Source organism: Klebsiella sp. D-Nf1 (genome assembly GCF_002810515.1).
Taxonomy (GTDB): Bacteria; Pseudomonadota; Gammaproteobacteria; order Enterobacterales; family Enterobacteriaceae; genus Klebsiella; species Klebsiella variicola.
This window is the reverse complement of sequence record NZ_PIOK01000014.1, coordinates 1-41,747: the sequence shown is the minus strand read 5'-3', so window position 1 is coordinate 41,747 and position 41,747 is coordinate 1. Positions and strand designations below refer to the sequence as shown.

Annotated in this window: 39 protein-coding genes, 1 tRNA gene and 3 rRNA genes; 26 read left to right on the top strand and 17 right to left on the bottom strand. The window is 54.9% G+C overall.

The window, feature by feature from the left end:
• The 4 genes from CWM54_RS27160 to rrf (CWM54_RS27145) form a co-directional block, all read left to right on the top strand.
• Nucleotides 1–235 (top strand): 23S ribosomal RNA (locus CWM54_RS27160); the annotation flags it as partial.
• A gap of 97 nt (nt 236–332) precedes the next feature.
• A 5S ribosomal RNA gene (gene rrf, locus CWM54_RS27155) occupies nt 333–448 on the top strand.
• 14 nt (nt 449–462) lie between these two features.
• A tRNA-Thr gene (locus CWM54_RS27150) sits at nt 463–538 on the top strand.
• A gap of 38 nt (nt 539–576) precedes the next feature.
• Nucleotides 577–692, top strand: a 5S ribosomal RNA gene (gene rrf, locus CWM54_RS27145).
• Between the two features lie 438 nt (nt 693–1,130).
• On the opposite strand, the gene CWM54_RS27140 is transcribed toward rrf (CWM54_RS27145), so the two are convergent.
• The 3 genes from CWM54_RS27140 to CWM54_RS27130 form a co-directional block, all read right to left on the bottom strand.
• Entirely contained in the window at nt 1,131–1,352 is a 222-nt protein-coding gene (locus tag CWM54_RS27140; protein WP_023298285.1) for a hypothetical protein, read from the bottom strand.
• Between the two features lie 277 nt (nt 1,353–1,629).
• Nucleotides 1,630–4,740 (bottom strand): efflux RND transporter permease subunit, encoded by a 3,111-nt coding sequence (locus CWM54_RS27135; protein WP_100682174.1) that lies wholly within the window; start codon nt 4,738–4,740, stop codon nt 1,630–1,632.
• Nucleotides 4,741–4,752: 12 nt separating this feature from the next.
• On the bottom strand, nt 4,753–5,892 hold the full coding sequence (locus CWM54_RS27130; protein ID WP_061153148.1) for an efflux RND transporter periplasmic adaptor subunit: 1,140 nt from the start codon (nt 5,890–5,892) through the stop codon (nt 4,753–4,755).
• Nucleotides 5,893–6,270: 378 nt separating this feature from the next.
• On the opposite strand from CWM54_RS27130, the gene envR reads away from it, so the two are divergent.
• Nucleotides 6,271–6,924 (top strand): acrEF/envCD operon transcriptional regulator, encoded by a 654-nt coding sequence (envR, locus tag CWM54_RS27125; protein ID WP_100699146.1) that lies wholly within the window; start codon nt 6,271–6,273, stop codon nt 6,922–6,924.
• Nucleotides 6,925–7,008: 84 nt separating this feature from the next.
• Here envR and fis read toward each other — a convergent pair whose 3' ends face one another.
• From fis to msrP, 10 genes are all read right to left on the bottom strand, one after another.
• The gene (gene fis, locus CWM54_RS27120; protein ID WP_000462905.1) at nt 7,009–7,305 is read right to left on the bottom strand and encodes a DNA-binding transcriptional regulator Fis; all 297 of its coding nucleotides are present in this window, start codon (nt 7,303–7,305) and stop codon (nt 7,009–7,011) included.
• A 24-nt stretch (nt 7,306–7,329) separates the two neighbouring features.
• Nucleotides 7,330–8,295, bottom strand: a complete 966-nt coding sequence (gene dusB, locus CWM54_RS27115; RefSeq protein ID WP_008806700.1) for a tRNA dihydrouridine synthase DusB — start codon at nt 8,293–8,295, stop codon at nt 7,330–7,332.
• A gap of 357 nt (nt 8,296–8,652) precedes the next feature.
• The gene (gene prmA / locus CWM54_RS27110) at nt 8,653–9,534 is read right to left on the bottom strand and encodes a 50S ribosomal protein L11 methyltransferase (RefSeq protein WP_061153150.1); all 882 of its coding nucleotides are present in this window, start codon (nt 9,532–9,534) and stop codon (nt 8,653–8,655) included.
• A gap of 11 nt (nt 9,535–9,545) precedes the next feature.
• The gene (gene panF / locus CWM54_RS27105) at nt 9,546–10,997 is read right to left on the bottom strand and encodes a sodium/pantothenate symporter (protein WP_061153151.1); all 1,452 of its coding nucleotides are present in this window, start codon (nt 10,995–10,997) and stop codon (nt 9,546–9,548) included.
• The gene (locus tag CWM54_RS27100) at nt 10,987–11,229 is read right to left on the bottom strand and encodes a YhdT family protein (protein WP_061153152.1); all 243 of its coding nucleotides are present in this window, start codon (nt 11,227–11,229) and stop codon (nt 10,987–10,989) included. The genes panF and CWM54_RS27100 overlap by 11 nt, the downstream gene beginning before the upstream one ends.
• 110 nt (nt 11,230–11,339) lie before the next feature.
• Nucleotides 11,340–12,689 carry an acetyl-CoA carboxylase biotin carboxylase subunit gene (gene accC, locus CWM54_RS27095; protein WP_100699144.1) on the bottom strand — a complete coding sequence of 450 codons (1,350 nt, stop codon included), beginning with the start codon at nt 12,687–12,689 and terminating at the stop codon, nt 11,340–11,342.
• A 10-nt stretch (nt 12,690–12,699) separates the two neighbouring features.
• Nucleotides 12,700–13,161 (bottom strand): acetyl-CoA carboxylase biotin carboxyl carrier protein, encoded by a 462-nt coding sequence (gene accB / locus CWM54_RS27090; protein ID WP_061153154.1) that lies wholly within the window; start codon nt 13,159–13,161, stop codon nt 12,700–12,702.
• Between the two features lie 22 nt (nt 13,162–13,183).
• Nucleotides 13,184–13,636, bottom strand: coding sequence for a type II 3-dehydroquinate dehydratase (aroQ, locus tag CWM54_RS27080; protein ID WP_061153155.1), 453 nt, complete (start codon nt 13,634–13,636; stop codon nt 13,184–13,186).
• A 232-nt stretch (nt 13,637–13,868) separates the two neighbouring features.
• A complete protein-coding gene (msrQ, locus tag CWM54_RS27075; protein WP_061153156.1) occupies nt 13,869–14,468 on the bottom strand; it encodes a protein-methionine-sulfoxide reductase heme-binding subunit MsrQ in 600 nt (199 codons plus the stop codon).
• The gene (gene msrP / locus CWM54_RS27070) at nt 14,468–15,469 is read right to left on the bottom strand and encodes a protein-methionine-sulfoxide reductase catalytic subunit MsrP (RefSeq protein WP_100682177.1); all 1,002 of its coding nucleotides are present in this window, start codon (nt 15,467–15,469) and stop codon (nt 14,468–14,470) included. The genes msrQ and msrP overlap by 1 nt, the downstream gene beginning before the upstream one ends.
• Nucleotides 15,470–15,698: 229 nt before the next feature.
• Between msrP and CWM54_RS27065 the strand changes: the two genes are divergently transcribed.
• From CWM54_RS27065 to tldD, 9 genes are all read left to right on the top strand, one after another.
• The gene (locus tag CWM54_RS27065) at nt 15,699–15,890 is read left to right on the top strand and encodes a hypothetical protein (RefSeq protein WP_074387437.1); all 192 of its coding nucleotides are present in this window, start codon (nt 15,699–15,701) and stop codon (nt 15,888–15,890) included.
• Between the two features lie 79 nt (nt 15,891–15,969).
• Nucleotides 15,970–17,910, top strand: a complete 1,941-nt coding sequence (gene csrD / locus CWM54_RS27060; protein WP_061153158.1) for an RNase E specificity factor CsrD — start codon at nt 15,970–15,972, stop codon at nt 17,908–17,910.
• 305 nt (nt 17,911–18,215) lie between these two features.
• The gene (mreB, locus tag CWM54_RS27050; protein ID WP_002918653.1) at nt 18,216–19,259 is read left to right on the top strand and encodes a rod shape-determining protein MreB; all 1,044 of its coding nucleotides are present in this window, start codon (nt 18,216–18,218) and stop codon (nt 19,257–19,259) included.
• Between the two features lie 70 nt (nt 19,260–19,329).
• Complete coding sequence (mreC, locus tag CWM54_RS27045; RefSeq protein ID WP_008806690.1) at nt 19,330–20,322, top strand: rod shape-determining protein MreC; 993 nt, start codon at nt 19,330–19,332, stop codon at nt 20,320–20,322.
• Nucleotides 20,322–20,810 (top strand): rod shape-determining protein MreD, encoded by a 489-nt coding sequence (gene mreD, locus CWM54_RS27040; protein WP_008806689.1) that lies wholly within the window; start codon nt 20,322–20,324, stop codon nt 20,808–20,810. Before mreC ends, mreD begins: the two co-directional genes overlap by 1 nt.
• Nucleotides 20,811–20,817: 7 nt before the next feature.
• Nucleotides 20,818–21,399 (top strand): Maf family protein, encoded by a 582-nt coding sequence (locus CWM54_RS27035; RefSeq protein ID WP_071839031.1) that lies wholly within the window; start codon nt 20,818–20,820, stop codon nt 21,397–21,399.
• A 2-nt stretch (nt 21,400–21,401) separates the two neighbouring features.
• Nucleotides 21,402–22,871, top strand: a complete 1,470-nt coding sequence (rng, locus tag CWM54_RS27030) for a ribonuclease G (protein WP_008806687.1) — start codon at nt 21,402–21,404, stop codon at nt 22,869–22,871.
• Between the two features lie 37 nt (nt 22,872–22,908).
• Complete coding sequence (gene yhdP / locus CWM54_RS27025) at nt 22,909–26,706, top strand: AsmA2 domain-containing protein YhdP (RefSeq protein ID WP_100699142.1); 3,798 nt, start codon at nt 22,909–22,911, stop codon at nt 26,704–26,706.
• A gap of 88 nt (nt 26,707–26,794) precedes the next feature.
• On the top strand, nt 26,795–28,240 hold the full coding sequence (gene tldD / locus CWM54_RS27020; protein WP_100699140.1) for a metalloprotease TldD: 1,446 nt from the start codon (nt 26,795–26,797) through the stop codon (nt 28,238–28,240).
• A 35-nt stretch (nt 28,241–28,275) separates the two neighbouring features.
• On the opposite strand, the gene aaeR is transcribed toward tldD, so the two are convergent.
• The gene (gene aaeR, locus CWM54_RS27015; RefSeq protein WP_061153161.1) at nt 28,276–29,205 is read right to left on the bottom strand and encodes an HTH-type transcriptional activator AaeR; all 930 of its coding nucleotides are present in this window, start codon (nt 29,203–29,205) and stop codon (nt 28,276–28,278) included.
• Nucleotides 29,206–29,336: 131 nt separating this feature from the next.
• Between aaeR and aaeX the strand changes: the two genes are divergently transcribed.
• The 5 genes from aaeX to CWM54_RS26990 all read left to right on the top strand — a co-directional run bounded on the left by aaeX (nt 29,337) and on the right by CWM54_RS26990 (nt 34,085).
• A complete protein-coding gene (aaeX, locus tag CWM54_RS27010) occupies nt 29,337–29,540 on the top strand; it encodes a p-hydroxybenzoic acid efflux pump operon protein AaeX (RefSeq protein WP_002918640.1) in 204 nt (67 codons plus the stop codon).
• Between the two features lie 7 nt (nt 29,541–29,547).
• On the top strand, nt 29,548–30,480 hold the full coding sequence (gene aaeA, locus CWM54_RS27005; protein WP_100682180.1) for a p-hydroxybenzoic acid efflux pump subunit AaeA: 933 nt from the start codon (nt 29,548–29,550) through the stop codon (nt 30,478–30,480).
• Nucleotides 30,481–30,485: 5 nt separating this feature from the next.
• Nucleotides 30,486–32,453, top strand: a complete 1,968-nt coding sequence (aaeB, locus tag CWM54_RS27000; RefSeq protein ID WP_061153163.1) for a p-hydroxybenzoic acid efflux pump subunit AaeB — start codon at nt 30,486–30,488, stop codon at nt 32,451–32,453.
• 79 nt (nt 32,454–32,532) lie between these two features.
• Nucleotides 32,533–32,808 carry a barstar family protein gene (locus CWM54_RS26995; RefSeq protein WP_061153164.1) on the top strand — a complete coding sequence of 92 codons (276 nt, stop codon included), beginning with the start codon at nt 32,533–32,535 and terminating at the stop codon, nt 32,806–32,808.
• Between the two features lie 254 nt (nt 32,809–33,062).
• Nucleotides 33,063–34,085 carry an alpha/beta hydrolase gene (locus tag CWM54_RS26990; RefSeq protein ID WP_100682181.1) on the top strand — a complete coding sequence of 341 codons (1,023 nt, stop codon included), beginning with the start codon at nt 33,063–33,065 and terminating at the stop codon, nt 34,083–34,085.
• Between the two features lie 111 nt (nt 34,086–34,196).
• On the opposite strand, the gene yhcN-B is transcribed toward CWM54_RS26990, so the two are convergent.
• The 3 genes from yhcN-B to argR all read right to left on the bottom strand — a co-directional run bounded on the left by yhcN-B (nt 34,197) and on the right by argR (nt 35,672).
• Nucleotides 34,197–34,463, bottom strand: a complete 267-nt coding sequence (yhcN-B, locus tag CWM54_RS26985; protein WP_061153165.1) for a DUF1471 family stress response protein YhcN-B — start codon at nt 34,461–34,463, stop codon at nt 34,197–34,199.
• A 98-nt stretch (nt 34,464–34,561) separates the two neighbouring features.
• Nucleotides 34,562–34,825 carry a peroxide/acid stress response protein YhcN gene (gene yhcN / locus CWM54_RS26980; RefSeq protein WP_061153166.1) on the bottom strand — a complete coding sequence of 88 codons (264 nt, stop codon included), beginning with the start codon at nt 34,823–34,825 and terminating at the stop codon, nt 34,562–34,564.
• A gap of 376 nt (nt 34,826–35,201) precedes the next feature.
• Nucleotides 35,202–35,672: a transcriptional regulator ArgR gene (gene argR / locus CWM54_RS26975; RefSeq protein WP_002918625.1), complete on the bottom strand. Its 471-nt coding sequence runs from the start codon at nt 35,670–35,672 to the stop codon at nt 35,202–35,204.
• A 414-nt stretch (nt 35,673–36,086) separates the two neighbouring features.
• Here argR and mdh point away from each other — a divergent pair, with 414 nt between their 5' ends.
• From mdh to CWM54_RS26940, 7 genes are all read left to right on the top strand, one after another.
• A complete protein-coding gene (gene mdh, locus CWM54_RS26970) occupies nt 36,087–37,025 on the top strand; it encodes a malate dehydrogenase (protein WP_100699138.1) in 939 nt (312 codons plus the stop codon).
• Nucleotides 37,026–37,156: 131 nt separating this feature from the next.
• Nucleotides 37,157–37,780: a GntR family transcriptional regulator gene (locus CWM54_RS26965; protein WP_100699136.1), complete on the top strand. Its 624-nt coding sequence runs from the start codon at nt 37,157–37,159 to the stop codon at nt 37,778–37,780.
• Nucleotides 37,767–38,432: a GntR family transcriptional regulator gene (locus CWM54_RS26960; RefSeq protein WP_061153169.1), complete on the top strand. Its 666-nt coding sequence runs from the start codon at nt 37,767–37,769 to the stop codon at nt 38,430–38,432. Before CWM54_RS26965 ends, CWM54_RS26960 begins: the two co-directional genes overlap by 14 nt.
• 211 nt (nt 38,433–38,643) lie before the next feature.
• A complete protein-coding gene (locus tag CWM54_RS26955) occupies nt 38,644–39,912 on the top strand; it encodes an SLC13 family permease (RefSeq protein ID WP_012967161.1) in 1,269 nt (422 codons plus the stop codon).
• Between the two features lie 32 nt (nt 39,913–39,944).
• Entirely contained in the window at nt 39,945–40,844 is a 900-nt protein-coding gene (gene ttdA, locus CWM54_RS26950) for a L(+)-tartrate dehydratase subunit alpha (protein WP_100699134.1), read from the top strand.
• Nucleotides 40,844–41,461, top strand: a complete 618-nt coding sequence (gene ttdB, locus CWM54_RS26945) for a L(+)-tartrate dehydratase subunit beta (RefSeq protein WP_061153172.1) — start codon at nt 40,844–40,846, stop codon at nt 41,459–41,461. Before ttdA ends, ttdB begins: the two co-directional genes overlap by 1 nt.
• 141 nt (nt 41,462–41,602) lie before the next feature.
• Nucleotides 41,603–41,747 (top strand): OadG family transporter subunit (locus CWM54_RS26940; protein WP_100698541.1); only part of this gene is annotated, 145 nt, incomplete at its 3' end.

The following is a 41,747-nucleotide window of genomic DNA, read 5'->3' as shown; positions in this document are numbered from 1 at the left end:
AGTGGACGCATCACTGGTGTTCGGGTTGTCATGCCAATGGCATTGCCCGGTAGCTAAATGCGGAAGAGATAAGTGCTGAAAGCATCTAAGCACGAAACTTGCCCCGAGATGAGTTCTCCCTGAGACTTTAAGTCTCCTGAAGGAACGTTAAAGACGATGACGTTGATAGGCCGGGTGTGTAAGCGCAGCGATGCGTTGAGCTAACCGGTACTAATGAACCGTGAGGCTTAACCTTACAACGCCGAAGGTGTTTTGGCGATTTGAGAGAAGATTTTCAGCGTGATACAGATTAATCGATGCGTCCGGGTGACGTGTTGATAAAACAGAATTTGCCTGGCGGCGATAGCGCGGTGGTCCCACCTGACCCCATGCCGAACTCAGAAGTGAAACGCCGTAGCGCCGATGGTAGTGTGGGGTCTCCCCATGTGAGAGTAGGGAACTGCCAGGCATCAAATTTAGCGTGCTGATATGGCTCAGTTGGTAGAGCGCACCCTTGGTAAGGGTGAGGTCCCCAGTTCGACTCTGGGTATCAGCACCACTTTTTAGGTTAAAGTTCGGCACGTTGTAAAGAATTTGCCTGGCGACAATAGCGCGGCGGTCCCACCTGACCCCATGCCGAACTCAGAAGTGAAACGTCGTAGCGCCGATGGTAGTGTGGGGTCTCCCCATGTGAGAGTAGGGAATCGCCAGGCATCAAATAAAGCAAAAGGCCCAGTCGAAAGACTGGGCCTTTTGCTTTTGTTATATCTGTTGTTTGCCGATGAGCGCTCTCCGGAGTAGGGACAAATCCGCCGGGAGCGGATTTGAACGTTGCGCAGCAACGGCCCGGAGGGTAGCGGGCAGGACGCCCGCCATCATTCCCAGGCATCAAATAAAACGAAAGGCTCAGTCGGAAGACCGGGCTTTTTTGTTTTTTGCGGCCAGACGCGCCGCCAGCTCCCCCGGTGGCGCTGCGCTTACCGGGGCTACAGACCCCGTAGCCCGGAAAAGGTGCGTAGCACCGCCTCCGGGGAAAGCAGCGGTCATATCAACGTAAATGAAAGGCCCAGTCACACGACTGGGCCTTTTGTCTTTCTGGCGACTGAGCCGAAGGGAACGCCTCCAGGCTGAACATTTGTGGAGCGGAGTTGCTAACGAGTCAGCGCCACGATACCTAACGTGAGACCGGCAACCGCTGCTGCCCCACCAGCGATCGCGCCAGCCGTTTCCCAGTTATCCTGTGTTGTGCCTTTTACACAGGTATTGGTATGCACCAGTCGGCCCTGCGAGTCATAGACAGGCACGCACGGGGAATCATGGGCACAGCCAGCAAGCAACGTTGCTAACAATGTCACTAATATTAATTTATTCATGGTATTACCTCTAAATAACCGTTTGCTGTCAACGTTGTTGACACATAACGGAATAGCTTATTTTACCACCGCAATGACACAGGCCTGGAAGGGGAAATAATCTCAAATTATGAGCAGTGTAAATATCGTGAAGAGAAATGAGAAATAATGAAGAGAATATGCAGGAAGGGATTTTCCAATGCGTTAGTCGGGGATAAAAAATTAATATTTCTACTAACTTGTTGTTCTGATAGATATAAAAAAAGGCGCCGCGTGGCGCCTTGATAATTATAGTCGATTATTCAGCGTGCCGGGTAAAGCGTCGCCTAACGACCACGAAGAACACCGGAACAAAGAAGATCGCCAGCAGTGTCGCGGTAAGCATCCCGCCCATCACGCCGGTGCCCACTGCATTCTGAGCCCCGCTACCGGCACCATGGCTAATCACCAGCGGCATGACCCCGAGAATAAAGGCTAGTGAAGTCATTAATATAGGGCGTAGACGCATACGAGATGCTTCCAGGGTCGCCTCAATAATGCCTTTCCCTTCTTTATCCATAAGATCTTTAGCGAACTCGACAATAAGAATAGCGTTCTTCGCAGATAAACCAATAGTCGTTAACAGGCCAACCTGGAAATAAACGTCATTATTCAACCCTCTAAGCGAAGCTGCTAATAATGCGCCGATAACCCCTAATGGCACAACCAGCATAACTGAGAACGGAATCGACCAGCTCTCATACAGCGCCGCCAGGCACAGGAAGACGACGATCAGTGAGATGGCATAGAGCGCAGGCGCCTGGTTGCCGGAGAGGCGTTCCTGGTAAGACATTCCAGTCCAGTCGTAACCGATGCCGCTCGGCAGTTTACTGGCCAGTTGTTCCATCAGCGCCATGGCTTCCCCGGTACTTTTGCCTGGCGAGGCTTCACCGAGGATCTCCATGGATGGCAAACCGTTGTAACGCTCCAGGCGTGGCGAGCCATATATCCAGCGTGAAGTGACAAAGGCGGAAAACGGAACCATTTCGCCGTTGGCGCTACGAACATACATGTTGTTAATGTCGCTCGGCAGCATACGGAAATGGGCATCAGCCTGGACGTACACTTTTTTCACGCGGCCGCGGTCGATAAAGTCATTGACGTAGTACCCCCCCAGCGCCGCGGATATCGTTTCATTGATATCGGAGAGGGATACGCCCAGCGCCTGCGCTTTTTCCTGATCGACATCCAGTTTGAACTGCGGCGTATCTTCCAGCCCATTGGGCCGTACCCGGACCAGCTGATCCGGATGCTGTTTCACCATGCCGAGCAGTTGGTTTCGCGCCTGGGTCAGGGCGGTATGGCCAAGCCCACCCTGGTCGATCAGTTCAAAGTCGAAGCCGGTGGCGGTACCCAGCTCAATAATGGCCGGCATGTTGAACGGGAAAACCATGGCGTCTTTTATCTGGCTGAAGGCCACGGTGGCTCGTTTAATAATCGACTCAACGTTGTTTTCATCACCGCTACGCGCTTCCCAGGGTTTCAGGCTGACAAACGCCATGCCGGAGTTTTGCCCCTGGCCGCTGAAGCTGAAGCCGTTAACGGTAAAGACGCTTTCAACATTGGCCTTCTCGTTATGCAGATAGTAGTCGGTTACGGTATCCAGCACCTTCTGCGTGCGCTCCTGGGTAGCGCCGGAAGGCAGCTGGATCATGGTCAGGAAGACACCCTGATCCTCGTCGGGCAGAAAGGACGTGGGCAAACGCATGAACAACACGGCCATCCCCACGACTATCACCAGGTAGATCACCAGATAACGGCCTGTTCCACGCAGAATACCGCTAACGCTGTTGGTATAGTGATTGACGCTCTGGTCGAAGCGGGCGTTAAACCAGCCGAAAAATCCTTTTTTCTCATGGTGTTCGGCTGAGGCTGGCTTCAACAACGTGGCGCAGAGCGCCGGCGTCAGCACCAGCGCAACCAGCACGGAGAGCGCCATGGCGGAGACAATGGTGATCGAAAATTGACGATAAATTGCGCCAGTCGAGCCGCCGAAGAAGGCCATCGGGACGAATACCGCAGAGAGCACCATGGCGATACCCACCAGCGCTCCCTGGATCTGCGACATCGACTTTTCTGTCGCTTCTTTTGGCGAGAGCTTCTCCTCAACCATCACACGTTCGACGTTTTCCACCACCACGATGGCGTCATCGACCAGCAGGCCTATCGCCAGCACCATGCCAAACATCGTCAGGGTGTTGATGGAGTAGCCAAACATCGACAGTACCGCAAAGGTACCCAACAGCACGACAGGAACGGCAATCGTCGGAATGAGCGTTGCGCGCATGTTCTGCAGGAACAGATACATGACAAGAAAGACGAGGATAATTGCCTCAAAAAGCGTTTTTACCACTTCATGGATGGAGATTTTGACGAAAGGGGTTGTATCGTATGGATAGACAACCTTCATCCCCTGAGGGAAGTAGGGCTGCAGCTCGGCCAGCTTCGCTTTAATCGCGGTGGCAGTATCCAGCGCGTTGGCGCCGGTCGCAAGCTTAATACCCAGACCAGAGGCGGGTTTACCGTTAATTCTCGCGACGACGTTGTAGTTTTCTCCCCCCAGCTCAATGCGGGCGACGTCTTTCAGATGGACCACTGAGCCATCGGCATTGACCCGCAGTGTGACCTTGCCAAACTCCTGCGGATCTTTAAGCCGGGTTTGGGCAATGATCGACGCGTTCAGCTGCTGGCCTTTCAGCGCCGGCGTACCGCCCAGCTGACCGGCGGCGATCTGATCGTTCTGAACCTTCAGCGCATTGATGACGTCGACCGGCGTGAGGTTGTATTTATTTAGCAGATTGCCATCCAGCCAGACGCGCATGGCGTACTGTGCGCCGAACAGCTGCACATCGCCCACACCATTGAGGCGGCTGATAGGGTCTTTTACGTTGGAGGCAACATAGTCAGAAATATCGTCCTGATTGGTCGCCGGGTTATCAGAGATAAAGCCGGCAACCAGCAGGAAGCTGCTGCTGGATTTTTCGACGCTAATCCCTTGCTGCTGTACTTCCTGAGGCAGCAGCGGCGTAGCCAGCTGCAGTTTGTTTTGCACCTGCACCTGGGCGATATCCGGATCGGTGCCGGACTTAAAGGTGAGCGTAATGGTTACCGAGCCAGCGGAGTCGCTGGTCGACGACATATACATCAGGTTGTCGATACCGTTCATATTCTGTTCGATAACCTGAGTGACCGTATCCTGTACGGTTTGCGCGTCTGCACCAGGGTAGGTGGCGGAGATCGCCACCGCAGGGGGCGCAATCGTTGGATACTGCGCTATCGGTAGCTGCAGGATGGCCAGGCCGCCGGCAATCATCATAATGATGGCCAGCACCCAGGCGAAGACCGGTCGATGGATAAAAAACTTAGGCATGGCTGGGTATCCTTATTGTGCGGCCGGTGCCGCACGCTCCGCTTCCGCTTTGACGGTGACGCCAGGACGGACTTTCTGTAAGCCGCTGACAATCACTTTATCGCCCGGCTTCAGCCCGTTGGTGATGAGCCATTTATCGCCAACGGCCTGAGTCGCGACCACTTCCCGGGTTTCAACCTGGTTTTTGTCATTCACCAGCATCACGGAGGCATCGCCCCGCGGCGTGCGGGTCACTCCTTGCTGCGGCACCAGGATGGCCTGCGGATCGACACCTTCGTCTATGCGAGCGCGGACGAACATCCCCGGCAGCAGGGCATGCTGCGGGTTAGGGAAGATAGCGCGTAGCGTGATAGAGCCCGTGCTTTCATCGACAGTGACGTCAGAGAACTGCAGCGACCCTTTAAGCGGATAGGCCTGACCGTTCTCCATCACCAGCTCAACGCTTTTTGTATCACCGCCGCGCTGCAGGCTTTCCTGCTTAAGGCGCATAAAGTCATTGCTGGACTCCGTCACGTCAACATAGATGGGATCGAGCTGCTGGACGGTGGCCAGGGCATCCGATTGACCGTTGGTGACCAGCGCGCCCTCGGTGACGCTCGATTTGCCGATGCGCCCGCTTATGGGGGAGGTCACTTTGGTGTAGGCCAGGTTGATACGGGCGGTGTCTACGGCGGCTTTGGTGGCGATGACGTCGGCATCGGCCTGGCGGGCGGTGGCCACCGCCTGATCGTATTCCTGCTGGCTGATATATTTGGTCCCCAGCAGCGGAACATAGCGTTTCACCGTCAAATGGGCGATGGCGGCTGCGGCTTCGGCCTTGGCCTCATCGCCTTTCGCACTGTTCCAGGCGGCCTGATAGGTTGCCGGATCGATCTGATAGAGCGACTGACCTGCTTCGACATCACTTCCTTCAACAAAGTTACGCTTCAGGATGATACCGCTCACCTGGGGGCGGACTTCCGCCACGCGAAAAGCAGAGGTACGGCCTGGCAGTTCGGTGGTGACCGACAACGGTGCACTGTTCACGATATGGACCGTCACCTGCGGCGCCTGTGCATGGGGTTGCGGGTTGCCTGAATTATCGCAGCCGGTAAGCAATAAGGCCGAGATAATTAAACCGGATAAAAGTGTCACTCTGGCGTGAGTTGTCATTGCGGTTCCTTATAGATTACGTACCAAATTCGGCGGCGAATCTGTGAAAGAAAGAGGGAGTCAAAAAGCAGTTTGCCATCCTACAAATAAACGTCGCTGGATGTAAGGGATACTTATTTTTAAACGATCAGCAAGGCACGCAAAAACAAAAAAATGGTCGATCTGTTTTTGCTATTTATCTCAATTGTAAAACATAATAAACAGACATTATTTTAATGAATGAGTTGGCTAATAATATTCATTAAGATGATTCGTTAGTTTTCTACATCAGAATTAACTTGTCTGCATTTTTGCTAAATAATATTGTGCACCAAATGTTAGATTAAGGGATCTTCAGAAAAATCTATATTGCCTGTTAATCGGGAACTGAGGCCTTATATGGCAAGAAAAACCAAAGAGGAGGCGCTGCGCACGCGGCAGCTCCTGATTGAATCCGCGATCCAGCAGTTCGCCCTGCGGGGGGTGGCCAACACGACCCTGACGGATATCGCTGATGCGGCAGGGGTGACTCGCGGCGCCGTGTACTGGCATTTTGCCAGTAAGACGGAGCTGTTTAATGAGATGTGGCAGCAACAGCCACCGCTCAGGGATTTGATTCAGCAAAGCCTGGCGACAATGAATGAGCAGGAGCCCTTAAATGATTTGCGGCAGCGGTTTATTGCCGGGCTACGCTATATTGCTGAGAATCCTCGCCAGCGTGCCCTGATGCAAATTCTTTATCAACGCTGTGAGTTTGCCAGCGATATGTTATCGGAAAGCGAAATTCGCCAACGTATTGGATTTAACTATTCCGTTATTGGTGGGGTTCTGCAGCACTGTGTACGTAACAATATATTGCCAGCCGAAACAAATATCGACGTGATATTAATTGTTTTACATAGCGCCTTTTCCGGCTTGATTAAAAACTGGCTGCTCGATCCGCAACGCTTCGATCTTTATCAGCAGGCACCTGCGCTGGTGGATAATATTATGGCGGTGGTCTGTGCTGCACGTTTATCGCAGGAGCCTGTACTGCGGGTGGTCAATCAGTAACGTGTCCTGCTGGCGCAGATAATAAAAAAGGCGCTTCCCCATGCCGAAGAGCGCCTTTTATATCAAGCAAGCAACTGACTAGTATCAGTTCATGCCGTATTTTTTCAGTTTTTTACGCAGTGTACCGCGGTTGATGCCCATCATCAGGGCTGCGCGGGTCTGGTTACCACGGGTGTATTGCATCACCATGTCCAACAGGGGCTGTTCAACTTCAGCCAGTACCAGCTCATACAGGTCATTCACATCCTGACCGTTCAGTTGAGCAAAATAGTTCTTCAGTGCCTGTTTAACCGAGTCACGCAGGGGTTTTTGAGTTACCTGATCCTGAGAGTTAACGGTAGAAACGGTCAGTACGTCAGAATTTACGCGTTGTTCGAACATAGTTCTGTCAGCTCTTTATTTCTATTACGCAAAATTTTCGAAGTATGCCTCCAACGCCTCCAGCTGTTCGCTGGCATCCTCAATGGCGTTGAATGTGCGCCGAAACTGGTCATCTGGAGCATGTTCCTGAAGATACCAGGAGACGTGTTTACGCGCGATTCGGTACCCTTTTGCCTGACCGTAAAAGTCATGCAATTCCCGAACGTGCGCACAAAGCAAGCGCTTAACCTCTGCCAGTGGCAGCGGGGGCAGCAGCTCTCCAGTGTCCAGATAATGCTGGATTTCCCGAAAGATCCAGGGTCTTCCCTGAGCTGCACGGCCTATCATCAGGGCATCAGCCCCTGTATAGTCGAGCACAGCTCTGGCTTTAAGCGGGTCAGTAATGTCACCATTCGCGATAATCGGAATGGAAACTTTCTGCTTAACTGCCCGAATACTGTCGTACTCAGCGTCTCCGTTAAACAAGCAGGCGCGGGTGCGTCCGTGAATAGTCAGAGCCTGAATGCCACACTCTTCGGCCAGTTGGGCAATCTCTACGCAGTTACGGTGTTCCGGTTCCCAACCGGTGCGAATCTTGAGTGTCACAGGAACGTCCACCGCGTTGACGACCGCCGTCAGGATTGACTTCACCTGCTCGGGGTACTGCAAGAGGGCTGAACCTGCAAGCTTGCGATTCACCTTTTTCGCCGGGCATCCCATATTGATATCTATAATCTGGGCACCACTTTCCACGTTAATCCGCGCGGCTGCAGCCATCTCTTCCGGTACGCTACCGGCGATTTGCACGGTACGAATACCGGGCTCATCGATATGCACCATCCGTAAACGGGACTTGTCACTCTCCCACACCTGTGGGTTAGAGGACATCATCTCAGAAACGGTTAAACCTGCTCCCATCTCGTAGCACAGCGTCCTGAATGGTCTGTCAGTAATGCCAGCCATGGGTGCTGCGATCAGGCGATTTCTGAGCTGGTGGTGTCCGATGCGCATGAGTTAAGAAATGACCATACTGTGACTGCAAGGCGGCGTATATTACGCATTTTTTGCACGAGATGAAAGGCCAAACTTTGAGCAATCCTCTGTTGCAGATCAATGAATCCGGGACTAGCGTAAAAGAGATGAATAAATACTTATATTAATCATTACTTTAATGGATGATGAGTAATTTGTGTCCATTTATAAAATCATAAAACTTCTCGATTTTTCTTAGATAAACTCGCTACCTGGCGGCATAAAACGCTGTTTTTGTAGTCAAAAAAGTACGCTGTAGTGCGATCTGCCTCTCATTTCCAGGCATTATTTGGTGGCTACTGGAAACAAAAATGCGGCCCGCGGGCCGCATGGTGCTTAGTTTTTCCGGCCGGTAATCCGGCACCACTCCTCTTTCTCCACCACCGGGTCGAGGGTGAAGAGCGGGGCGTAGGCATCGCAGACGCTTTCCGCCTGGCTTGCCAGAATGCCGGAAAGACCCAGCAGACCGCCTGTAACCGGCAGCACGCTGATTAACGGGGCCAGCTCACGTAACGGGCCGGCCAGGATGTTGGCGACCACCACATCGGCTTTCATGGCTTCTGGCTGATCCTGCGGCAGATACAGTTCAAGGCGCTCTGAGACGCCATTACGCTGGGCGTTATCACGGCTGGCCTGGATGGCCTGAGGGTCGATATCAATTCCGATAGCTTTAGCGGCGCCCAGTTTCAGGGCGGCAATCGCCAGGATGCCGGAACCGCAGCCAAAATCGATAACGGTTTTGCCCTGCAGGTCAAGACCGTCGAGCCACTGCAGACACATGGCGGTAGTCGGATGGGTGCCGGTACCAAAGGCCAGTCCCGGATCAAGCATCACGTTGACCGCGTTCTCATCGGGGACATCGCGCCAGCTCGGACAAATCCACAGGCGCTCACCGAAACGCATCGGGTGGAAGTTATCCATCCACTCGCGCTCCCAGTCTTTATCTTCCAGTTGCTCGATCTTATGCGCAAAGCCGGCGCCGAGGAGCGGATGCTGTTCAAGGATGGCAACCGCTTCGTTCATGTCGCTTTCTGCATCGAACAGGCCGATAACATCGGTATCGCCCCATAAACGGGTTTCACCCGGCAGCGGCTCGAATACCGGCGTGTCGTGAGTGTCCTGGAAAGTGATGGAGACCGCTCCGGCCTCCATCAGCGCATCGCTCAGCGCTTCAGCGTTCGCGCCGGTGGTATTCAGTTTTAGTTGGATCCAAGGCATAGCAAAACTCTTTATTTATCAGTAGTCATAACAGGGGCTGGCGGGACGGGCTGGCCGAAACGGTTCCCGACGACAAAAGCCAACAAACTTAGCAGCAGCGAGGGCACGATAGGATGGAAGCCCAGGTACTGAATATGAAACGTCGCGAGCACGGCATACAGCACGCCGCCCACCAACATCGCGCTGAGCGCCCCGGCAGCGTTTGCCCGCTCCCAGTAGAGGCCCAGCACCAGCGGCCATAAGAACACCGCTTCCAGGCCGCCAAAGGCCAGCAGATTGAGCCAGATAATCATTTCCGGCGGCCGCCAGGCGGCCAGCATCATTAATATACCCAGCACTAAGGTGGCGATCGTTGAGATCCGCTTGAGCTTCTGCTCATTGCGTTTTTTTGTCGGCTGCGCGCTGAGCCACAGATCTTTAATGATCGTAGCCGATGCCTGCAGTAAATGGGCGTTCACGTTCGACATAATCGCCGCCATCGGCGCGGCTAAAAACAGTCCTGCAGCCCACGGCGGCAGCACCTGGACCATCAAGGTGGGGATCACCTGATCGGGAACGGTCAGATCCGGCAGAACGGCACGGCCAAGAGCGCCGGCGAGATGCATGCCGAACATCAGAATCGCCACGACGATCGTGCCAATCACAATCCCGCGGTGCACGGCTTTGCTGTCTTTATAGGAGATACAGCGCACGGCGGTATGCGGCAGGCCGATAACGCCGAAGCAAACCAGCACCCAGAATGAGGTCATAAAGGTGGGGGTCAGGATATCATCCGCGCCGTGCGGCGATACCAGCTGTGGGTCGATCCGCTGCAGCGTATCTACCGCCTGATGCAGGCCACCGGCGGCATGTACCACGCCGACCAGCAGGACGATCGTGCCGATCAACATCACCATCCCCTGCATCGTATCGTTAAGTACGCTGGCGCGGAAACCACCGAAAGCGGTATACAGTGCGATGGTGATCCCAAAGATCAGCAGCCCGGTTTCGTACTTGATCCCGGCGGCAGTCTCCAGCAGGCGCGCGCCGCCGATAAACTGTACGGCGATGGCGCCGACAAAAGCGACCAGCAGGCTGACGCTGGCAATCCACACCACCGCGCGGTTTTGGTAGCGAGCTTGCAGCATGTCGTTCAGGGTGATCGCATTATAGCGGCGTGCCAGGATCGCGAATTTTTTACCGAGGATCCCAAGAGAAAGCCAGATCGTCGGTACCTGGATCATCGCTAACAGTACCCAACCCAGCCCATATTTATAGGCGGCGCCGGGGCCGCCTATAAATGAGCTGGCGCTAATATAGGTGGCGGTGAGGGTCATGGCTAAGACAAACCCCCCCATCGATCGACTGCCGAGGAAATACTCGCTAAGGAAGTTCCCGGTACTGCGTTTACGCATCGCGTAAATCGACAGTCCGAAGACGACAAACAGGTAAGCGATCAGCACCACGATAATCTCAAGCTGCATCGTTATCCTCCAGAGAGATATCACGGAAGATAAAACGCACCATCGCCCAGCACAGCAGAATAAACAGCAGCGGCACCAGCAGGCAGGCCATTTCAAACCAATGCGGCAGGCCGGTAAAACCGATACCGACGCCCGGCAGATAGGCCGCCGCCAGCCAGGCGGCAAGATAGAGAAGGGTCAGCCACAGCGCCCAGCGCGCTTCTTTATGGGCCTGAACAAAACGTTTGTCCATTTTTTGTCCCTTGAGGATGAAGAAAGCGGGGATTGTACCGCATGGAAAAGTCGAGGGGAGAGAAAAAGAAAAAAGGCCGGATTAACCGGCCTTTTGCAGCGAATACAGGATTATTTTTCCTGCAGTCCGAGCTTTTTCTCCAGATAGTGGATGTTAGTACCACCATGCTGGAAGTTCTCGTCGCTCATAATGCGCATCTGCAGATCAACGTTGGTTTTGATGCCATCGATGATCAGCTCCTGCAGCGCATTCTTCATGCGGGCAATCGCCACGTCACGGCTTTCGCCGTAGCAGATCAGCTTACCGATCATGGAGTCATAGTACGGAGGTACGGTGTAACCGGCGTAGATATGAGACTCCCAGCGCACACCAAAACCGCCCGGCGCGTGGAAGCGGGTAATTTTACCCGGGCTCGGCAGGAAGGTGTTCGGGTCTTCGGCGTTGATACGGCATTCCACCGCATGGCCTCTGACGACCACTTCATCCTGCTTGATGGACAGCGGCTGGCCGGCTGCAATACGCAGCTGCTCTTTGATCAGGTCAACGCCAGTGATCATTTCGGTAACCGGGTGTTCTACCTGAATACGGGTGTTCATTTCAATGAAGTAGAACTCGCCGTTTTCGAACAGGAACTCGAACGTACCCGCCCCGCGGTAGCCGATATCCACACAGGCTTTCGAGCAACGCTCGCCGATGTAGCGACGCAGTTCCGGGGTGATGCCCGGCGCCGGCGCTTCTTCGACCACTTTCTGGTGACGACGCTGCATGGAGCAGTCACGCTCTGCCAGATAGATAGCGTTACCCTGACCGTCCGCCAGTACCTGGATCTCGATGTGGCGAGGATTTTCCAGGTATTTCTCCATGTAGACCATGTCGTTATTGAAAGCCGCTTTCGCTTCCGCTTTGGTCATGGAGATAGACTGCGCCAGTTCAGCGTCGCTACGCACAACGCGCATACCGCGACCACCGCCGCCGCCGGAGGCTTTGATGATCACCGGATAACCAATGCGTTTGGCATGGGCGCGGTTAGCGTCCATATCGTCGGTCAGCGGGCCGTCAGAACCAGGAACGGTCGGGACGCCGGCTTTCTTCATCGCAGTGATCGCGGACACCTTGTCGCCCATCAGGCGGATAGTGTCGGCTTTCGGACCGATGAAGATAAAGCCGGAGCGCTCAATCTGCTCGGCAAAGTTGGCGTTCTCGGAGAGGAAACCATAACCCGGGTGAATCGCTATCGCGCCGGTGATTTCCGCCGCGCTGATGATAGCCGGGATGTTGAGATAGCTTTTTACGGACGGAGCCGGGCCAATACAGACCGTCTCATCCGCTAACAATACGTGTTTTAGATCGCGATCCGCGGTGGAGTGCACAGCGACGGTCTTGATGCCCAGTTCTTTACAGGCACGCAGGATGCGCAATGCGATCTCGCCACGGTTAGCGATGACAATTTTATCCAGCATGTTCGCCTCGTTACTCGATAACTACCAGCGGCTCGTCGAATTCTACCGGTTGGCCGCTTTCGATCAGAATGGCTTTCACCACGCCGGCTTTGTCGGCTTCGATCTGGTTCATCATTTTCATCGCTTCGACGATGCACAGGGTGTCGCCCACGTTAACTTTCTGGCCAACTTCCACAAACGCTTTCGCGTCCGGGCTTGGCGTACGATAGAAAGTACCAACCATCGGGGAACGTACGATGTGACCACTGATTTCCGCTTTTGCCGGCGCTTCAACTGCGGCAGCAGGTGCAGCAGCGGCTGGCGCCTGAGGCTGCATCATCGGCGCAGCATAAGCCTGCTGCATAACCGGATAGCTTGCGACCGGTGCAGAGCGGCTGATGCGAACAGACTCTTCGCCTTCAGAAATTTCCAGTTCGGAGATACCTGATTCTTCAACCAGCTCGATCAGTTTTTTAATCTTACGAATATCCATGAGTGGGTTCCGTACTCTTTGTTTAGTGTGATTGTGACAGGCGTTTTACCGCCGTCTGTAAAGCGTATGAATAGCCGTCCGCCCCCAGTCCGCAAATGACGCCAGCGGCGACATCAGACAGATATGAGTGCTGGCGGAAGGGTTCGCGTGCATGCACGTTGCTCAGGTGAATCTCGATAAACGGGATGTTCACGGCAAGCAAAGCGTCACGGATTGCTACGCTGGTATGCGCGAACGCGGCCGGATTAATCAGGATATAGTCCACGTTGTCTTTAGCCTGATGAATTCGGTCGATTAACGCATATTCCGCGTTGGACTGCAGGTGATCCAGGCTCACATTCAGCGCCGCTGCCTCAGATGTCAAACGGTTAACAATTTCAGCCAGTGAAAGGATGCCATACTTCTCAGGCTCGCGGGTTCCGAGCATGTTAATGTTTGGACCATTCAAAAGCAAAATGTGAAAATTGTCAGCCATCGTGTGGCGATCTCCTGCCATCTTCGGGTAAAAAACAACATATACCTTCAATGCGCCATTGTCACCTTTTCAGGGCCAGAAAACCCCGTCAGGAAAACCAAAGTCGCACATTATAACGATTTCGTAGCAATTGGCAGCTAAATACTGGTCTTATCAGGGAAGATTATCAACCGCTATCGTAAAAAGAGTCGCGGTTGATAAAAGATCTGCGGGAAACTGCACATTACCGGATTCAGCGCCACCACTGGCGGAACTTCTTATAACGCCATGCCAAAAGCACCACCGCCAGCAGGGCATAAATGATGGGCTGCGGCGAGACGATCTTCACTGACCACAGGTAGTGAATCGGCGCGAGGATCGCCACCAGATAGACGAAGTTGTGCAAAAGTTGCCAACGACGGCCCAATTTTCGCTGCATTGCCTGCGTCGAGGTCACCGCCAGTGCCAGCAGGATCACCCAGCAGACCATGCCTAACGTCAGATAGGGGCGATTGATAATCTCCGAGCCCAGCAGCGTCAGATTGTTAATGCCCAGCTCCAGCAAGGTATAGCTGGTCAGGTGCAGCGTCGCCCAGGCAAAACACCATAGACCTAACAGGCGGCGAATGCGAATCAATAATGGCTGTTTCGCGTAGCGCGCCAGCGGGGATACCAGCAGCGTTGCCAGCAGGAACTTAAGCGCCATCCTGCCGGTAAAGTGCTGGATATCCTTGGCCGGGTCGGCGCTAAAGTAGCCCTGATGTCCGGCCCAGAACAACCAGACCAGCGGCAAAAACCCCGCCAGGTGGAGTAAGACTTTCAACCAGGCGATCTGTTTGACGGTGAAACGCACTAGAAGTTCTCCCGCAAGTTCATACCACGATACAGTGAGGCCACTTCGTCGGCATAGCCGTTAAATAACAATGTCGGCTGACGCTTCACGTCGAGCACACCACCTGAGCCGATGAACCGCTCGCTGGCCTGCGACCAGCGGGGATGATCGACATGGGGATTAACGTTGGCAAAGAAGCCGTATTCGTCCGGTGCCGCCAGATTCCAGGTGGTCGGCGGCTGCTCGCGCGTCAGCTCAATGCTGACGATGGATTTAATGCCTTTAAAACCGTACTTCCACGGCACGGTCAGGCGGACCGGCGCGCCGTTTTGCGGCGGCAGCGCTTTGCCATACACCCCGACAGTGAGCAGCGTCAGCGGGTGCATGGCTTCGTCAAGCCGCAACCCTTCCACGTAAGGGTAAGCGAGCCCCCCGCCGATAAAACGATCTTTCTGCCCGGGCATTTGCTCCGGGGCATACAGGGTTTTGAAGGCGACATAACGCGCGTTGCTAGTGGGCTCCACCAGCGCCAACAATTTATGCAGCGGGAAGCCGACCCAGGGAACCACCATCGACCAGGCTTCCACGCAGCGCATACGATAAATGCGCTCCTCCAGCGGGAAGCGTTTGGTCAGATCGTCATGGTCGAGGGTCAGCGGCTTCGCCACTTCACCGCCAATGGTCAGCGTCCAGGGATCGGTGCGCAGACTACCCGCGTTCGCCGCCGGATCGGCTTTATCGAGGCCGAATTCATAAAAGTTATTGTAACCGGCGACCTTATCTTCCGGGGTGAGCGTCAGATTGGCCTGCCACTCGGCGGGTTTAGCAAAGTCCAGGGCCTTGCCTGCCGGGGCTGGCGGGCGATCATTGCCTTTAAACCAGTCCAGCAGATCGGCCTGCGCGGTAGCGGGAAGCGAGAGGGCAGTCGCGCTGATGCCCAGCATTTTCAGTACCTGGCGCCGCTTGAGCATAAAAACGGATTCGGCCGTGACGTCGGCTTCCGTCAGTTTTTTTCTTTTCATGGTGTCCTCCGTCATGCGTTTCCCTAAGCATGACGGAGACGACGATTTATCGCGAATATGTCACGAAAAATTGCAGATTAGGATCTTCTGTTGTCGTCTGGGCTGGCGCGCGCTATTCCAGGAATCATCGGAAAGTGGCGCAAGACGTTTCCTTTACCGCGCTTGACCCGGCATCTTTATCAGGGCAAAGAGGGTGGAAAGCGAGTCTGCAGGTAAAAGCCGTAATAATTTGCGCCGCTGGCGCCGGTTTGTCATCCTGCGTCTAAAATTAAAGCGCTTCTGGCGCAGGCCGCAGGTGGGCAATGATTGGCAAATTTTTTCTGCCGACTATACTCGCTATCGGCATACTTTCGCCGATAATACGCATTCCATTGCCAGACTCGCCATCTTTGATAGTATGCGTCGCGCTTTAAAAGGTTAATGCTAGCGGCAAGGCGCGCGCCGGCACGGGAGCCTGATGGTTCATCGGGCAGTCATTCACTCGCGGAGTTAACACAGGGATGCGATTAACGACGAAGTTCTCAGCCTTTATCACGCTGCTAACTAGCCTGACCATCTTTGTCACGCTGATTGGCGCTTCGCTGAGTTTTTATAATGGCATTGAGAACAAGGTCGAAAACCGGGTTCAGGCGGTGGCGACCATGCTGGATAACCGGCTCATCACCACCTCTTTTGATAAGCTTGAGCCACAGCTGGATGAGCTGATGACGCCGATCGAGATCGTGCATATCGATTTCATGCTTAACGGCAAACCACTCTACAGCCACTCCCGAACCGACAGTTATCGCCCGTTGGGCAGCCATGAGCAATTCCGTGAGATCACGGTCCCGTCACTGAAACACCCTGGTATCACTCTGCATCTGGTCTACATCGACCCGATGGTGAACTATTTCCGCTCGCTGTCGATCACGGCCCCGCTGTCGATCTCCATCGGCTTCATGGTGGTGATTATTTTCTTCGCCGTCCGCTGGATCCGCCGCCAGCTGGCTGGCCAGGAGCTGCTTGAGCTGCGTTCCACGCGCATCCTGAGCGGCGAGCGCGGGCCGCAGGTGCGCGGATCGGTCTATGAATGGCCGGCCAGCACCAGCAGCGCGCTGGATATGCTGCTGTCGGAGCTGCAGTTTGCCAGCGATCAGCGCAGCCGTATGGATACGCTGATTCGCTCCTATGCGGCACAGGATTCTAAAACGGGTCTGAATAACCGCCTGTTCTTTGATAATCAGCTGGCCACGCTGCTGGAAGACCAGGAGAAAGTGGGCGCCTACGGCATCGTCATGATGATCCGTCTGCCGGAGTTCGATCTGCTGCGGGACAACTGGGGACGAGCGGCGGCTGAAGAGCATTACTTCACGCTTATCAACCTGCTCTCTACCTTTATTATGCGTTATCCCGGCGCGCTACTGGCGCGTTATCACCGTAGTGACTTCGCCGTACTGCTGCCGCACCGCACGTTAAAAGAGGCGGATAGCATCGCCGGGCTGTTGCTGAAAGCCATGGACGCGCTGCCGCCAACGCGCATTCTCGATCGTGACGATATGATGCACATCGGTATCTGTGCTTTCCGCAGCGGGCAATCGACAGCGCAGGTGATGGAACATGCGGAAGCGGCAACGCGCAACGCGGTGCTGCAGGGCAGCAACAGTTGGTCGGTTTATGATGACACCCTTCCGGAGAAAGGCCGCGGCAACGTGCGCTGGCGGACGCTGATCGAACAGATGCTGAGCCGCGGGGGACCGCGGCTGTACCAAAAACCTGCCGTTACCCGAGATGGGCGGGTGCATCACCGAGAACTGATGTCCCGGATGTACGACGGTAAAGAAGAGGTGATTGCGGCCGAGTACATGCCGATGGTGCTGCAGTTTGGTCTGGCGGAGGAGTATGACCGCCTGCAGGTAACGCGCCTGCTGCCATTTTTAGGCTTCTGGCCTGAAGAAAACCTGGCGTTACAACTGTCGGTGGAGTCGCTGATCCGTCCTCGTTTCCAGCGCTGGCTGCGCGATGCCCTGATGCAGTGTGAAAAATCGCAGCGTCAGCGGATTATTTTTGAACTTGCAGAGGCAGATGTTTGTCAATATATCGGCCGTCTACAGCCGGTTATGCGATTAGTTAACGCTCTGGGTGTTCGGGTGGCGGTCGTTCAGGCGGGGTTAACCCTGGTGGGAACCAGCTGGATCAAGCAGTTGGATGCGGAGTTGATCAAACTGCATCCTGGGCTGGCGCGCAACATTGAAAAGCGCAGCGAGAACCAGCTACTGGTGCAAAGTCTGGTGGAAGCCTGCAAAGGCATGCCTATGCAAGTTTTTGCGACTGGCGTACGTAGCCGCAGCGAGTGGTTGGTGCTGTCCCAATGCGGTGTCACAGGCGGTCAGGGGGAATTTTTTGCGGCCTCACAGCTACTTGACACAAATGTGAAAAAATATTCGCAAAGATACTCGGTTTGATCTGCCGTTTAGCGTGATTTCACGTAGAATAATGCGCGCCATCGTGAAGGGGGTGTGCTTGTCTACCCGCCGGATCATCGCAATGTAAATGCCAGTGACCCTCCTTTGACAGGTTACAAATTCAGGCGTGGAGCGCTGCTGAAGATTTCAGCAATGAACGGAGTCGGAAAAATTTGTAACAAAGGAAATGAACTGCACTAATTTTCACCGCAGCAGGTGATTTTTGCGCCTTGTCGCTGCTGCGTGTGGTTGGTAAAGTAAGCGGATTTTGTTTTCCGCCCCAGCTTTCAGGATTATCCCTTAGTATGTTAAAAAAATTTCGTGGCATGTTTTCCAATGACCTGTCCATTGACCTGGGTACCGCGAATACCCTTATTTACGTAAAAGGACAAGGCATCGTATTGAATGAGCCTTCCGTGGTGGCCATTCGTCAGGATCGTGCCGGATCGCCGAAAAGCGTCGCCGCCGTAGGTCATGAAGCGAAGCAGATGCTCGGCCGTACCCCGGGTAATATCGCGGCGATTCGCCCGATGAAGGACGGCGTCATCGCTGACTTCTTCGTGACGGAAAAGATGCTGCAGCACTTTATCAAACAAGTGCACAGCAACAGCTTTATGCGCCCGAGCCCGCGCGTGCTGGTGTGCGTACCGGTTGGCGCCACCCAGGTTGAGCGTCGTGCGATCCGTGAATCCGCGCAGGGCGCTGGCGCTCGTGAAGTCTTCCTGATCGAAGAGCCGATGGCGGCAGCGATTGGCGCAGGCTTACCGGTTTCTGAAGCGACCGGTTCTATGGTTGTCGATATCGGCGGCGGTACTACTGAAGTCGCGGTTATCTCCCTGAACGGCGTGGTTTACTCTTCTTCCGTGCGTATCGGCGGTGACCGTTTCGACGAAGCCGTGATTAATTATGTGCGTCGTAACTACGGTTCCCTGATCGGTGAAGCGACCGCTGAGCGTATCAAACACGAAATCGGTTCGGCTTATCCGGGCGATGAAGTGCGTGAAATCGAAGTTCGCGGCCGTAACCTGGCGGAAGGCGTTCCACGCGGCTTCACCCTGAACTCAAACGAAATTCTTGAAGCGCTGCAGGAGCCACTGACCGGCATCGTGAGTGCGGTTATGGTTGCCCTTGAGCAGTGCCCGCCGGAACTGGCTTCTGATATCTCCGAACGCGGGATGGTTCTCACCGGCGGTGGTGCGCTGCTGCGTAACCTGGACCGTCTGTTAATGGAAGAAACCGGTATTCCAGTCGTGGTTGCTGAAGATCCGCTGACCTGCGTAGCGCGTGGCGGCGGCAAGGCGCTGGAAATGATCGACATGCACGGCGGCGACCTGTTTAGCGAAGAGTAGTCAGCCTGAAGGTCTGGGGTGGCTTAACGGCTGCCCCTGGTCTTTACTGACACGAGAATACGCATAGCCTATGAAGCCAATTTTTAGCCGTGGCCCCTCGCTACAGATTCGCCTTATTCTGGCGGTGCTGGTGGCGCTTGGCGTAATTATCGCCGACAGCCGCCTGGGTACGTTCAGTCAGATCAGAACGTACATGGATACAGCCGTCAGCCCTTTCTACTTTGTCTCTAATGGTCCCCGGGAACTGCTCGACAGCGTATCGCAAACGCTGGCGACCCGCGATCAGCTCGAACTGGAAAATCGCGCGCTGCGTCAGGAGCTGTTGCTGAAAAACAGCGATCTGCTGATGCTGGGCCAGTACAAGCAGGAGAACGCGCGTCTGCGGGAACTGCTTGGCTCGCCGCTGCGCCAGGACGAACAAAAAATGGTGACGCAGGTCATCTCAACGGTTAACGATCCCTACAGCGATCAGGTCGTTATCGATAAGGGCAGCGTTAACGGCGTTTACGAAGGCCAGCCGGTTATCAGCGATAAAGGCGTGGTGGGGCAGGTGGTAGCGGTGGCGAAAATGACCAGCCGGGTGCTGCTGATCTGTGATGCCACCCATGCGCTGCCGATCCAGGTCCTGCGTAACGACATTCGCGTGATTGCCGCCGGTAACGGCTGTACCGACGATCTCCAGCTTGAACATCTGCCGGCGAATACCGATATTCGCGTCGGTGATGTGCTGGTGACCTCTGGTCTCGGCGGCCGCTTTCCGGAAGGGTATCCGGTTGGCGTGGTCTCCTCAGTGAAGCTGGACACTCAGCGTGCCTACACCGTGATTCAGGCACGTCCGACGGCCGGTCTGCAACGCTTGCGTTATCTGCTGTTGCTGTGGGGCGCCGATCGCAATGGCGCCAACCCGATGACCCCGGAAGAGGTCCATCGTGTGGCTAACGAACGCCTGATGCAGATGATGCCGCAGGTACTGCCTGCGCCGGATGCGATGGGGCCGCAGATGCCAGCGCCAGCCACCGGGCTGACGCCATCGCAGCCGTCTCTGCCTGCAGGGGGGCAATAGTGGCAAGTTACCGTAGCCAGGGACGCTGGGTTATCTGGCTCTCGTTTCTTATCGCGCTATTGCTGCAAATTATGCCCTGGCCGGCGGACATCAGCGTTTTCCGGCCCAACTGGGTATTATTGATCCTGCTGTACTGGATCCTCGCCCTGCCGCATCGGGTGAACGTAGGGACGGGCTTCGTGATGGGGGCTATTCTTGATCTCATTAGCGGCTCGACGCTGGGCGTTCGCGCCCTGTCCTTAAGCATCATCGCCTATCTGGTCGCGCTGAAGTATCAGCTGTTCCGTAACCTGGCGCTGTGGCAACAGGCGCTGGTGGTGATGCTGTTATCCCTGGCCGTGGATATCATTGTTTTCTGGGCAGAGTTTTTAGTGATCAACGTCTCTTTCCGTCCGGAAGTATTCTGGAGTAGTGTAGTAAATGGTGTCCTCTGGCCATGGCTCTTCCTGCTGATGCGCAAAGTGCGTCAGCAATTTGCAGTGCAATAAGGTTGATATGACAACTCTGTATCTTGCTTCTGGTTCCCCGCGTCGGCAGGAACTGCTGACTCAGCTTGGTCTCACTTTCGAACGTCTGGTTCCTGGTATCGAGGAACAGCGCCAGCCGCAGGAGAGCGCCGAGCATTATGTTGTCCGCCTGGCGCGCGAAAAAGCGCAGGCCGGAGTGGCGATGGCATCGCGCGATTTACCGGTGCTGGGAGCGGATACGATAGTCATTCTTAACGGCGAAGTGCTGGAAAAACCGCGCGACGCTGAACACGCTGCCGCGATGCTGCGTCTGCTTTCCGGCCAAACGCATCAGGTCATGACGGCGGTGGCGCTGGCAGACACGCAGCAGACGCTGGACTGCCTGGTGGTCACGGAAGTGACTTTCCGGCTGCTCAGCGAGCAGGATATCGCCGATTATGTGGCCAGCGGCGAGCCTTTAGATAAAGCAGGTGCATACGGTATTCAAGGGTTGGGTGGTTGCTTCGTCAGGAAGATTAATGGCAGCTATCACGCCGTAGTCGGCTTACCGCTGGTGGAAACGTATGAGTTGCTCAGTAACTTTAACTCACTGCGTAAAGAAAAGGGATAAAGATGACGGCTGAATTATTAGTTAACGTAACGCCATCCGAAACGCGCGTCGCGTATATCGATGGCGGTATTCTGCAGGAAATCCATATTGAGCGTGAAGCGCGACGCGGAATAGTAGGCAATATCTACAAAGGTCGTGTTAGCCGAGTGCTGCCGGGAATGCAGGCGGCTTTTGTAGATATTGGTCTCGATAAGGCGGCGTTCCTCCACGCCTCCGATATCATGCCGCATACCGAGTGTGTCGCCGGTGAGGAGCAAAAGCAGTTTACCGTGCGCGATATTTCGGAGCTGGTGCGCCAGGGCCAGGACCTGATGGTCCAGGTGGTCAAAGATCCGCTGGGCACCAAAGGCGCGCGTCTGACCACAGATATCACCCTGCCTTCCCGTTATCTGGTGTTTATGCCAGGCGCCTCCCACGTGGGAGTATCCCAACGGATTGAAAGCGAAGCCGAGCGTGAGCGGTTGAAAAAGGTTGTCGCAGATTACTGCGACGAACAGGGCGGATTTATCATTCGCACCGCTGCGGAAGGGGTTCACGAGCAGGAGATGGCCGCCGATGCCGCCTATCTGAAGCGCGTATGGACTAAGGTAATGGAGCGCAAAAAGCGCAACCAGACCCGTTATCAGCTGTACGGTGAGCTGGCCCTGGCTCAGCGCGTGCTGCGTGATTTTGCCGATGCGCATCTCGACCGTATTCGCGTCGACTCTCGCCTGACCTATGAGGCGTTGCTTGAGTTCACCGCTGAATATATCCCGGAAATGACCAGCAAGCTGGAACACTACAGCGGCCGCCAGCCGATTTTCGATCTCTTTGATGTGGAGAACGAAATTCAGCGCGCGCTGGAGCGTAAGGTTGAGCTGAAGTCCGGGGGCTACCTGATCATCGACCAGACCGAGGCGATGACCACCATTGATATCAATACCGGGGCGTTTGTCGGGCACCGGAATCTTGACGATACTATCTTCAATACCAATATCGAAGCCACCCAGGCGATAGCCCGCCAGCTGCGTTTGCGTAACCTTGGCGGCATTATCATCATTGATTTCATCGACATGAACAATGAAGACCATCGTCGACGGGTACTGCACTCCTTAGAGCAGGCGCTGAGTAAAGATCGGGTGAAAACCAGCATCAACGGTTTCTCTCAGCTGGGGCTGGTGGAGATGACCCGCAAGCGGACGCGTGAAAGCGTGGAGCATGTGCTGTGCAACGAGTGCCCGACCTGCCACGGACGCGGAACGGTAAAGTCGGTTGAAACGGTATGCTATGAGATTATGCGTGAGATCGTCCGCGTGCATCATGCTTATGATTCCGATCGCTTCCTGGTCTATGCTTCCCCTGCGGTGGCGGAAACCCTGAAAGGGGAAGAGTCGCACGCGCTGGCGGAAGTGGAAATCTTTGTCGGCAAGCAGGTCAAGGTACAAATTGAGCCGCTCTATAATCAAGAGCAGTTCGATGTGGTTATGATGTAAGACACCGCGTCATTGTGCGGCTGACAAGGAGAGAGGCGTGAGGCGACTGCCCGGGATTTTATTGCTCACCGTGGCAACATTGATTGTTATCGTCGCGCTGCTGGTGAGTGGCTTGCGTCTCGTGTTGCCGCAGCTCGACGCCTGGCGTCCGCAGCTGCTGGAGAAGATTTCCACACTTACCGGCACGCCGGTGGATGCCTCGCAGATCACGGCCAGCTGGCAAAATTTTGGTCCGACGTTAGATGTTCGTGATATTCAGGTCGGGCTGAAAGACGGCGGCAAAATGGCGGTGAAGCGCGTGACCCTGGCGCTGGACGTCTGGCAGAGTTTGCTGCATATGCGCTGGCAGTTCCGCGATCTCACCTTCTGGCAGTTGCAGGTTCATACCAACACCCCTATTCAGACCAATGACGGCGGCGAAAGCCTGAAAACCGACCGCATCAGCGATCTCTTTTTACGTCAGTTCGACCACTTTACCCTGCGCGACAGCCATCTGAGCTTCCTGACCATTTCCGGTCAGCGGGCAGAGCTGACAGTCCCGCAGCTGACCTGGCTTAACGGCAGGAACCGTCATCGCGCCGAGGGGCAGCTTAGTCTCTCCAGTCTCACCGGCCAGCATGGCGTGATGCAGGTGCGGATGGATCTCCGCGATGAGGATGGCCTGCTGAATAAAGGTCGGGTCTGGCTGCAGGCGGATGATATTGACGTCAAACCGTGGCTCGGCCGCTGGATGCAGGACAATATCGCCCTGAAGAGCGCCCGCTTCAGCCTTGAAGGCTGGATGACCATTGAAAAAGGCGATGTGGCCAGCGGTGACGTATGGCTGAAAAAAGGGGGCGCCAGCTGGCAGGGGGATGACGAGGTTCATCACCTGTCAGTGGATAACCTGACGGCGCATCTCTCCCACGACAAGCAGAGCTGGGGCTTCTACATTCCCGATACGCGGATCGCTATCGACGATAAACCCTGGCCAAGCGGTGCGCTGGCGATGGCCTGGATCCCGGCGCAGGACGTCGGTGGCGACGACCATCAGCGTAGCGATGAATTACGCATTCGTGCCAGCAACTTAACCCTCAGCGGCCTCAGCGGATTACAGCCCTTCGCCGATAAGCTGGCGCCTTCTCTGAGCGAGCTCTGGCGCACCACGCAGCCCAGCGGCAAAATCAACCTGCTGGCGCTCGATATTCCCCTGCAGGCGACGGAGAAAACGCGCTTTCAGGCGCAGTGGAGCGATCTGGCATGGAAGCAGTGGAAACTCCTGCCGGGAGCGGAACACTTTTCCGGCAGTCTGAATGGCAGCGTTGAGCACGGGGAACTGCGCGCCCGCATGACGCAGGCGCTGATGCCTTATACCGGTGTTTTCCGCGCCCCGCTGGAGATCGCCGCTGGCGAAGCCACCCTCAGCTGGGTGAAAAACGACAAAGGGTTTATGCTTGATGGCCGCGATATTGACGTGCAGGCGACGGGTGTCCGCGCCCGCGGCGGCTTCCGCTATCTGCAACCGCAGGGAGATGATCCCTGGCTGGGCATTCTGGCGGGCATCAGCACCAATGACGGCGGCCAGGCATGGCGCTACTTCCCGGAAAACCTGATGGGCAAGGCGCTGGTGGACTATCTCAGCGGCGCGATTAAAGCCGGACAGGCTCGCGATGCGACGCTGGTGTATGGCGGCAATCCGCATCTTTTCCCTTACCCGCACAATGAAGGGCAGTTCCAGGTTTATGTCCCGCTGAAGAATGCTACTTTTGCTTTCCAGCCGGACTGGCCGGCGCTGACCGGGCTGAACATCGATCTCAACTTTATCAATAACGGGCTGTGGATGCGGGCGGATAAAGCGATGCTCGGCAATGTCACCGCCAGCAATCTCGATGCCGCGATCCCGGACTATGCCGCTGAAAAGCTGCTGATTGATGCCGATATCAAAGGTCCGGGCAAAGAAGTGGGACCTTATTTCAACACCACGCCGCTGAAAGAGACCCTGGGAGCGGCGCTGGATTCCCTGCAGCTGGACGGGGATGTGAGCGCTCGCTTACATCTCAATATCCCTTTAGATGGCGAAATGACCACCGCGAAAGGCGAAGTGCGTCTGCAGAATAACAATCTGTTTATCAAGCCGTTAGACACCACTCTGCAAAACCTGAGCGGGAATTTCAGCTTCGTGAATGGCGATCTCAATAGCGAAACGTTAAGCGCGACCTGGTTTCATCAGCCGCTGAATCTCAATTTTTCCACCCGGGAAGGCGAAAAAGCGTTTCTGGTGGACGTCGGGATGAACGCCAACTGGCAGCCATCGCATACCGGGCTGCTGCCAAAAGCCGTCAACGAGGCGCTGAGCGGCAGCGTACCGTGGGAGGGCAAGGTCGCTATCGAACTGCCGTACCATGGCAATGCGAACTATAAGGTTGACATCAACGGCGATCTGAAAAATGTGAGCAGTCACTTACCTTCGCCGGTCAATAAGCCCGCTGGTGAGCCGATGCCGGTCAAAATTAACGTCGCGGGCGGTTTGAGCAGCTTTGACCTGACCGGCTCCGTCGGCGCGAAGAATCATATCAACAGCCGCTGGTTGCTGAACCGTAAGCTGACGCTGGATCGGGCGATCCTTACTTCGGACAGCAAAGGTCTCTCTCCGCTGCCTGACCAGCCCGGCGTCGAGCTCAATCTGCCACCGATGGATGGCGCTCAATGGCTGGCGCTCTTTCAAAACGGGGCGGCGAATGAAGTCAGCAGCACCATACTCTTTCCCCAGCGCATTGTGCTGCGTACGCCGTCGCTGGCGCTTGCCGGTCAACAGTGGAACAACGTCAGTCTGATGTCGCAGCCGGTCGCCGGCGGCTCGCAGGTCGAGGCGCAGGGGCGTGAAATCAACGCCACCCTGACGATGCGCGACAATGCGCCCTGGCTGGCGAATGTACGTTATCTCTATTTCAACCCGACCAGCGCCAACAGTCAGACCGGTGCAGAGAACGCTGCCCCGCAGGCAGAGACGCGGCTGGATTTCCATGGCTGGCCCGATCTGCAGCTGCGCTGTGCGGAATGCTGGCTGTGGGGGCAAAAATATGGCCGTATCGACGGAGATGTGGCGATTAAGGGCGATACCTTAACGCTCTCCAATGGCCTGGTGGATACCGGGTTTGGCCGACTGACGACCGATGGCGTCTGGGTCAGCGCGCCGACCGGTATACGCACGTCGCTGAAAGGCAAACTGCATGGCAATAAAACGGATGAGTTTGCCAGTTTCTTCGGCGTTTCCACGCCGGTGAAGGATTCGCCGTTTGACATCGACTATGATCTGCACTGGCGCGCGCCGCCCTGGTCGCCCGATGTCGCATCGCTCAATGGGATCATTAAAAGCCACCTCGGCAAGGGACAGTTTACCGACCTGAGTACTGGACACGCTGGCCAGCTGCTGCGTTTGCTGAGCGTTGATGCCCTGCTGCGTAAGCTGCGCTTCGACTTTAGCGATACCTTTAGCGAGGGCTTTTACTTCGACTCGATTAACAGTACGGCGTGGATCAAGGATGGTGTGCTGCATACCGACGATACGCTGGTGGATGGTCTGGAAGCGGATATTGCCATGAAAGGTTCGGTCGATTTGGTGCGTCGCCGGCTGGATCTGCAGGCGGTGGTGGCGCCGGAGATCTCTGCGACCGTCGGCGTGGCGGCGGCTTTTGCCGTCAACCCTATCGTCGGCGCGGCGGTATTTGCCGCCAGCAAGGTGCTGGGCCCGCTGTGGAACAAAGTCTCGATTCTGCGCTATCGCATTACTGGCCCAATTGACCAGCCGCAGATCAATGAAGTGCTGCGCCAGGCGCGTAGCAACAAAAAGCAATGATTTGACGATTGCCGGGAATTGCCGCAATCTCAATAGATCGCCTTCTGTATTTCCGCCTGTCAGGCGGCAACAAACGAGTAGCATAACGATGAGTCTGAACCTGGTAAGTGAACAATTACTGTCGGCAAATGGCCTGAATCATCAGGATCTGTTTGCCATTCTTGGTCAACTGACCGAGCGCCGCCTCGATTACGGCGATCTCTATTTTCAGTCGAGCTATCACGAATCCTGGGTTCTGGAAGACAGCATCATTAAAGATGGGTCGTACAACATTGACCAGGGCGTAGGCGTGCGCGCCGTCAGCGGCGAAAAAACGGGCTTTGCCTACGCGGACCAGATTAGCAAGCTGGCGCTGGAGCAGAGTGCTCAGGCAGCGCGGACGATTGTGCGTGATACCGGCAATGGCAAAGTACAGACCCTGGGAGCCGTTGAGTACAGCCCTTTGTACACCAGCATCGACCCGCTGCAGAGCATGAGTCGGGAAGAGAAGCTGGATATTCTGCGCCGGGTGGACAAAGTCGCCCGGGCGGCGGACAAGCGCGTGCAGGAAGTTTCGGCCAGCCTGAGCGGCGTTTATGAGCTGATTCTGGTGGCAGCGACCGACGGCACCCTCGCCGCGGACGTTCGCCCGCTGGTGCGCCTTTCGGTTAGCGTGCTGGTGGAAGAGGACGGCAAGCGTGAGCGCGGCAGCAGCGGCGGCGGTGGACGCTTTGGCTATGACTATTTCCTCGCCTCCAAGGAGGGCGACGTGCGGGCTGATGCCTGGGCGAAAGAAGCGGTGCGCATGGCGCTGGTGAACCTTTCGGCAGTCGCCGCCCCGGCGGGGATGCTGCCGGTGGTGCTCGGCGCCGGCTGGCCTGGCGTCCTGCTGCACGAAGCGGTCGGCCATGGGCTGGAAGGTGATTTCAACCGTCGCGGCACCTCGGTCTTTAGCGGCCATATGGGGGAATTAGTTGCCTCTGAGCTGTGCACCGTGGTGGATGACGGCACCATCGTCGATCGTCGTGGGTCGGTCGCCATTGATGACGAAGGCACGCCGGGGCAATATAACGTGCTGATCGAAAACGGCATCCTGAAAGGCTATATGCAGGATAAGCTCAATGCGCGTCTGATGGGCGTCGCGCCGACCGGTAACGGCCGTCGCGAGTCGTATGCCCATCTGCCGATGCCGCGTATGACCAACACCTATATGCTGGCGGGCCAGTCGACGCCGCAGGAGATTATCGAGTCGGTCGACTACGGTATCTTCGCGCCTAACTTTGGCGGCGGGCAGGTGGATATCACCTCCGGTAAGTTTGTCTTCTCTACCTCCGAGGCCTATCTGATCGAAAAAGGGAAGGTCACGAAGGCGGTGAAAGGGGCCACGCTGATCGGCTCCGGGATTGAAACCATGCAGCAGATTTCGATGGTAGGGAATGACCTGCGGCTGGATAACGGCGTTGGCGTTTGCGGCAAAGAAGGCCAGAGCGTGCCGGTGGGCGTCGGCCAGCCGACCCTGAAGGTCGATAATCTTACCGTCGGCGGTACCGCCTGATCCTGACCTGGTTCCCGGCGCCGCCGGGAACCGCTTCACCGGGCGATCCCGCGCCCGTGCATGCCCTGATAGATCTTCGCCACGTCGACAAAATACTCCGTCAGATAGTTGATACAGACCTGCACTTTCAGCGGCAGTTTATCCTTTTCCGTATACAGCGCGTAGACCGGCCGCGGATCGGATTGATAGCTGGGCAGCAGGATCTCAAGCTCGCCGCGGTTGATCTCTTCGATCGCCCACATCAACGGTACATAAGCGATACCCACTCCGGCTGTCAGCCAACGCACCAGCGTCATGGGGTCGTTGGTCACAAAGCGACCCTGCGGGATCAGGCGGGTTGAGATCCCTTCCGGGGCGATAATTTCAAATTCGTTATCCGGACGTACGCTATATTCCAGCCATGAATGGCTGGCGAGGTCGGCCGGTTTCTCCGGATTGCCTGCCTGTGCCAGATAGCTTTTGGCGGCGCATAATACCATCGGCATTGAGCCCAGGCGGCGGGAAAAAAGGCTGGAATCCTGCAGGGCGCCCACACGGATCACCACGTCAAGGCCGTCGGCGATCAGGTCAGGGGCTGGTATGCCGGTGACCAGATTGACGGAGAGTCCGGGGTATTCTTTCAGCATTTCCGCCGTTATGCGCGCCAGAACATTTTGTGCCATAGTTGAAGAGCAACCGATGCGCAGCGTCCCGATAGGGGTGTTATTAAATGCGTATAATTGCTCATGGACATCCTGCGCTTCAAATAGCATCCTACGGCAGCCCTGAAAATAGATTTTCCCGGCTTCGGTTAAGCCCAGGCTGCGGGTGCTGCGGTTAAGCAGCTTCACCTGCAGTTCGTCTTCCAGTTTGGCGACGGTCTGACTGATCGAGGAAACGCTCATCTGAAGCTGGCGGGCCGCCGCGGTGAATGAACCTAATTCGACCACTTTGGCGAAAACGGACATGCGTTTTAATCGTTCCATTATTCACTCTGGCTTAAAAGTGATTTAGATCACACATTGTAGATAATGCGGCAATCGTTACGTTAATATATTGTTAGCTACATAATAAACGCATCTGCTCACTACCTGTACGCTTCTTATTCAAGGTCATCATGAGTCTGTTTCCTGTCATCGTGATTTTCGGCTTATCGTTTCCGCCGATCTTCTTCGAGTTGCTTTTGTCGCTGGCCATCTTCTGGCTGGTGCATCGACTGCTGGTTCCGACCGGCATTTACGATTTTGTCTGGCACCCTGCACTGTTTAATACGGCGCTATATTGCTGCCTTTTTTATTTGATATCGCGCTTGTTCGTTTGAGGTTGATGTGAAAACACTAACAAGAAATATCCTCCGTACCGCTATTACCGTGATACTGGTCATTTTGGCCTTCGTGGCGATTTTCCGCGCCTGGGTCTATTACACCGCTTCGCCGTGGACGCGGGATGCGCGCTTTAGCGCTGACATTGTGGCGATTGCCCCTGACGTCTCCGGGCTGATTTCCCAGGTCAACGTCAAGGATAACCAACTGGTTAAGAAAGACCAGGTATTGTTCGTTATTGACCAACCTCGTTACCAAAAAGCGCTGGCGGAGGCGGAAGCCGATGTTGCCTACTACCAGACCTTAGCGCAGGAGAAGCGCGTTGAAGCGGGTCGGCGTAATAAGTTGGGCGTACAGGCGATGTCGCGGGAAGAGATAGATCAGGCGAACAACGTGCTGCAAACCGTTGAGCATCAGCTGGCGAAAGCGGTAGCCAGCCGCGATCTGGCCAGGCTGGACCTTGAGCGCACAGAAATTCGCGCCCCCGCGGATGGCTGGGTGACCAACCTTAACGTCTATACCGGGGAATTTATTACCCGTGGCTCCACGGCGGTGGCGCTGGTGAAAGAGAATACGTTTTACGTCATGGCCTATCTGGAAGAGACCAAGCTGGAAGGCGTCCGCCCTGGATACCGTGCGGAAATTACTCCACTCGGCAGCAGCAAAACGATTAAAGGGACGGTGGACAGTATCGCAGCGGGGGTGACCAACGCCAGCAGCAGTAGCGACGCGAAAGGGATGGCCTCGGTCGACTCCAACCTTGAATGGGTGCGTCTGGCGCAGCGTGTGCCGGTGCGTATTCACCTCGACCAGCAGCAGGGGAATCTGTGGCCATCGGGCACGACCGCGACGGTGGTGATCACCGGTAAAGAAGACCGCGATACCAGCCGGGCCAACTTCTTCCAGAAACTGGCTATGCGCCTGCGCGAATTCGGTTAATCGCTATGGGGACATATACCATTGCTCCCCGGCATCTCCGCTTTGCCATTAAGCTTGCATGCGCGGTGGTGCTGGCGCTGTTTGTCGGTTTCCATTTTCAGCTCGAAACGCCGCGCTGGGCGGTACTGACGGCAGCGATCGTCGCCGCCGGGCCGGCTTTTGCTGCAGGCGGCGAACCTTACTCTGGCGCGATCCGCTATCGCGGGATGTTGCGCATTGCCGGGACCTTTATTGGCTGTATTGCGGCGCTGGTTATCATCATCCTGATGATCCGCGCGCCTCTGCTGATGATGCTGGTCTGCTGCCTGTGGGCCGGATTTTGTACCTGGATTTCGTCGCTGGTTAAGGTCGAAAACTCTTATGCCTGGGGACTGGCCGGGTACACCGCGCTGATTATCATTATTACCATCCATACCAATCCGATGCTGGCGCCACAGTTTGCTGTCGAACGCTGTAGCGAAATTGTCATCGGTATTGTCAGCGCTATCGTCGCCGACCTGTTGTTCTCTCCACGTTCGATTAAAAAAGAGATCGACCTTGAGCTGGATAACCTGCTGATTGCGCAATATAAGCTGATGCAGTTATGCGTCGCCCACGGTGAAAAAGAGGAAGTGGATCAGGCGTGGGGCGCGCTGGTGCGTCGCACCACGGCGCTGGAAGGTATGCGCAGTAATCTGATCATGGAATCCTCTCGCTGGGCGAAGGCGAATCAGCGTCTGAAGGCGATCAATACCCTCTCGTTAACGCTTATCACCCAGGCGTGCGAAACCTACCTGATTCAAAACTCGCGCCCGGAAATGGTGACGGATGACTACCGTGAGCTGTTTGCTGAGCCGGTTGAGACAGTGCAGGATGTCCACCAGCAGCTGAAGCGTATGCGCCGTTTCCTGACCTGGAAAGGCGAGCATAATACGCCCGTCACCATCTACAGCTGGGTGGGCGCAGCCACGCGTTACTTATTGCTCAAGCGCGGCGTGGTGGGCAACACCAAAATCAGTCGCATTGAAGATGGTGTGCTGCGCGGCGAAGCGGTGGTCAAAGTGGAGTCTGCCGAGCGTCACCATGCGATGGTGAACTTTTGGCGCACCTCTGTCTCCTGTATCCTCGGGACGTTGTTCTGGTTGTGGACGGGCTGGACCTCTGGCAGCGGCGCGATGGTGATGATTGCCGTCGTTACCGCGCTGGCGATGCGCCTGCCTAACCCCCGAATGGTGGCGATGGACTTCCTTTATGGCACCCTGGCGGCGTTACCGTTGGGTACCTTGTACTTCCTGGTGATCATGCCGGCGACGCAGCAGAGTATGCTGCTGCTCTGTATCAGCCTGGCGGCGATGGCGTTCTTTATCGGTATCGAAGTGCAGAAAAGGCGTCTCGGATCGCTGGGGGCGCTGGCGAGCACCATCAACATTCTGGTGCTGGATAACCCGATGCAGTTTCAGTTCAGTCAGTTCCTCGACAGTGCGCTGGGGCAGATCGTCGGCTGTTTCCTTGCCCTGATGGTGATTCTGCTCGTCAGAGATAACTCACGGGCCAGAACCGGTCGGGTGCTGTTGAACCAGTTTGTCTCTGCGGCGGTCTCCTCACTGACAACGAACTCGGCGCGTCGCAAAGAGAATCATCTTCCCGCGCTCTATCAGCAGTTGTTTTTATTGCTCAACAAGTTCCCCGGCGATGTCGCCCGCTTCCGTCTGGCGTTGACGTTGATTATTGCCCATCAGCGCCTGCGCGATGCGCCTGTGCCGGTGAACGACGATCTGTCGGCCTTCCATCGACAGCTGCGACGTACCGCAGATCATGTGATCTCCGCCGGGAGTGATGACAAGCGTCGGCGCTACTTTACCCAGCTGCTGGCTGAGCTTGATGTCTATCAGGAGAAGTTGCGGGTCTGGGAAGCTTCGCCGCAGGTGACCGAGCCCGTGCGGCGGCTGGTTGAGATGTTGCACAAGTACCAGCATGTTTTGACCAGTAGTTAACCCGTAAACCGACGCCCAGGCGTCGGTTTTTTTATCGCTATACTTAACGGCGACAGGAAGAGAAGCGGGAGGGGCTGCCATGACCACCTATACGTTTGATTTTGACGAAATCGCCGAACAACAGGATTTCTACCGGGAGTTTTCCCGAACCTTTGAGCTGGCTCAGGATAAGGTCAACAACCTGGATTCACTGTGGGACGCGGTGACTGGTGGGCTGCTGCCATTGCCGCTGGATATTGAGTTTATTCATTTAAATGACATGCAGCGTCGGCGCTTCGGCGCACTGATTTTATTATTTGATGAAGCAGAGGAAGAGCTGGAGGGGGAGTTGCGCTTTAACGCCCGGCATGGCTAACGTTCATCTTTTAAACCGGGAAACACGGCTTTGATTTTCAGGATGACGTCATCGGTATCTTGCCGGCCACTAACATTGTGCTGTCGTTCGTGACCAGTGTTGAGCGATAAATGGCTGTTTTCATCAAAAAAGTAGATGAATTTAATACAAAAAGCGCATTATTCATGGTGATTTTTCGGGGATACACTGCCTGAAACGCCATCGCATTTTGTATTTGACCTGCTTTTGGCAGGTATTATCCAGGACCGAATACCATGAAAACCCTTCCTTTGTTATTCACCAGCAGCCTGATGCTGGGCACCATGTCGGTGACAGCCTATTCTGCTGAACTCCCAGGTTACGCAGATGGTGCGCAGGTTATTCACGTGGACCAGACTCGTGGCCGTATCGACACATTCAATGGCGTGGTTTACAGCCAGGTTAAAAACGCAGTCTCCGTGCGTCAGATGCACATGTCTTTGCTGGTGCCGCGCAATCACGATTTAAAGCCCGCCATTGTCTACTTCCCTGGTGGCGGCTTTACCAGCGCGGCATGGGATAAATTTATCGAAATGCGCATGGCGCTGGCGGAGGCCGGATTTGTTGTCGCCGCGGCGGAATATCGCACGGTGCCAGACACGTTTCCGGCGCCGGTTGTCGATGGTAAAGCGGCTATCCGCTACTTGCGCGCCCACGCGGCGGAATATGGCATTGACCCTAAACGTATCGGCGTGCTGGGCGATTCTGCCGGCGGCTATATGGCGCAGATGATGGCGCTGACGCACGGCGAGAAAGTCTGGGAGCAGGGTGATTTTCTCGACCAGCCCTCCGATGTCCAGGCCGCAGTGACGTTGTATGGCATCTCTAATCTATTGAATATTGGTGAAGGCTTCCCACCTGAGGTTCAGCACGTGCACGCCTCGCCGGCCGTGACGGAGGCGCTCCTGGTCCATGGAAGCGCCTTTCGCGACTGGCCTGGCGCTGCTATCGGCAGTGACCGGCAAAAAGCGCTCAATGCCAGCCCGATGGGGCATATCTCTCGTAATGAACCGCCAATGCTAATTATGCATGGCAGTGCCGACACCCTGGTTTCACCTGTTCAAAGCGCTCAGTTATATAAGGCATTAAAAGCGGAAGGTAATAAGGCAGACTATGTACTGGTCGAAGGCGCGGAACATGGCGACGATAGCTGGTATCAGAAGCCGGTTATCGATCGCGTGGTCAACTGGTTTAAAGCGACGCTCGGCGCGCCGGTTCACACTGCCAGCGGGACGAAAGATAAGGACGCCAATCTGTAAATCGCTGTTCCGCTGTGGAAGCGGAACGCATTGTTCGGACGGGCCCGGCGATGAACCAAAAAAAAGCCCCCGGCAGGCGGGGGCAAGTCGTCGAAATAAGACGACGAGGGTTTATTTGTACAGCTCAGCGGTGGCGTGCCAGCTATCGCCGGTACGTGCTTCAATAATACGGTAGCTGCTGGCGCCTTCTTTCTCGGCTTTAGCGGCCAGTTCATGACGCATGTCCATTGGCGCACTGCCAACCTGGGATACTGAGATGGTGCCCATGGACTGCAAATTTTGTGCTTGCTCAGCGTTGACTTGCTGAACGGCCGCGCTTGCGCCGAAAGAGAGAACGGAAGCCAGGCCAAGGGATGCGATGATCATTGCGCGTTTCATAATCTTTACTCCAGTCTTTGTTTTGCCGCGGCGGGGGATGTATGCACCCGGGCCGCGGTAGAGAATCTGTGTCGGGTTAGTCGTAGACGATTTAAAACTTATTTATAAAGCTCTGCGGTGGCGTGCCAGTGGTCGCCAGTGCGGGCTTCGATAATGCGATAAGAAGAAGCCCCTTCTTCCTGCGCTTTCTTGTTCAGCAGTTCATGCATATCCATCGGGGAAGAGGCTACCGCGCCGACGGAAACTGTGCCGATGGCCTCGCGGCCCTGGGCTTGCTCGCTGTTGATAACGTCAGCGGCAAAAGCGCCAAACGACACGAAGGACAGGATGCTGAGTGCTGCTACAGTGGTTTTGATTTTCATGATGTTCACCTCGTCGAATCTTTTTGTTGAGGGTCTTTGTTTCGTGACCCTCATCACAAAACCAAGTATACACTAATCACCAAAAATATTAATACCATGCTAATTGTTTTGCGAGTTAATAGTTACAATGAATTGCGCTTTTTATAACCGATAAGAATTAAAAATGACAACTTATCTGCAATGATAAGATTTATTTCTAATAAAATCATAAAGGTATACGAATTTGATCTTTCGTGCGTTTTAGGCGTTTCCCTTAAGTAAAAGAACGTATAGACGCGTTAAATCACACTAAATGTTAAATAATTGTTGGATTGAAGGGGCGTGAGAGAGAGAAAGAAAGGGAAGTCGCCCTCTGACGATTGCCAGAGGGGAATACTCAGAGTTCCTGTTCGAACAGGACCAGGATGGCGTCGTGCAGATCTTTCACCGTAAAGCCGCGCGCAGGGGTGGTAAAGATAGTGTCATCCCCGGCGATGCTGCCGAGAATACCTTCCGCCTTGCCCAGCGAGTCGAGAAGGCGGGCAATCAACTGCGCCGCGCCGGGGCTGGTGTGAATCACCACGACGGCATCGTTATAGTCGATATCCAACACCAGATTTTTCAGCGGGCTGGAGGTGGTCGGCACGCCAAGCTCAGCAGGCAGGCAATAGACCATTTCCATTTTGGCGTTACGGGTACGAACCGCGCCAAATTTGGTGAGCATGCGGGAAACCTTCGATTGGTTGATATTCTCGAAGCCTTCTTCCTGCAGCGCCTGGACAATCTCTCCCTGCGAGCTGAATTTCTCTTCTTTAAGCAGCGCTTTAAACGCTTTAACCAGTTCTTCTTGTTTTGCCGAACTTCGCATAAGTCACCCAGATTATGGTGGTAAAAACAACATCATTATGCATAATCGTGAATTTTTATGCAAATAATCCGCAACGGGATAGGTCAATAATGTTATGAAGGGGGCATATTTTAGCAAAAAAACCATATAAGGAACATGTTCACATCACAACGCTTAAAGCCATGTAAAAGTAAATGAAATGTTATTGAGTTGGTGTTGTTTTGCGCAACTGGCTGGGTGTATTGTAACCAACAGTCGATCCGGTACTTCGCTTTGCTGGATGGTCAGTCAGGAAGCATAAAGTGCGCCGCTGTTCTATTGCTACGCACAATAATGCATTCTTCAGCCATAATCATTGTAATTGTTCATCTTGTGAATTAAGGTCCAGGCGACGGAATAACGAAAGACTAAATTAACCATAATAAGGAGTTTAGGATGAAAGTTGCAGTCCTTGGCGCCGCCGGTGGTATCGGCCAGGCGCTTGCCCTACTACTTAAGACCCAACTGCCTTCAGGTTCAGAGCTCTCGTTGTACGACATCGCTCCGGTTACGCCGGGCGTGGCGGTAGATCTAAGTCATATCCCCACAGATGTAAAAATTAAAGGATTTTCCGGTGAAGATGCTACCCCGGCGCTGGAAGGCGCTGATGTGGTGCTGATCTCCGCGGGCGTAGCGCGTAAGCCCGGCATGGATCGTTCCGACCTGTTTAATGTGAATGCAGGCATCGTTAAGAACCTGGTGCAGCAGATTGCCAAAACCTGCCCGCAGGCCTGCATCGGTGTTATCACCAACCCGGTGAACACCACCGTGGCTATCGCCGCCGAAGTGCTGAAAAAAGCCGGCGTGTACGATAAAAACAAGCTGTTCGGCGTCACCACGCTGGACATTATCCGCTCCAATACCTTTGTCGCTGAGCTGAAAGGTAAATTGGCAACTGAGGTGGAAGTTCCGGTCATTGGTGGTCACTCCGGCGTCACCATACTGCCATTATTGTCGCAGATCCCGGGCGTCAGCTTCAGCGAGCAGGAAGTGGCTGATCTGACTAAACGCATTCAAAACGCCGGTACCGAAGTCGTGGAAGCGAAAGCGGGCGGCGGGTCGGCGACATTGTCGATGGGTCAGGCGGCTGCGCGCTTTGGTCTCTCTCTGGTTCGCGCGATGCAGGGCGAAAAAGGTGTGGTGGAGTGCGCCTACGTGGAAGGCGACGGCCACTATGCGCGTTTCTTCTCCCAGCCGTTGCTGCTAGGGAAAAACGGCGTGGAAGAGCGTCAGTCTATCGGCAAACTCAGCGCCTTTGAGCAGCAGGCGCTGGAAGGCATGCTGGACACCCTGAAAAAAGATATCGCGCTCGGCGAAGACTTCGTCAACAAGTAACCTCGCATGATCAAAAAAGCCGGAACCGTTGTTCCGGCTTTTTATTGCCTCACTTTTCGCCCCAATGCGCCAGCGGTCAGGCAAATCTGCTAAAATCCCCCGCGTTTTAAGCCACCAGCCATGAGGACAGCGTGAAAAAGATCGAAAGAAAACAGACCCGGGACCAAATCGCGCAGATGATTCGTTATCAGATCCTCTCCGGCGCTATGAAACCTGGGGAGGAACTGACCCAGGAGAACATCGCGGAACAGTTGGGACTTTCACGTATGCCGGTTAGGGAAGCGCTACAGTCCCTTGAACAGGAAGGGTTTCTGGTGCGCTTGCCTAACCGACATATGCAGGTCTCCACGCTGGCCGTCGAGGATGTGAGCCATATTTTTCGCGTCATCGCGGTGATGGCTGCGGAACTGTTTGCCCTCGTGCCGGCAAATCAGGGGGAATTACTTCGCGCACGCGCGCAGGCGCGTGCTGGCGATAACGCTGGTGAACTGGCGTTTCATCAGTTGCTGATTTCCTATCTTGATAACCGCTATCTGGCAAAGGCGTATCAGCAATTTTTGGATGGTTATATTTCCTATGTCATTCTGTACCTGAAAGAGGATGGCCAGGAGTCGGCGCAGATCCTGAGCGAACTGGCGAGCGCTATTGGCCGTGGTGAAGGCGAAAAAATTGCTCAGGCAACACAGCGTTATTTCCTTATGCTTGCGGAGATAATGCGTCAACATATGAAGGATTGGGAAAGTGCAGAAGCCTAAATTAGGGAAAATTAAGCTTCTTTCTGCGAAGGAGCAGGTTGCGGCGGTTTTGCGTAAAGCGATCCTTTCGCGGGATTTAGTGGAAGGGCAGGAAATTACCCTTGAAGGGATTGCCAGAATGGTTGGCGTCTCCAGCATGCCGGTACGTGAAGCGTTTCAAATTTTAGCCGCCGATGGCCTGATTCAAGTGCGGCCGAATAAAGGTGCGGTGGTGCTGGGGATTAATGAGCAGACTATCCGTGAGCATTACGAAATTCGCGCCGTACTGGAAAGTGAAGCGGTGGCGAAAGCTTCTCGTCAAGGGACCGATATTTCACGCATCGCTCAGGTTCACTATGCCGCAGAGAAGGCGCTGGCAGACAATAATTCTGCTGAATATTCCGACCTGAATCAGGCCTTCCACATGGAGATCTGGAACGCGGCGGGAAATGAAAAAATGAAGATGCTGCTCTGCAACATGTGGAACGGACTGTCGATGGGGCACAAGGTGACTGAAGAAGAGTACGCCGTCATTTCTATCCGTGAACATAAAGCGATCTTACAAGCGCTTGAGCAGCATAACGAAGCGCTGGCCCGCCAGCGAATGCATGAACATATTATCCGCTCAATGGAGAATATGCTCACCCGATACCTGCCCGATCCTGCTCCCTGACCGGATCGATTGCCAGCGAGTGGCTGGCATTTGTTATATTTATCAACGTTATTAATTCCTTCACGTGACGATCTGCGCAGGATCTTGATGCAGATCTCATTGCGCGATCATTCCACAAAAACGCATTGACTTACTTTTTACATGGGCATAATTTCTCCCTCGTCAATATTGGATACAATATCATATATCATTGATAGGAAAAATTATAAGTATGGAACCGATTACCATCACCCTATGTTTGCTGGTGTTCGCTATCGTCATGTTCGTGTGGGAGAAGGTGCCGCTGGCAGTGACTTCCATGGTGGTCTGCGTGGCGTTAGTGGTCACTGGCGTATTGGATCTGAAGCAGGCCTTTGCCGGTTTTATCGACAGCAACGTCATTCTTTTCGTCGCCATGTTTATCGTTGGCGGGGCGTTGTTTGAAACCGGGATGGCCAATAAAGTCGGTGGGGTGATCACCCACTTCGCCAAAACGGAGAAGCAGCTGATCTTCACCATCATGGTGGTCGTCGGCGTGATGTCAGGTTTTCTCTCCAATACCGGTACGGCAGCAGTATTAATCCCGGTCGTTATCGGTGTCGCGGCGAAATCGGGATTTTCCCGCTCGCGTCTGCTGATGCCGCTGGTGTTTGCTGCCGCGCTGGGCGGCAACCTGTCGCTGATTGGCGCCCCGGGCAACCTGATCGCGCAATCGGCCTTGCAGAACATCGGCAGCGGCTTCGGTTTCTTTGAGTATGCGAAAGTGGGTCTACCGATGCTGGTCTGCGGCATCCTCTATTTCCTGACCATCGGCTATAAGTTTTTGCCTAATAATCCAAACAGCGGGGAAGTGGGCAGCGTCGGCGAACAGCGGGATTACAGCCACGTTCCACGCTGGAAGCAGATCCTGTCCCTGGTGGTGCTGATCGCCACGATCCTCGGCATGATTTTCGAAAAACAGACCGGCATTAGCCTGGCGGTGGCCGGCTGTATCGGTGCCCTGGTGCTGGTGGTTACCGGGGTGCTGACGGAAAAGCAAGCTTACAAGGCCATTGATTCACAGACTATTTTTATCTTCGGCGGCACCCTGGCGCTGGCAAAGGCGCTGGAAATGACCGGGGCGGGCAAGCTGGTGGCTGACCAGGTTATCGGTCTGCTGGGCAACAACTCCTCACCGTTTATGCTGCTGGTGGTGGTCTTTGCTCTCTCCGTGGTGATGACCAACTTTATGTCCAATACCGCCACCGTCGCGCTGTTGGTGCCGGTGAGCCTGTCGATTGCCGCCGGTATGGGCGCCGATCCGCGTGCGGTGCTGATGGCGACCGTTATTGGCAGCTCCTGTGCTTATGCGACGCCGATCGGTATGCCCGCCAATATGATGGTGCTGTCGGCCGGGGGCTATAAGTTCGTCGATTACGCCAAATCCGGCATCCCTCTGATTATCGTTTCCACCATTGTCAGCCTGATCCTGCTGCCAATACTTTTCCCTTTTCATCCGTAATTTACGGACGCTGTTCTGACTAAGGAGCCTTTATGAGCAAAAGTGAACAGATATTCCGCATGACCGACATCATGGCCAGATTTGTGGGATATACCGGCAAAGTATTGCCTGATGACGTCACAGCAAAACTAAAAGAGTTGCATAAGAAAGAGACCAGCCAACTGGCGGACGTCATCTTTACCACCATGATTGAAAACCAGCGTCTGGCGAAAGAGCTGGATCGTCCCTCCTGCCAGGATACCGGCGTGATCCAGTTTCTGGTGGAGTGCGGCGCCAACTTTCCGCTGATCGGTGAACTGGAAGCGCTGTTGCGCGAATCGGTGATCAAAGCCACCGTCGACTCCCCGCTGCGCCATAACAGCGTCGAGACCTTTGATGAATACAACACCGGTAAAAACGTCGGCAAAGGGACGCCCACCGTTTTTTGGGAGATCGTCCCGGATTCCGACCAGTGCAGCATCTACACCTATATGGCGGGCGGCGGCTGCTCGCTGCCGGGCAAAGCGATGGTGCTGATGCCTGGCGCTGGCTATGAAGGGGTGACCCGCTTTGTGCTGGATGTGATGACCAGCTATGGCCTGAACGCCTGTCCGCCATTGTTGGTTGGCGTTGGGGTGGCAACGTCGGTGGAAACCGCGGCGCTGCTGTCGAAGAAAGCGCTGATGCGCCCGATTGGCTCGCACAATGATAACGAACGCGCGGCATCGCTGGAAAAAATGCTCGAAGACGGCATCAACAAAATCGGCCTTGGCCCGCAGGGGATGTCCGGCAATACCTCCGTGATGGGCGTCAATATCGAAAATACCGCACGCCATCCTTCCACCATTGGCGTGGCGGTCAACGTCGGCTGCTGGTCGCACCGCAAAGGACATATCGTTTTCGATAAAGACCTGAACTACACCATTACGTCTCACACAGGAGTGGCTTTCTGATGACTAAAAAAATACTCACTACGCCCATTAAAGATGAAGATTTAGCCGATATTAAAGCGGGCGATATTATTTATCTCAATGGCCATATTGTGACCTGTCGCGATGTTGCCCATCGCCGTTTAATTGAGGGCGGTCGTGAATTACCGGTTAACGTTGCCGGCGGCGCGATATTACACGCCGGGCCGATCGTTCGGCCAATTAAAGGTTCGCAAGATAAATTCGAAATGGTCTCCGTTGGGCCGACGACCAGTATGCGCATGGAGAAGTTTGAAAAAGAGTTTATTGCTAAAACCGGGGTGAAATTAATTGTCGGCAAAGGCGGTATGGGTAAGGGGACCGAAGAGGGCTGCGCCGAGCATAAAGCCTTGCACTGCGTGTTTCCGGCCGGCTGCGCGGTTGTCGCCGCGGTCTGCGTCGAAGAAATCGAAGATGCGCAGTGGCGTGATTTAGGGATGCCGGAAACTTTATGGGTCTGTCGGGTGAAAGAGTTCGGGCCGTTAATTGTCTCAATCGATACCCACGGCAATAACCTGTTTGAGCAGAATAAAGTGATCTTTAATCAGCGCAAAGACATTGTCGCCGATGAAATCTGCAAACATGTGAGCTTCATTAAATAACCCCGATTGAATATATAGCGCAGTAATGGCAGCGGTAGCTGACCGTTAAACAGAGGCTTCTGACCAGGTGGTCCGGGGAAATCCACTCGGCTAACACGGTCTGCCGTTAGCCATTATTGCGCCCCTCCCAAAGGCTATTTTATGACTGACAATGCCGTCCTGTTAGGCGAAGGCTTCACCCTGATGTTTCTCGGCATGGGCTTTGTGCTGGTGTTCCTGCTGCTGCTCATCTTTGCCATTCAGGGAATGTCCCTCGCCGTGAACCGTCTGTTCCCTGAGCCGCCTG

Coding starts and splice junctions, on each gene's coding strand:
- ttdA (WP_100699134.1), top strand. CDS start 39,945: ATGAGCAAAAGTGAACAGATATTCCGCATGACCGACATCATGGCCAGA.
- CWM54_RS27100 (WP_061153152.1), bottom strand. CDS start 11,229: ATGGACAAACGTTTTGTTCAGGCCCATAAAGAAGCGCGCTGGGCGCTG.
- dusB (WP_008806700.1), bottom strand. CDS start 8,295: ATGCGCATCGGACACCACCAGCTCAGAAATCGCCTGATCGCAGCACCC.
- yhcN (WP_061153166.1), bottom strand. CDS start 34,825: ATGAAAATCAAAACCACTGTAGCAGCACTCAGCATCCTGTCCTTCGTG.
- accC (WP_100699144.1), bottom strand. CDS start 12,689: ATGCTGGATAAAATTGTCATCGCTAACCGTGGCGAGATCGCATTGCGC.
- panF (WP_061153151.1), bottom strand. CDS start 10,997: ATGCAGCTTGAGATTATCGTGGTGCTGATCGCTTACCTGTTTGTCGTC.
- yhcN-B (WP_061153165.1), bottom strand. CDS start 34,463: ATGAAACGCGCAATGATCATCGCATCCCTTGGCCTGGCTTCCGTTCTC.
- CWM54_RS26995 (WP_061153164.1), top strand. CDS start 32,533: ATGACCACCTATACGTTTGATTTTGACGAAATCGCCGAACAACAGGAT.
- accB (WP_061153154.1), bottom strand. CDS start 13,161: ATGGATATTCGTAAGATTAAAAAACTGATCGAGCTGGTTGAAGAATCA.
- CWM54_RS27130 (WP_061153148.1), bottom strand. CDS start 5,892: ATGACAACTCACGCCAGAGTGACACTTTTATCCGGTTTAATTATCTCG.
- csrD (WP_061153158.1), top strand. CDS start 15,970: ATGCGATTAACGACGAAGTTCTCAGCCTTTATCACGCTGCTAACTAGC.
- aaeX (WP_002918640.1), top strand. CDS start 29,337: ATGAGTCTGTTTCCTGTCATCGTGATTTTCGGCTTATCGTTTCCGCCG.
- ttdB (WP_061153172.1), top strand. CDS start 40,844: ATGACTAAAAAAATACTCACTACGCCCATTAAAGATGAAGATTTAGCC.
- mreC (WP_008806690.1), top strand. CDS start 19,330: ATGAAGCCAATTTTTAGCCGTGGCCCCTCGCTACAGATTCGCCTTATT.
- aaeR (WP_061153161.1), bottom strand. CDS start 29,205: ATGGAACGATTAAAACGCATGTCCGTTTTCGCCAAAGTGGTCGAATTA.
- mreB (WP_002918653.1), top strand. CDS start 18,216: ATGTTAAAAAAATTTCGTGGCATGTTTTCCAATGACCTGTCCATTGAC.
- fis (WP_000462905.1), bottom strand. CDS start 7,305: ATGTTCGAACAACGCGTAAATTCTGACGTACTGACCGTTTCTACCGTT.
- prmA (WP_061153150.1), bottom strand. CDS start 9,534: ATGCCTTGGATCCAACTAAAACTGAATACCACCGGCGCGAACGCTGAA.
- envR (WP_100699146.1), top strand. CDS start 6,271: ATGGCAAGAAAAACCAAAGAGGAGGCGCTGCGCACGCGGCAGCTCCTG.
- msrP (WP_100682177.1), bottom strand. CDS start 15,469: ATGAAAAGAAAAAAACTGACGGAAGCCGACGTCACGGCCGAATCCGTT.
- mdh (WP_100699138.1), top strand. CDS start 36,087: ATGAAAGTTGCAGTCCTTGGCGCCGCCGGTGGTATCGGCCAGGCGCTT.
- aroQ (WP_061153155.1), bottom strand. CDS start 13,636: ATGGCTGACAATTTTCACATTTTGCTTTTGAATGGTCCAAACATTAAC.
- CWM54_RS27135 (WP_100682174.1), bottom strand. CDS start 4,740: ATGCCTAAGTTTTTTATCCATCGACCGGTCTTCGCCTGGGTGCTGGCC.
- aaeB (WP_061153163.1), top strand. CDS start 30,486: ATGGGGACATATACCATTGCTCCCCGGCATCTCCGCTTTGCCATTAAG.
- CWM54_RS26955 (WP_012967161.1), top strand. CDS start 38,644: ATGGAACCGATTACCATCACCCTATGTTTGCTGGTGTTCGCTATCGTC.
- CWM54_RS27035 (WP_071839031.1), top strand. CDS start 20,818: ATGACAACTCTGTATCTTGCTTCTGGTTCCCCGCGTCGGCAGGAACTG.
- CWM54_RS27140 (WP_023298285.1), bottom strand. CDS start 1,352: ATGAATAAATTAATATTAGTGACATTGTTAGCAACGTTGCTTGCTGGC.
- tldD (WP_100699140.1), top strand. CDS start 26,795: ATGAGTCTGAACCTGGTAAGTGAACAATTACTGTCGGCAAATGGCCTG.
- CWM54_RS26990 (WP_100682181.1), top strand. CDS start 33,063: ATGAAAACCCTTCCTTTGTTATTCACCAGCAGCCTGATGCTGGGCACC.
- argR (WP_002918625.1), bottom strand. CDS start 35,672: ATGCGAAGTTCGGCAAAACAAGAAGAACTGGTTAAAGCGTTTAAAGCG.
- rng (WP_008806687.1), top strand. CDS start 21,402: ATGACGGCTGAATTATTAGTTAACGTAACGCCATCCGAAACGCGCGTC.